A 57671-nucleotide genomic window follows, 5' to 3' on the forward strand; every position below is an offset into this window, starting at 1 on the left:
CAAAGTAAGTTCGTCCTGATCATATTACTTTAATTTGCTTGCTCTTTTTCTTTGGTTTTTGCCTCCTGGTGCGAAAGCGCCAGCATCACTTCCCCGGATGCCCTTCCGGGCATCACTTCCTCGCGCCAGCGAGCCTCACTTCCTGGCGAAGCCAGCCTTGCATCTCATTCCGCTCTTTCCAACCCCCAACCTGCCATCCCCGACCCCGGTTCCTCCAAAGCCCAGATCCTGAACAGGAGCTCTTCAGGATGACAAAGTAAGTTCGTCCTGATCAGATTACTTTAATTTGCTTGCTCTTTTTCTTTGGTTTTTGCCTCCTGGTGCGAAAGCGCCAGCATCACTTCCCCGGATTCCCTTCCGGGCATCACTTCCTCGCGCCAGCGAGCCTCACTTCCTGGCGAAGCCAGCCTTGCATCTCATTCCGCTCTTTCCAACCCCCAACCTGCCATCCCCGACCCTGGCTCTTCACAGCATTCAGCGTATCTTAGCAAGTGGCAAGCGGCTCTTTTCGGAGAACCGTTCAACGGTGAACCAGCTTCTCTTGCTCTTTCCAACCTCTAACCTGCAACCCCCGACCCCGATCTTTTTTTCTTAAACTTGCATCCTGCAACTGATATTCGCTCTTTCCAGCCCGCTATCTGCTACCCGCGATATGCTATTATTTTTACACTACTTCCGGAGAGGGTGAGAGGATGTTTGAGTATAGAAGGATCGAAAGTGTGAAGGACTATCTCGATCTTATGAGGTTTTCTTTTGGGATTCCTGGCGGCTGGATGAGATCTGCGTCGAAACATGCAAGTGAAGTCTTCGATGACGATCTAAGAGACCCTATTGGGGCTTACGACGAGTCGATTCTTGCGGCAGAGTATTTGCTCTTCTCTTTGAAGATGAGGCTAAGACAGTCGGTCATCTCTATGGGGGGAGTAGGAAATGTCTGCACAAGTCCTCTATACAGGGGCAAGGGAGCCGTCAAGTTCCTTATGGAAAGATCACTGGAGACTATGAGGGAGAAGAAGCAGGCAGTCTCGCTACTATACCCTTTCAATGCCAACTTCTACAGAAAGCTGGGATGGGAGGAGTTTGATTCGATGCTCGGGGTTAAATTCTCTCCGGGTATGATTAACGTTCCTGAGCTGGATTGCGAAGGGAGTGAATATTGAAGAGATGGAAGATGCAGACAGCGAGATTAGAGAGTTCTATAACGATTATGCAAGCAGTCATTACACTATGATTCTGAGAGACGCCGAAATGTGGAAGAATGATTTCGAGTTTAGAACCGATGAGGATGTTTCGAAGAAATTCGTGAAATTCAAGAAAGATGGAAAGACCACAGGGATGCTTCGCTATGTTTTTCTGTACGACAACTTTGACAAAGACAGATCGCTGAAGTTTGTAGTTACGATGTTCCTCGCGGATGATATAGTCACCAGACATGCAATGTTCCGTTTCTTGAAGGGACTTTCTCTTCAGATAGGTCATGTTCACGCATATCTTCCTCCGGATTTTGTTCTCTGGCCATATCTAAACGATAGGCCCTCGGAGATGAATATAATTTTGAGAACCATGATCCGGATCGTCGATCTGGAGTTGCTAAATGGTCTGAAGATAGACGCACCAGACATGCGGGTCGGCATAAAGATAAGTGATAAACAGGCTTCGTGGAACAACGGTGTCTTCGAAATGTGTATGAAGGATGGTGAGCTCTGCTTCTCTCGTTCCGATTCTTATGATCTCGAATGTGATATTGCGACCTTATCCTCTGTTGTTGGTGGAAAGAGTGATTTCAGGGAGATGATCGAGTTCGGCAGAGTGAAGGCGACGAACAGCTACAGTGGTCAAGATCTTCCAAAGACTACGCCATTTGTGCTTCAACACTTCTAGGTCTTTCAGATTAAGATAAAGATGCCCCGGAATCGATCCGGGGCGTTTTGATTTGTCAAATCCTTCCAACTCTAAACTAAACCCAGTCCTCCGTCTGAAAGTATAACCTGGCCAGTTATCCAGTTTGATTCCTCCGATGCAAGAAATACCATGAGGCCGGTGTGGTCTTCGGGATGTCCTATTCTTCCGGCAGGGGTTCTTTCTTCAATTCTTTTCAAAACTTCTGGATGCTGTGAATAGAAAGGTGACGAAAAAGGAATGGTCTCAGTTGGGCCGGGTGCAATTACGTTCACTTGAATGTTCAGTGAAGCGAGTTCAAGGGCCATCACCCTCGAAATAGCTATTATTCCCGCCTTGGCAGCGCAGTGGCCAGCGTGTTCCCTCTCTGGAAAGAGCCCTCCGACCGAGGCCAGATTGATAATCTTTCCACCACCGTTATTTGCCATCATCTTTGCTACTGCCTGACTTACCATGAACACTATCCTCACGTTTATATGCCACTGTCGATCAATCTCATCAATTGGGTGGTTTAGAAAAGGCGCCCTGAATATGTAAGCGGGGCAGTTAAGAAGAATGTCTACCTTCCATGTATTCTCTTCAATCAGATTGGAGATCTCGTCCACATCTTTTTGATTGTCTATGTTTGCGCATATCGTCGAGCAGAATCCTCTTTTCGTTTGCTCGAGCTCTTCCTTAAGCGTTTCAAGCTTATCTTCGTCTCTATCCAGTATAATGACCTTCGCGCCCTCGTTTACAAAGGCTCTGGCGGCCGAGCCTCCGACTCTCCCGGCCCCGAAAATCAGTGCCGTTTTTCCTGTCAGTCTCTCACTCACAGTTCTTCACCCCTGATCGGCAATCGGGGGGAGAGTGAAGTCCTTTCCCAGCCTGATTGAGATTTCGTGCCAGTTGTTGTACTTCAAAGCCCCCTCGCATGCTGCCCTAATCGCATTCTCATTTGAAGGAGGCGGGTCCGGCCTCTCCCCTTTCGGTATGTTCGATCCGGCAGTGCAGATAGTCACGGCCTTGATCTTCAGGAGAGAAGAAAGAACGTATAAAGTCGCCGCTTCCATATCGAGCTGAAGAGCACCGGCGGCGATCCATTCTTCCAGCTTTCCGTATATCATAGATGGGAAATTTTCTCTCAGAAGAGCGGGCTTCGTTGCATAGAAGGAATCCAGTGAAAGCCCCATGCCTACGTGGTAGTTTACACCGGAATCATCGCAGGCAGAAACCAGTGCCATGAGCAGTAGATAATCCGCCACAGCCGGGAAATTCTCGGGGATGAAGAGGTTTGAAGTTCCGGAGTATCTTATGCAGCTCGAAATAACCATAAGATCGCCGGGCTTCACATCAGGCGCCAATCCTCCGGAGGTTCCAACGCGAATTATCGTATTCACTCCAAGTTTGTTGAGTTCAACTACGGCGATCTCAGTCGAAGGGCCTCCGATTCCGCTTGAACATACTGTGATCGGCAGTTCCTTGTATTTGCCGGTAATCGTTATGTAATCCCTGTTGTTTCCAACCTCTTCGACATCGCTCAAGTACTCTCCTATCTCATAGACTCTAGCCGGATCGCCCGGTAGAAGAGCTGTCTCCGGGAGAGAGCTGGCAGAAATCTGCAAGTGATTCTTTGCCTTTTTTGAAGTGTCCATATAATCATCCTTTCAATCCAGTTCCGCTTATCCCCCGAACGAAATACTTCTGGAGGAAGAGGAAGAGAATGACCGGCGGAAGGCTTCCGGCGATGGCCGAGCTGAATAAGTTCGCCCAGCTGGTGTTTTCTGTTGATCTGTGTGCCGCTATGGCTACCTGCACAACTTCGAATCTGCTTGAATGGGTTGCTACAAGAGGCCAGAACAATGAGTTCCACTGGAACATGAATACCATAACAATCACGGTCACTATTGCCGGTACGCTCAATGGAATAGCTATCTTCCAGTAGATCCTGAACCAGGAGGCACCGTCAATCCTTGCCGCTTCCATTATCTCTGAAGGCACTTCGGAGAAGAACTGCCTGAACAGGAAGATGGCGAGGCCGTTGGCGACACCGGGAAGGATCAGGGCCCAGTAAGTGTTGTCTATCCGCAGCTGCTTAATGAGGATATAGAGGGGTATGACAATCGATTCGAAGGGAACCATGAAGGTTATCAGGACTATTGTGAAAAGGGCCGCCTTGCCCCTGAACTCGAATTTAGCGAGCGCGAATCCTGCCATTGAGGCCACAAGAATTGTTAGGAGAATCGTTGAGACTGAGACGAGAAGACTGTTCATAAGGGCCCTGCCAAAGTTCAGGTTTACGAATATGTGAACAAAGTTCTCTAACGTAGGATTACTAGGAACGAAAGTTCTCCAGGTGAGGGGGTTTGCATATTCATAGAGTGGGCTGGCTGGCCTCAACGCAGATGCGATTACCCATATAAGCGGGATCAGGAAGAAGAGGCTTATTATGCCTAGAATGGCGAATAGAACTAGAGTTTTCCACGGACTTCTTTTCTTCATGATTCCACCTCAATACTCGAATCGAGCCCTGGTGAATCGCAGCTCGAAAAAACTGAATAGAAGGATAATACCAAGCAAGATCGTGGTAATGGCCGAGGCTCTTCCCATGTCGAGATTGACGAAGGCGCTCTTGTAGGATTCGTACATGAGAAGGTTGGTCGAACCCATGGGGCCACCCTTGGTTATTATATATACCGGCGCGAAGCTCAGGAAGTTGAAAGCGGTATTTGCAACGAGAACGAACGATATGGTTCTCGTTAGCAATGGGAGAGTTATCCTGAACGTCTTCCTGAATGTAGAAGCTCCGTCGATGTCAGCCGCTTCGTACAATGTCTCCGGAATGTTCTGCAGTCCAGCAAGAAAGTACATCATCCAGTAACCGGAACTTCTCCATACGTTCAGCAGGACAAGCCCCCAAAGAGCCTGATTCGGAGAGGCGAAGAAGGGCTGGGGTTTGAAGCCAAACATGGTTAAGAAGCTGTTGGCCAGTCCGTTGTAGGGATCAAGCATAACCATCCAGATCACCGAAACGACCGCGAATGAAATCGCCGCAGGTAAGAAGAAAACTGTTCTGAAAAACTTGGTGAAGAAATGGCTTGAGTTAAGAAGCAGTGCCATTAATAACGATGTCAGCACGATCAGCGGGTTGACAACTATCGAGTAGATTAGGGTAACGGAAAACGATTTCCAAAAAACGGGATCGTACTTGAAGAGATATTCGTAGTTTTCGAATCCCACGAATGACTTTACCCCTGTGAAACTAGTCGTGGTGAGGCTCTCAATAACTGAAACGCCAATAGGCCAGATTTTGAAAACGACTAAGAACGCGAGCGCGGGGAGAACGAAAAGCCACGCCACTTTATTGTTTCGAAACATCAGCACACCATCCGAAATACCCTAAGGTCAAGTACGATCCCAAAATCGATTATCTGTATCTTCTAAGCTCTCTATCTATTCTTGCCGCGACTTCCTCAAGCGTGCTTCTCGGATCGGCACCATAATGAATTGAGTTGAATGCCTCTCTGAGCATGAGCTCATACTGAGAATAACCCGGTGTTCGCGGCCTCGGAACTGCCGTTGTCTCCATCTCAGTAATAAACAGCTGCCACATGGGGTTGTCGAATACCTGGGGGAGTGCTTCGTAAACATCGGATCTAGCAGGCGCTATTCCGTTTAGATTGTGCCATGTAATCACGGCGTCTTTACCAGTTATGAACTTCGTGAAAGCAAGGGCGGCATCGAGCTTCTTCGTCTTAGAGTTGATTCCGACATGCCAGCTGCCCGTAGGAGTTACCGCAACTCCGCCATCGAAGTATGGGAAGGGGGAGAGTCCGTAATCTAGATCGGGATATTGGAGCATTCTTCTTATGTTCCACTCATTCCCCAGCATCATTGCTGCTCTTCCGGTTCCGAAATACTCTCGTGAGATAGCCGAGTCACTTAGACCTTGAGGGCTTACCTTCCATTCATTAAACAGCTTCCAGTAGAACGTCGAGCCTTCCACAAAAGCATCTGAAGTGATGTATCCCTGTGAGACAAAACCATCGTCAGAGAGTACTGATGCACCGAGAGACTGAACCATAGGGAAGATAAGATAGGGTCTGTCTATCTGCTCAATTACCAGGCCCCAGATATCTGTTATGCCGTCTCCGTTCGTGTCCTTCGTAAGCTGCTTGGCAATTTCAGCAACCTCTTCCCACGTCAGCCTCTCTTCAAGACTCTCCGGAGGAAAGGGGATACCATATTCTTCAAAGATGGCCTTGTTATAGAAGAGACCTGCGGAAGAAGTTCCGTAAGGTACGGAGTAGAATGTTCCATGATAACTGCCCTCTTCTATGGAGGCATCGAACCAGGCTGCCATCTCTTCTTCGGAAAAGTGCTCGTCGAGAGGGAGAAGATAACCTCTTGCCGCGTAAGAAGCGGTATTGGGTCCGTCTACGATGTAAACGTCGGGAGTACCGTCTCCGGCGGCCAAACGGACTTCAATTGTCTGAAACAGCTGGCCAAAAGGAACGAGCTGAATGTCCACATCGATTCCCGGATTCTCGGCTTTGAACTCGTTGATCACCTGCATAACCTGATCTTGCGGCCATCCCATCCACAGAACTTCGAGCGAAGTAGCCGAAAGAACGACACCCAGTAAGAGAACGATTGCAAGTACGAGCTTCCTCATTTCGCCATACCTCCTGTTGAGCTAATGTATTAACGTCTTCTGATGAGCTTGAAAGTGAACGTTCCTGATGGCAAATAACTCTTCGAGTACAGAACCTTTCTATCTTGAACGTCGTAATGAATTTGCTCAAGCAAGAGCACCGAAGTGCCTACGTCGATCCTCAGCTTTCTTGACAATCCTTCGTCGGACTTGAAAGGAATGAGATCACACTCCGCATATCTTATGTCGATATTATAGTGTTTTCCAAGACCCTCAAAGACGGAACCCTGAATTCTCTCCGGATCTATTTGAGAAACGAATGATCTCGGGATTACGTCAACACAAACAGCAACCGGGATCTCGGAAGCGTACTTCACAGTCTCAAGAAGATATACTATGCTCCCTTCCTCCAGTTCAAGGAGCTCGCCGGCCCTTCCATCGCACACACACTCTTCGAACTGTATGACCTCGCTTCTTGCAGAATGGCCTTGAGATTCAATGAAACTTGCTATGCTTGAAAGCCTTTCTATACCACCCTTGATGATCGGGTATCTGTCTGTAACAAAAGTGCCGACCCCGTGCCTTTTGAGGAGAAGCCCCTCCTTCTGAAGAAGACCAATCGCCTCCCTTAGAGAGTTTCTGCTCACACCGAGCTTTCTTGCCAGGTCAGGTTCAGAAGGAAGCTTCTCGCCAGCCTTCAGCTCTCCGCTCAGTATGAGGTTTCTCATTTCGCTATGGATCTTTCCCGAAAGAGAAGTATGAATATGATGGTTAAGATCGATATCCTTCATCTACACCGCCTCTCTTATGATGTAGGATGTCCTACAAGTAGAATATACACTATTCATCGTCAAAAACAAAAACTGCAGAAACCTTCTGGTTTAGGTTCACTGTCAACGAACTGCCGTCCGAAGAGCCGATATTCGCTGAACGCTGGGAAGAGCCATTGCCCAGAAAAGCATCTGGGGACGCAAGGCTGGCGAAGACCACGCCAGGACGCAAGGCTGCCTTCGGCAGGAAGTGAGGCCCGAAAGAACATCCGGGGAAGTAATGCGGCGAAGAGCATCGCCGAAAGTGAGGCTCGCTGGCGCGAGGAAGTGATGCTGGAATTAAACATTAGACGCAAGGCTGGGCAAGAACGGCCCAGGTCGCAATGCCCGGAAAAGCGTCCGGGGACGCAAGGCTGGCGAAGATCACGCCAGGACGCAAGGCTGCCTTCGGCAGGAAGTGATGCCCGAAAGAAAATCCGGGGAAGTGATGCGGCGAAGAGCATCGCCGGAAGTGAGGCTCGCTGGCGCGAGGAAGTGATGCCCGGAGAAACGTCCGGGAAAGTGATGCCGCTTCGCAGGAAGCAAAAAAAGAGTCGCTGATCGCTGGGAAGACAAGGATCCGTCGTCCGTCAACGGTCCACCGTCCTCCGAAATCGTCGTAGTTAAAAACCACGAGACGATGAGAGAGAACGAGACGGATGAGATTAGATCCAGGTTGAGTGCTCAAGCGAGGATTTAAAGAGTGGTTCATCGTTCCGAGCTGCGCGCCCAGGTTCTTGGTTAAGAACCATGAGATGATTAGAGAGCGCGAGAAAGCTGGAGTTAATAGTGTTGTTCGCAATCGAGAACGAAGAGCAGATCCCATTATGTAATGCTCATTTCAGCTCTAGTTTTTTGACCTTAACCAAGAACGAAGAACAGGTACTCGCTCTGGAACTAAGAATAGATACTTGCTCTGGAGTCTCTCTTTGGCTATTTGTACTCTTACCAACAACGAACAATCCACCACCAACTATTTTTCAAGGTTCTTTCCCCAACGTCAACTGCTGGCACGTTCTTCAGAAGCCCCTGCCTGTTCCGAACAAAACTGAATTCTCTTCATCTAATATAATGGAGGTAATACACAAGTTTCTGGAGGTTGCGGTGAGGAGACTTATTCTGGCTATTCTCATACTCGTGTTCGTTTCAAGTTCTTTCACAGCGGTTCTGAAAGTAAGAGAGACAGGTGATGAGTTTACTTACGCTGAGGTTGCCGGGGGTACGATATACCTCCCTGTGGATACTACTTTCAGCTTCTTGCCTGGGTTTGAGCTTTCAGAAGGGGATTTTTGGGTAACGTTTGCGATTCAGGATCCGCTATTCAGATTGGCAAGCGGTGACGAGTTGAGCCCCTCTCTCGTAGAGAAGTTCGAATGGAGAGACTCGAACACGCGACTGTTTATCGAGTTGAGGAGAGACATTTTCTGGTATGACGGCACTCCTATAACCACTGCAGACATAGAGTATTCGGTTAGAGCGTGGCGCAATACCGATAGTTCTCCGTTATTTCAAACACTTAACGATCCTAGATATGAAGGGCTGACGATAATAGACAGCAAATCGGCGGTTTTCAGTTTCACTTCGGCATATCCTGAATTCATAAACTCCCTGAGGACGGGGATTCTTGCAAAACATGTTTATCAAGACAAGCTAGGAATTGCGCCCGAAAACCTCAAGACAAGTCATGAGATGGACAAGCCTCCTCTAGAAGCATCTTCGGGTCCGTTTCTTCTTGATCAGAAGAGTGTGAAGGGCAACATTGTTCTCAAGAGGAATCCGAACTGGCACGGAGGACATGCCGACGACCTGTTCCCTCTCGTTTTCGATAATTGGCCTGAAAAGAGTCTCCTTGATGAGATTAGGCTTGTCGAGGTGGCGGAACCTTCAGACAGGATCGATATGTTCGAAAGGGGTGAGCTCCATCTGCTTTTCAACGAACCTGAGGAGAACGAAGCACTTATAAGGCTATCTTCATCAGAAACCTTCACTTCGGGAAGCTTTCCGGACGGTACTTATCATGTTGTTTTGATAAACCACAGGAACGAATTGCTTGCGGAGAAGGCGGTAAGACAGGCCATGAAGATGTCTCTAAACTATGAATCGCTTCTCGAAGCTATTCCGAATTCCATGAAGACGTTCATTCCTATCGATCCAAGGACAGCACTCTTCAAGACACTGGAGGCTCAGATAGTGGATCTCCCATACGATCCGGAAAGGGCGAAGAGTCTTCTTGCAAATTCTGGCTATCCTAATGGCATTACTTTGAAGATTAAAGTCTATCATGGAGTTGAGACGAGATTGCTTGAGGAACTAAGAAGAAGCTGGGATAGAATAGGGGTGAAGCTTGAAGTCGAAAAGCTTGATTGGGGCACCCTTCTTCGCGACATCAACGGCGCGGATTACGAGCTGGCCTACCTTCGAGTTCAGGCTTTCGAGTACCCTGAAATTGCTCCCTGGACCAATGAATACGAACATGATTTGAGTACGGGATGGGAAGTCGGTTATCTGAACCAGCAGATTTTTAGGATTTTGAGAAGAGCCGCTATAGAACCTGATTGGGCAAGTCGGACTCCTTATTATCTGGGCGCGTACAGGATCTGGACAAATGATGTTCCGGTGTTGATTCTGGCCCACAGTCTTTCTTATGTGTTCTGGAACAGTGAGCTTGAAGGTCCCGTTCCAGGGAGAGGAGAGCTGTACGAGAATCTCGCCGAGTGGTTTTTGAAGAGGTGAACTTGGTTGACTTGATTGATCATAGCCGACTGACAGATTGGTGACCCGCCACTCTTGCGCGGATATGAGAGGGATAATGCAGAGAGAGTTAGGATCCTCCGGCGAATGTATAGAGAGCACGGAGAATGAGTGAGATGAGGACACGGTCAGCAAGAAGTGAGATTGGGTGCGACTACAACCGTGGCTTTCTTGTTTTCAAACCGGGCGGCCCGTCTAGAGCCTTTAGCTTGGGCAGGTGCAGCGATTGCATCCGACACTCACTTTGGCGGTGATCTGTCATCAAGAGAAGGCATTGAAAGCTCGACGTTTTGATATTAATCAGTGATTCGGCAATTTGGTCGACCACAAGCAGTCACCATTTCTCTGGAGAAGAAATCTGTTTTGGTCAGCCCTTTGGGAGCAAGCTTCGAGATCGTGAAAGTTTTGGGAGTTCACAGTCGGCAATGATGAGGACATAAAGGGGGTATTCGAGATGCTCTATCTTGAAAAGGAACCTTTGAGAAGAGCCCAGTACTTTATTCTCGAGAGTGGAAGAGAATTGGAAAGAAGGCTCTTTGCTTACCATTTCATGGATGGCCCGGCAAATGATGTTGTCGAGGAAATCGCCGGTTATCAAAATTTGGATGGAGGTTTTGGAAACGGAATAGAACCGGATTTCAGACTACCAGCTTCATCTCCAATGGCGACAAGTATAGCACTTCAATATTTGCGAGATTTCGATGAGGTACCTCTCGCAAAGGGGATTATCTCAAAGTCAATTGAATACCTTGACAACACATATGTTCCCGAACGGAAGGGATGGTTTGCAGTTCCGAAAGCCGTCAACGACCATCCGCACGCTCCGTGGTGGGAGTACGACGAAGAAAAGGGAATGTGCGCGATTGATGCGAATTGGGGAAACCCGACCGCTGAATTAATTGGGTATCTGCACAGATACAGGGAGTACACAAGTCTAGATACAGACATGCTCATCCTAAAGGCGATCGAGTATCTTGAAAGCAAAGACGAGTTCGGTTCCTTTCACGAAGTTTTCTGTTTTGTGAGACTCTATAGACAGCTTGAAGAAGAAACGGCTGCCAAGCTCATGCCAAAGCTGTCTGAAGCCGTATGTTCTCTTGTGAGCAAGGATGAAGAAGAATGGAGGACGGAGTATGTGGCCAAACCTCTTGACTTCGTGTCCTCCCCTGACGAGTTTTTCTGCATCGATCAGAATCTGATTGAAGAAAATATCGAGTACTATATCAGGGAGTTTCAGACGCATGGCAAAGTCAAGCCCGCCTGGTCCAAGAGCTTCTATGACGGAGAAATGGCCAAGTCATGGGATGAATGGGTTGCTATAATTACGTTGAGGGCGCTAACTGTTCTCAAGTCTTTTGGAAGAATCGTTCTTTGAACACTATGAATGGAGGGTTGGAGTGAAGAATATCATTCTGCAAGAGAAGATAATGGCTGTTATAAGAAGCGATAGTGTCGATAGATGTGTAGAGATAGGAAGGAGCTGCTTTAAAGGTGGCATAAAGATCCTTGAGATTACATTCACGGTTCCAGACGCACCGAAGGCTATATCGATTCTCTCTGAAGAGATAAAGGGGGCTTACGTTGGAGCTGGAACGGTTATCACTGACGAACAGTTTAACATAGCGGTTAAGAGCGGCGCAAAATACGTGGTAAGTCCCCACTTGTCCGAAGAGCTTGCAATACAGTCAAGGGCTCTCGAGACGCTTTACCTTCCGGGGATAATGACGCCTACTGAGTATGTCAAGGCCACAGGGCTCGGCTGTTCTATGGTTAAAGTCTTTCCCGGCGACGTCCTTTCCCCATCTTTCGTTAAGTCTCTGAAAGGACCGTTCCCCGACGCTCTCTGCGTAGTGTCCGGAGGGGTCAGTCTAGACAATATCGACAAATGGTTTAAGGCAGGCACCGCCGCTGTTGGTATAGGATCCGATCTGACTAAGGGGACTCCGGAAGAGATAGAGGAGAAGGCAAGACAGTACGTCGCCAAAGTCAAGAGTTTCTTTAGATGAAGTCTCGCATTTTTGGAGTGTATTCTTGAAAGTTGAATGAGCGTTGAATAAGATCGTGAGCCTGCGATAGGTCACTTAGTTCTCCAAGGCCCAGCATCTGCACTATGATGTTACCTGTGGCAGTCCCTTCTGCCGGTCCTGCAACTACCGGAAGCCCTGTGTAGTCTGACACCAGCTGACAGAGAAGTCTGTTGCGAATGCCGCCGCCTACCATTCTGATATTCCGTATTGACCGGCCGGTTATTGACTGCAATTGTTTTCTCGTCTGCTCCGTCTGGTAAGCGATTCCTTCGATCGCGGCTCTCACGATCTCCCCCCTGTTTTGCAAAGAGATCCCGAGAGTCTTGGTTTCGGAGAGTATAGCCTTCTCCATGTTTTTTGGTTTCTTGAAGGCTTTGGATTCGACATCGATCTTTCTCTCATAGCTTCTGGCGGTCTGCGCCATCTCGGTCAATGCATAGTGATCGAGATTAGGGTCCGATTTTCTCCACTCTCTGAGTAGTTCCTGAACCAACCAGAGACCGGTCAGATTCTTGAGCAGGCGGTACTTCCTTCCGTAGCAGCCCTCGTTGGCAAGGTTGTTTTCAATAACATCTTCATCTCTGGAAGGTTTGTCGATCAACACCCCTTCCAGGCACCAGGTTCCGGCGCTGACGAACATCGAATCATCTGAAAGATCCATGGACGAAACGGCCGATGCCGTGTCGTGGCTTGCGGGGAGAATGACCTTCATGCCCTTTATATCGAGCTCTTTCGAGATTGAGGGAAGCAGTTCTCCGGCGATTTCGCCAGGATCAACAATAGGAGTCATTATCTCGGGTAGATCGAAGAATCTCATCAGCTCTTCGCTCCAGTCATGCCGATCGGGGTCGAAGAGTTGTGTAGTAGTGGCGAAAGTGAACTCTGTCAGCTTCTCCCCTGTAAGGAAGTAGGTAAGCAGTGAGGGCATCGGGAGAAGGGTATCTGCCTTCTTCAGGTGACGGCTGTTTTTTCGTTTGAGAGATATAAGCTGATAGAGAGTGTTGAACGGCTGAAACTGAGTTGGAGCTCTGTCGAAGATCCATCGCTTGCCGGCCTTCTTTATTGCGTAATCCATGGAATCGTCCTTGAACATGTCCCTGTAGTGTCTAGGGTCACCTTGAATCGAGCCGGAACTGTCGATCAGCCCGAAATCCACTCCCCAGGTGTCGATTCCTACGCTGCGAATCTCAATTCCCAGAACTGAAGCGGCCTTAATGCTGTCCACTACATTCCTGTAAAGCGAAATGAGGTTCCAGTGAGTCGAACCGGCAACATGAATTGGCTCGTTTGAAAAGCGATGTACTTCTTCCAGAACCAGCCTGTTTCGATCGTACTTTCCGACGAAGGCCTTGCCGCTGGAGGCACCGATGTCTATAGCGAGGAATCCGATCAACGATCTACACCCCGTTCCATAAGGAACTGGTTCACTTCGCTTTCGGTTGGCATCGAGCTTGCTCCTCCATATCTTGTTGCGACGATCGCAGCCTCTGCGTTGGCAAAAGTCAGAATGCTTCCCAGAGCTTCTTCGGTAAGATTATGCAGTTCTTCATGGTCCATATTGTAGAGCCTCGAGATTACTGCGGCCATGAATGAATCTCCACAACCGGTGGTCTCGGCCACTCTTACTTTGAACCCCTCTCTCCTTACAGAAGTCCTTCCGCGATAAACAATAGATCCCCTGCTGCCTAGGGTAAGGAAGACGAGCGTGTCCGGTCTGACTTCCAGTCGGGATAGGGCCTTATCCAGACTGTCGCTGTCACATATATATAGCAGGTCGTCGTCGCTGAGCTTGAGAATATCGACTCTGGAGATGATTTCTTTGACTATGGCCCTGAATGAATCGTGTTCTTCTATTGCGCTTCTTCGAATGTTGGGGTCGAATGAAGTCTTGACTCCTCCTGAACTGAACCTTTCAAACAGTTCCATATAAGTGGATGCCGACGGTTCTTCAAGGAGAACTATCGCGCCAAAATGGAAAAGAGAAAAGTTCAGAGGGTCGATCTCTCTTATTTCTTCTGATTTGAGCGATAAATGGGCGGCGTGGTCCCAGTAGAAGCGAAATTCAGGTTTGCCTTCGCCATCCAGCGCAGCAAATGCTATCGGAGTCTTTGTGCCTCTTTCTCGTACGATGTAGCCCGTGGACATTCCGAGAGACTTCAAATACTCGAGTAGTGCGTTACCAAATTCATCCATCCCGATCTTCGCAAGAAATTCCATAGGAACTCCAAGCCTATGAAGGCCGGCAGAGATGTTGAAAGGGGCGCCACCCGGTTTCTTCTCGAACAGGGTGGTGCCTTCCAGGCCCTTCATCGGTTCTCTAGAGATGAAATCGAAGAGGATCTCTCCAGAGCACAGAACCGGCTTAGGCCAATCCTTCATAACTTGAAGTCTCCCTCGAATCTATCGAGATCATCTGCAGGAAAGCTTCCCTTTATGTATTCTTTCGCAATTTCTATTGGGAGAGTGAGATCGTGGACCCCGAGAGAAAGAAGCTTGTTTGCGCTATCTATATCCTTAATGCTTGCCGCTATTATTCGAGGGGCATTTGAGTGCCAGTCTCCGATCTCAAGCATTTCGGTGATCCTCTCCTCCGGATCGATTCCAGCCTTCTTCATTCTGTCGAAGTACACGGCCACATACTCGACTTCCATGCTGAGCGCGGCATAATACTGCTCTACCGTGTAAACTGCCGTTGCACAAACACCGACACCAATCTCGTCAAGCTCAGGAACAAATGACGACGCCTTTTCCGGGTCCCAAGGAAGCTTTACGGTGAAGAATTCGGGGTCGAAATCACTCTTCTTGATGAACTCCTTCACTTTCTGTATCCAGTTTGTCGATGATATGCTGCCTTGAACAAAGTGACGCTCTCCCGGGACCTTCGAGAGAAACTTCATTGCGTCCATTAGGCCCCATCCGGGTCTGTCGCGTTTCAGGATAGTCGGGTTAGTTGTTATTCCTGCAAAAACAGGTTGCTTAACGAGCTCAACGCTCTTTTCACAAATACCGTCAATGTATAACATTATCAGGCTCCTTTCTTAAGAAACTATATGTCTTGAAATGCAGTTTACTCTGCAAGAATCTGGTAATCAATACCCTTTATATCACAGAACTGTACCAGTTCCTCTACAAAATCGCCGTAGACACCGTGAGTGTGGTTGCACGGGTAGTATCTCAGGAAGGTTTCCATGTCCGTATCCAGCTTCACATAGGCATGCGGCCATTCGATCTGGACCTTCTCCGACAGCTTCTTTTCTTCGGCTTCAGAGAGCTTAACGAACTCTCCCGGTACTATTGTCATGATGTACTCGCCGTTCTGTCTTGCAAGCCTGGCAAGGGTAACTCGCCCAGGTGCCGCGAAGTGCTTTACGGCTGCTCCTCCGGCAGGGAAGTAGAAGTCCTCTGGATACAATTCTACGTTTTTGAGATTAACTTCGGGATTCATCGATTTTCCTGCAAAATAAGTCGCGTGAGTGCCCGAGTTACAGAGATCTAGCAGGTTTTCTTCTTCAAAGTAATGTCTCACGTCTGCAAATAGAACAGGAGTCTGAGCAATATGCTTGAAGATCTCCATTGTCAGAGCTCCATCCATATCCGTTTCGGTGGCCGCAACGATTGTCTCCTTTGAACCGTGCCAGTCGTACGGATCGTTGAGGAAGGCCTCTACAATATCCATAGTTGCGTAGTTGTTTGTCATTTCGGGCTGACCTTTGAAGCCCACAAAGTCAAGTTCGTACTCCTCGATAATGCTTAAAGCAGCTTCGTAGAGTGCAATCTGTTTTTCGAGTTTTTCGGGAGTAAGCTGTTTCCCGTCATACTTAACTGTCGCCAGTCTTTCCAGCCATTCTCTTGCCTTTTTCGTGACGTCTTTCGGCACTTTCTCCGCTCTTACTACGAGCTCATACTGGTCAATCTGCTCGACATCGACGCCGAACTCCTTCAGCCACTGATCACCGTTCGCGGTGGCGGTGTACATTCCCATCGGGCGGCCGCCGAACATACCATACCTCTCGCCCTTAAGTCTTGCCGCTGCCGACGCAGCTCTCAAAAAGTGCATGACTCTCTCGATTACATCTGAATCTTCGGGGTTTCCCCACACCCTTTCCGGCATTATTCCGACCTGTTCCAGTGCGCCGGCGGCCGCCAGCTGCCCGACCATTCCCGGATACGCCGGGTTGATCTGTCCATAGGTGAGGAAAGGACCTGGTGCATAAAGCGAGGCCATCACGGAAAGATGCGGCCAGCACCAGATGGCGTAGTTAAATATCGTGGCCTCAACCTCGGCCTTCATCAGTTCCTTGCCGGCCTTCTTCGCGAGCGAAGGCTTCCAGACTATATCGGAGGCTGTGACAACTTCCACTTCACCCGTTGCTTCAAGGGCCTTAACCAACCTGTCTTGAAACCCCTTGTTCATTTCGATCAGATCGTTGTGAACAAAATCGCGCCCGTCGGAAAAAGTGATCACTCCAACCTTTCTCTTTTTCATTGAGCATTCCTCCTCTTTTCAATGTTTTCTTCGAGCTTATCTATATGAGCTTTGACACAGATTTTCTTTGAAGCAGTTCCGCCTTCAGCACAACTTTCGATTTCTCACCTCTTGTTCCGTCTATTTCGCTCAGCAGTATCGTGGCGGCAATCCTTCCGATGTCGAGAACCGGCTGTCTGATCGTCGTCAAGGGAGGATCGATTAGTTCGTTCATGGAATGGTCATCGAAGCCTACAATCGACAGGTCATCTGGGATTTTCAGGCCCATCCGCCTCACGGTTGCAACTATGACCTCATTTAGAAACTGGTTTGTGGATATGATCGCATCCGGTCTCTTGCCCGATTTCAGAACAGATTCCAGTGACAGCGAAGCCCTCTCCGCGTCCACAGCATTTTCGATAATCCAGTCTTTGTTTATCTCAATGTCCAGCATCTTGCAAGCATCCAAAAAGGCCATGCGTCTCTCTTCTATTGTATAGATTCCCTTTTTGTGAAGGACTATTCCGAGCTTGCTGTGACCGTTTTCCTTTAGATGCAACACTCCCTGAAGTATCGCCTGTCGGTTATCGAGAGTTACCGAACTGATTCTCTCCACTCCCTCGAGAATTCTGTCGTAGAAGACGACAGGAATGTTTCTCCTGACTGCCTCTCTGTAGAGTTTTGAGTTGTTCCTTCCGTCTTCTCCTTGACAGGGCGAGGAAAGTATCCCCTCTACACCATGTTCGAGGAGCCATTTGATGTAGACTCTCTCTTTCTCGAAATCCTCGCCGATGTCGCAGACGATAAATTTGTAGCCTCTGGGAAAGAGAACGGTCTCGATTCCGCTCATGAAATCCAGAAAGAACGGATTCCTGATATCCGATACTATTAGTCCTATAGTTTGAGTCTTCATTGTCTTCAATGATTTTGCAGACGAGTTCGGAATATAATTCAGCCTTTCTGCCGCGTTCAGAATCGCTTCCTTGAGTGAAGGGCTAACTCCAGGTCCATCTGATAAAGCACGCGACACAGACGATGGAGATATGTTCAATTCATTTGCTATGTCCTTTATCGTTATCTTCTTAATCAATGAAAATCGCAACCTTTCGCAAACGTTTGCGTTCTTTTTCATTATACTATGGGTCGTCCTTGATTGAAAAGCAAAGTGGTAACATAGAGTCGTAGAAAGAGCTTAAGTAGAAGAGGTCAGTCTTTGTGTGTTCTCCTTGACAGAGAGAGTATTCCAATTATGTTTGGATTGGGTTTCACAGAGGAAAGCTCGACCTTTACCTTTTTTCCTGGAATTCTGTAGCGATTCTCTTCAATAACCTTGAGTATTCTGTCGAAATAGTACTGGTTTTTCCCGAGACTTCCTCCGATTACAAGTACAGAAGGATCGAGAGAATCTATGAGATTGCAGAGGAATCGTCCAAGCGTTTCAGAGGCTTCGGTTATCATTTCTTTGAAGAGCGGTTCGTTCAACTGTGCGCGATCAATTATCTCTTTTGTAGAGATCTCAATCCCAAGCGAGTCATGCGCTCTGTTCTCAAGGCCTCTGCCGCCTGAAATTGCTTGCAGGCAACCGCGGCGACCACATGTGCAAGTTGGACCATCCGGTTTCACTATTGTGTGACCGACTTCCCCCGCTGCGTTGTTTGCTCCCCGTAAGATTTTCCCCCGGGCAACTATTCCCATGCCTATTCCCGTACTGACGGTGACGTAGATGAGCGATTCAATATCCTTTCTGAATGTCCATTCTCCAAAAGCCGCCGCATTGCAGTCGTTTTCGACCACGCCTTTGATATCGAGAAAGGAGGAAGCTCTTCTGAAGAGCTCCACGTCTTTCCACCCGAGGTTCGGCGACCAGATCAAATTGCCCTTTTCGGGACTGACGACACCTGCCGTGCAAAGCCCCCAGCGGTTGATATTTCTATTTCCTTTCATGCGGAGACAGATGTCACTAAGTCGCTCGAAGAAACTGTCAATTCCTTCGGCCGGTCTGGTGGGAAACTCTTCCGTTTCACAAGCTTCCTGTTCGCTATCGCCGAAAACCGAAACGAGGGTTTTGGTACCCCCTATGTCGATCGCTATATCAACTGCTGGCATTTACGGCTCTCCGAATTTTCAGGATCCTTTCAAGAACCTCCCCTTCTTTTCCTTCATCAAAGAGATTCCTGTTTGCTATGTAGGAACCAATTCCGAGCGCAACGGCTCCTGCTTTCATGTATTCGTTAGCGTTTTCGGCCGTTACTCCGCCAAAAGGCATGAACTTGACAGTGGGAAACGGACCCCTGTATGCTTTGAGCAAATGCAGTCCTTCAGAACCGCCGGGGAAGAGTTTCAGGAAGCTGAATCCGTTGTTCAGTGCCTTCTGTACGTCTGTAGAAGTGTAGACTCCGGGTATGTAACTAATCCCGTCCCTTGCCGACAACTTCGCGATTTCCTCGCTAAATCCAGGGCTGAGAACGAAATCGGCATTTGAGCGAAGTGCTCTCGAATAAGCAGTCTCATCGTATATAGTACCGGCCCCGATCACGAGCTTCTCATAGAATTCCCTCTTGAGTTCATGCAGTATCTCTGAAGAAGATTCGTCGGAGAAACTGACTTCCAGAACTGTCAAACCGTTTTCCAGAAGCATTTCACACAACTTCCTCGATTGATTGAGCGTAAGACCCCTTATTACTGTCATGACCTTTTCATTCATCAGTTTTTCAAACACAACAAAATACCCCTCCTTTCTCGTACGGGCAGAAGTGATTCTCTGCACTTAGTATATCAGGAGGTATCGCCTCATTTCCCGCTTCCTGGAAAGGAGACTATTCACTCAAGCATTTGGTTTTCTCTGATTTATCTCCCCGCATTGAGGTAATCGCGGATTGCCGAAAAGATTTCCCGATCTTTCAGCGCTATTCAACAGCGACGCTTGCGTACAGTATCGAGCTATTTCCATCGCTTTCAACCTGGATAGAGAATCCGAATTCTATTACAGAAACTCCTCTTTTTAGGGCTTCGAAATCGAATGAACGCTTCCCGGTCTCAATGCCTGTCACTGTAAAGTTTGAAATGTCACCCGGAGAGGATTGGCTCTTCGAAGGATCGATGTACCTGTTAGCTATGAGTCTCAGTATTTAGCCATTGCTCTGTATGCTCCATAAGAATCTGGCAGAGGAATCTTCCTCAACGGTAAATGAGAATAGATCACCCGGGCTTACGGAACCCGAAGAACTGCCAATGATTTTTACATAATCGGGGATACACTCACTTAAAGTTTTGTCATCCACTTCTACATTGAACACCCTTATTTCGGCAGCTTCTTCTTCGCCTTCCCATTCTCTGTATAGTTTGAAAATTATTGCAAAGCTGCCTAAGGATTTGGGACTGAATAATCAGGTTACTGTCGAATCGCCTCCTTGGACGGCGTTTTCAGATTGGTCAACGGAAACTTCTTTCGAAAACAGCGAAAACGCGTTGGCCTTTGATGAATAGTAGTGCCATGTGTAGCCGGTGCTTGTATTCTCATCCAGGTCGATCTTGAGACGTTGTTCGTAACTGACCTTGTTTACAATGACCGGAATCGCCAACTCTTTTTCAGACGCTCCTAGCAGAGCATTTGCGGGTAAGAACACGAGAACGAGCATTATAACTGTAATGACTTTATGATTTCTTCTAGAAGACATACACACCTCCGATTTCTGTTTTGTCTTTTGCGAAGCTCGCGATCTGAATGGCAGCCCTACTCTAGCATTATCGAGACCTTCTGCAGATTCCCTTCTTGCAGACCATAGCTGATGTACTCGGCCCTCATAAGATCCCTATCGCCTTTGCCTGCTAGAAGAGAGTTAAGTCTCGCTGCCGCAGTTGAACTATCCAACTCGAATATGTCTCCGTAGAACCCAAGTAGATCGTTGAGCAGTCCCCGGTCTCGCTGAAGATAGAACTTCAAATGGTAGTCTTCTGCCCCGTAGAACTCTACGATTTGAGATATCTCTGTAGCTGACTTCATATCACGTTCGCTTTCCTTTAAAGCAATGAACTCCTCGGCCACGTCCCTTTGATTGGCATTATGATAGAGAATAATTGACATGTACTGTCTCTTGTAGTCTATGTAGGCGTTATGTGAGCTCCAGAAAACCTCCAGCAAGGCCTCGTAAGTGATCTCTGACGGGTCAAACTCGATCTGAACAACCTCCGTATGGTCGCCCAGCGAAAAATAGCTTGGGTTCTCTTTTGTACCGCCGGCGTATCCGACGCTAGTTTTGTAGATTCCTCTTGTTCCTCCAAAGGCAGCCTCGGAGCCCCAGAAACACCCAAGGCCAAATGTTGCTTTCTCAAGGGTTGAGGGAACATCGATATCGATCGCAGGTTTTTCACTATTGGCCATGGCAAACACTCCTAACAATGAGAATATCATTATAGTTGAAAGGAACTGCTTCATACATACCTCCACTTTATTCTAGACAATATAAATCGGATATAAGACTATTTGGAATGATTATAAGTTCATTTGTCGAAGTGATTTTGAAGGTTTGAGAAGAAGCTTACATGGGTTAGAACGATCCTCCATTTTGAAGATGACCTATGGAATTCAAGATCGATTAAGTGTCCTCCGCAACAGCAGCTAAGATACCCCCGCTCTCCATTGAAATGAGGAGCGGTGATTGTGATGTAAGTGAGTCTCTGCAACGCTTCCCGTTTCCTTTGCAGACTTTCATAGTCGCGAAAACAATACAGCGTAAATCCCGACTCTTAAGCGAATAACAGAGTCCCAACTCCTCTTTCACTGAAAGAGAGGGTTTGTTTAAACGCGTGGTGCCTTTCTTTGTTCAAGGTAATCAAACCGGCCGAAGAGTCCCAGCGAAAACCTGCCAGGCCAAAACGCTCTTCGCAACTAGACTTAGCAGAACATATACCGTCTCGCCAAAGAGATAATTCTTCCAGGGTCCGATCTTCTTGTATTGCAGAAACATATTTATCGCAAAGCTGTTGAAGAAGACAAGGAATGTTATGAGAACGGCGTACACGCAAGAGGGGAATTCTACATTCGCCTTTCCCAGCGAAGTAAACAAGTATATGAATACAGCCAAACATGTTACCGCTCCGGCTATACAACCATATATGAAGGCCGTCCAATTTGTTTTCTCTGTTGTCTGATTGTGAAGTTCCATCATGAGTTCGAAGAGGTTCATAAGGGCGTTCACGGTGAAGAGAAGCATAAGGCTCACGATATCCAGCATTCCCGAGAACATGGCTATTGCAAAGATCATTACCGAGGAGCTAAAAGAATACTCATACCATCTCGGCATAGTTGATGCCCTTTGCAAGATTCCTCTAATACCATTTGAACCCGAAAGCGGAGACGGTGAAGTGGGCTATTGCAGACATGAACAGAAAACTGGCGATGAAAGGCCCCATTCTCAAATCAAGGAAGTTTTCCGTGGCCGGAACGAGGCGCATAATCTCCCTGTCAAATGCCAGATAGTTTCTGGTTATTGTTAGAGCTGAGTCGTTGCTGATAATATGCATTACGATTCCTTGAACCAGATGCAGAAAACCCATGACGATGTTGTAGAACCTTAGCTTACCGTGACTCCTGCCATACTCTCATTTCCTTTTCGTCACTTACAAATACTAGCATCTACAAGCCTCTGTCCAATGCTTTTCGGAGACTGGATCGGCGCCAGGACGCAATGCCCGGAGAAACGTCTGGAAACGCTAAGCGCCGAAGAATATCGGTGGACGCAAGCCTGCCTTCGGCAGGAGGCGAGGCCGACTACGTCGGGAAGTGATGCTGCTGCGCAGGAAGCAAAAAAAAAGAGCCGCTGAACGCTGTGAAGAGTCGTCCTTAGTCCTTCGTCCCAGATCATGGACCCGTCCTTCGCTGAGACCCAAGCCCAGATCCTGAACAGGAGCGCTTCAGGATGACAGAATAGGTTCGTTCTGATCCGAGGGCGTAATTTTGTTCTTGAGGACTGGTCAAGCTCTTGTTCTTTGCTCCTGACCAACCCCCGACCTCCGACCCCCAACGACGGGCCAAATCATCTCTCAATCAGTTCTACTCCCGCTCTTCTGAATTCCTCTATAGTTCTCTGAACATCGCCTATGTTTGTTTCTACACCTTTTGTTCCATTTATTATTACGTTTATCTTGAAGCCGGCCAGGAGAGCATCGTGAACGGTGTATTTGAGGCAGTAGTCCAGAGCTAGTCCGCAGATATCAAGCTCTTCAATTCCGAGTGCTCTTAGTAGCCCATCTGTTCCCAGTTCCGTTCCGTCGTTTTCTCTGAAGATCGAGTAGCTGTCAACATGGGGATGGGTTCCCTTTCTGATTATGTAGTCAAACCGGTTGGTCTCAATGTTGGTGTGAAATGCCGCCCCGTGGGTTCCCTGCTGGCAATGGACGGGCCACAAAACGGGGCCAATTCCTTTTTTATTATCGAATGGTGTAAAGGGCTCTTTCCCATGGTTGACCGCAAAGCTCATATGATTGGAGGGGTGCCAGTCCTGCCCCGCAACTATCGCCTTATACACAGAGTCTCTCATAGCTCTGTTTATCGCTTCGTTTATCTGGCTTGCGCCGCTCACTGGAAGTGAACCTGTTTCGTAAAAGTCGTTCTGAACATCAACAACTATTAATGCCTTGCGCATCTTCATCACCTCACTTCTTCCTGGAGTGCCCGAAGTCTTCCGCATAGTTCATCGTCGACTGAACTCAGTGCAAACAGAGTTACTTCGTCCGGTTCGAGTTCCCTTACTTGCTTTATGAGTTCTATAAACTCATCCCATCTGGAGGCATAGTTGAATGCACCCAGTCCGATTCTGATATCGTTCAGGGAGCCGTGAAGACTGCGGATGTTTTTCACTCTTGAGATTACTTCCTCCGGCTCTTTGCCATATGCCATGACAACTGCCGCATCAATAAGGCCGTTTTCCAGCCACTCAAGCCAGGGTTGAAGACGCTCATGTACGGCTCTCTCCGAATAATCATCATAGACTGCGCAGGATAGTTTTTTGCCCTTGCTTCGAACTGTTTCGGAGATCATCGAGACCTGTCTTGTCACCGCGTCGATTCTGAAGCGATCGAAGCTATCCATGCCATTCGACAAGCCTTCTTCGTTCAGCCAATCTCTATACTCGGCCAATGCAATCGGGTTGAATCCAAAACTCCTGAAGGGGTACCTTATGAAATCAAGATGGACCTCTTCTATATCGTAATTTGAGATTTCCGAAGCAATCTCCTCTGTGAACTCTCTCACGCCTGCTACACCAGGATCGACGTAAGGGCCGAAGACTTCTTCGAGGTTGCTGGACGGATAGTCGAGCATTGAAGTGCCGTTTTCGTCAACGGTAATCCATTCAGGATGTCTGTTCACTATGTGTACTGCCGATAAAGGTCTTCGCCTTTCGAAACCCCAAACCAGGTTGACATTCATCCAGGCCGAAATGTGAAAAGTCTTTCCCGAAGCTTCGGTAATAGCCTTCCTAAGAGCATCGAACGGCTGCACCAATTCCTCTGCAGGCGGAAGCAATGCTGAAGAGTAATAAGAGTTACCTCGACCAACAACCTGAATGTAAGCTCTACCTGCGTTTATCCGATCGAGCCGATCGATCATTCTGCTCAGTGATTCGGGGGAAAAAAGCTCTTTGCTTGTCACCCATACTCCCGGTTCAAGTCTGTTCATCTTTCTCCTCCTGCCGGCTAATCAGCAAGTTTCCGCCAGAAATCTAGATGAAGTCAATCAGATTGGATTTGTCGCTTATTTCGGGGATTATTATGCCCTTGCCGTCCGCCATTACTACCGTTACACCGGGGCCGTGACCGGTAATTATACAGTCTCCGTGCACAACTACTCCGATAGTAACGGAGCCCTCCATATAACCTCCAAGTCCGAAAGAATCGTTGTGATTTTCGAGGGCTACGAAATCACCTATTCTAAGCCTGTCGAGACCGACTTTCTTTATGAGTGCCCTGTCATTTGTGATGATGTCGTAGTCGCCACCGGAAGGATCTCCCGATCCTGAGCCGGAACCCATGAGATAACCGGGTACTATTGCCCTTACTGGGAAGTAGATCTTCCCATCTCCTTCTCCAACTGGTATCCTGTCTAAAAGCTCAGGATCGATATTGTATACCCTGATTGAGGGATAATCTTCAAGCACTAATCCCTGACCGAATCCGACAACCTGTATCTTGTCTCCGATCGCCATCCTCTTCTTTATGTCTTCTTTGAAGTGAATCAAGACATGATTTATGCCGCCATGCTTGCCTATGACTATTCCCTTCTCCCCCTTTGCGTCTCCGCTGATTAAAGTGGCCGAATTTCCGATACAGGAATAACCGACATATGCTGAGTTCTTGTCAGCTTCGGAGTTCTTTGTCGAGACATCCGGCTCAACATGGTCGCCAACCATCTTGAAAGCACTGTCTCCAAGAGCAAAATTATAGGTAATGCCTCCCGTACCCGGGAAAAGTCTTGGAGTCCCATCGACTTCAAGTCTGAAAGGGCTTCTCCTTAGTGGATGTGCAACTTCGCCAGAGACAGAGATCTTCACTACAAAAGCTTTGTTTGTCTTCAATGTCTTCTCCTCCATTTGGTGTTCTTGTTAGCATATAGTACATATACATTATATCAACTGAAGAACGTCGGTCGAACCGTGATATAATCCACGCTGGAGGTAATCATATGTATTATCCGGGCCATATCCAGAAAGCGAAAAGACAGATCCAGAATTACATGAAGTCCGTAGACGGAGTTGTCGAGCTGCTTGATGCTAGGATTCCTCTCACGAGCAGGGCCTATGAAGCAGAACGGTTGTTTCAGAACAAACAGCGTATTGTCGTTCTGAACAAGTCTGACCTGGCCGATACTGAGATCACTTCCATGTGGAAAGAGCATTTCAGAGCACAGGGAAGCGGAGTTGTAGAAGCTTCACTGAGATCAACAGACGCCAGGAATTTCATAATCAGAGAAATCGTACCTCTATTAAAAAGCAGGTTCTACGAGAAGAGGTTCATGGTCGTCGGAATGCCAAACGTTGGAAAGTCTACCTTTATCAACAGACTCAAAGGCAAGAAATCACTGGCTGTAGGAAATAGACCGGGGATAACGCGTGGAGTACAATGGATAAATGTCTCTAAAAGCATTTCCGTTCTCGACACGCCGGGAATTCTATACTCTGAGCTTCGCTCTCTGCAAGTAACGACGAAACTTCTAGCGGTAGGTTCCCTACCGTACGAGAAGTTTGATCCGCTTGATGCTTTCGAAATGGTGCTTTCCTTAATTGTCGAAAGATACGGTAAGGTTTCCCTTGAGGATTACCTTGGTGAGAAATTCGCCAATGGAGAAGAGTTTGTCGAGAAGTTCTGCAGAAGAAGAAACTATCTTGCCAAACAGGGAGCGCTCGACACAACCAGAGGAGCCCACACTTTTCTCAGAGAGGTCGCGGCCGGGAAGGCAGGCAGATTTTCCTTCGAAGATCCCAAAAGCTTTTACAGTACTGATTCGCCTGAAACAGAGTGATCTCTCGCTCTGCTTCTCAAATCGGCCCATATTTGATCAATAAAACTGTAGGTCAGCCACTCTTCGATGATGTGGAGTTCCCTTGTGCCCAATCTGGTTGGTTTGATGATGTCACTCTCTCTTTTGAGATACCCTCTTGTTATTGTCGAGTAAAGGAGAAATCTCATCCTCAATGGAAGTCTTCCAAAGTGTTCTTCAACACTGCCGAGATCGAGGTGGCCACCGTAAAGCGCCCAGAAAGAGTAATAGAGAATCGCCGAAAACTTATTCATTTTGATCGTCTTACTGACCGGAAGCTTCCCGGAATCGACAAAGGAGAAGTATTCATCGAGAGAAAAGGTATTAGTTCGAAAATCCTTTCCGTTGAAGGAAGAGGCGCTCGTGCCAATTCCCATAAAGAACTCACGTGAAACAGAGCTGTACTTTCTCTTTTCTCCCCTCTTTTTGAAGGTCCAGAGAGAATCTCTAACATAACCATTTGTGAGAGCGACGTTTTCCAGCTCTTCCAGTATCTCGAGTTCCTTCTCGGGATCGTTCTTAGTGTTTTTGTAGGCCGTGTCTGCAAAACGCATCATTGGATAGACTGATACCTGTTCCGGGCCGTAAGAAATAGCCGTCTCAAGATCCTCAACGATTCTTCCCCGGTCAAGTTGGTAATCGAAGATCAAGTCTACGTCTACAAAGTCAAAGCCCGCCGAAGTAGTCTCGGCTATCGAATTATGCGAAACGCTGGAATCCTGTCTCCTTCGCCCCATAGAGTTCAAAGTGAAATCGTCGAAGGATTGTATCCCCAGACTGACGAAGTTAACACCAGTCTCTCTTATTTCTTCAAGCCTCTTAATGGAAACATCTGCCGGGTGGATTTCAAGAGCGATTTCGCCATTCGCCATTTCCCTGAAATGAGAGACGACTCCCTTTAGAAGGTTCAGGTCATAGGAAGGTGTTCCGCCTCCTATGTATATCGAACTGAATTGTGCGATTTTTTGGAGATCGGATTCGCGCTTCAAAGTCGTTAGGTATTTGTTTGTCAGTTTAGAGTCGTATTTGATTTTGTTGTAGGGGCAAAAGCTGCAAAACTCCGGGCAAAATGGTATGTGTATGTACAGCCCTGGGGATGAATTAAAGCTCAGTGGGCCAGCACCATCCGCGTCCTCAATTATAAACAGCCTTTTGCCAAGTTCCATGACTCTTTCGGTAAGACTCATTTTTTGCCCTCCCGCCGCTCCATTCTAGTACGTAAAGTGTGGTAATATAATATATGTTTTGAGCATATATCTTATTCTATTTGGAGGTGTTACATGAAAAAAGACATAGTAATAGTGGGAGGAGGTCCCGCCGGTATAGTCACGGCGACAACGGCAAAGAAGACATATCCTGACAAGAGTGTAGTGGTAATTAGAAAGGAAAGGGAAGGAGTCGTCCCATGTGGAATTCCATACATATTCCATACTCTTCCGACTGTAGAGGCCAATACCATGCCGATAAAAGGTGCGCAGGATCTGGGAATCGATTTCATTTTTGATGAAGTCGTGGAAATCAGTACTGATTCCAAGAAGGTCAATCTCTCCGGTGGGGAGTCTATCGAATATGAGAAATTGGTTATTGCCACGGGTTCGCAGCCCATATTACCTCCAATAAAGGGCAGTGAGCTTTCAGGTGTATTTACTATAGCCAAGGATAAAGAGTATCTGAAGACTGTATATGCTGCTGCAAAATCGGCGAAGCAAGTCGTAGTCGTTGGTGGAGGTTTCATAGGAGTGGAAGTTTCGGACGAGATCCTCTCCGATGGCAAGGAAGTCTACCTTGTCGAGGCCGTTGACCAGATACTCATGGCAGCCTTTGACAGGGAATTTGGAGCCATGGTAAGTGAAAGACTCGAGAAGAAAGGCATGAAGCTACGCACCGGGATGAAGGTCTGTGAGATAAAAGGAGAAGACAAGGTATCCGGAGTTCTACTTGACAACGGCGAAGAGATCGAAGCAGATATGGTGATACTTGCAATAGGTTACAGACCGAACGTGAAGCTTCTGGAAAATATCCGCGTTCACAGGGGTATAACCGGTGGAATATGGGCCGATGAATACATGAGAACCAGTGTTGACGATGTCTTTGCCGCCGGTGACTGCGTCGAACACAAGTGCTTCTTCACCAGAAAACCAAGTAGATTAATGCTGGCATCTACCGCGGCTTTTGAAGCGAGAGTTGCAGGTTCAAACCTTTTCAGCCTCAAGATGGTTAGGGAAAATCACGGAAATCTTGGAGTGTTCTCTACTTCAGTGGCCGATTTAACGGTCGCCGCCGCGGGACTCACGGAGTATACGGCAAAGATGGAGAACTTTGATTACGTGGTTGGCGTTGCAAAGGGAATAGATAGACATCCCGGTTCGCTTCCCGACAAGTCGGAAATTTTCGTCAAGATGATCTTCTCCAAGGAGAGCGGAATTCTTCTTGGCGCGCAGATGGCGGGCGGAAAGAGTGTTGGAGAGATGGTCAATATTATCGGTCTCGGTCTACAGAAAGGAATAACCGTGAACGATTTCCTCACGATGCAGATCGGTTCCCATCCACTGCTTACTGCCGCCCCTACTACCTATCCGTTGACTCTCGCAGCTGAAAACGCTCTAATGAACTTGAGAAAGGAATAAGAAACAGTACAAATAGAAGAAGCTACCCAGAGGGTAGCTTCTTTTTATGTTGAGTGATGTTACTTTGCTTTCCCCTGATTCGCAACTGCCTGCTGTGCCTTTGCGATTTCTTCCGGATCACCCAGATAATAATGCTTTATTGGTTTTAGATCGTCATTAAGTTCGTAAACTAGAGGTATTCCAGTCGGAATGTTCAATCCTACGATCTCGTCGTCGGGAATATTGTCCAGATATTTGACCAATGCCCGAAGGCTGTTTCCGTGGGCTACAATCAGCACTTTCTTTCCAGACTTTATCTCCGAGGATATCTCATTCTTCCATAGTGGCAGGAATCGCGCCACCGTGTCTTTGAGGCACTCCGTTCTGGGGAGCTCGTCATCCGAGAGAGTCTTGTACTTGGGGTCATGTCCCGGGAATCTTTCATCGCTCTCTTCAAGTGCAGGCGGCCTGATGTCGTAGCTTCTCCTCCAGATCTTCACCTGTTCTTCGCCATGCTTGGCTGCGGTTTCGGCTTTGTTCAAACCCTGAAGGGCGCCGTAGTGCCTCTCGTTAAGTCTCCAGTCCCTAATCACCGGAATCCACATGAGATCCATCTCATCCATTATGTACCATAACGTTCTTATCGCTCTCTTAAGAACGGAAGTGTATGCTAGATCGAAGTCGTATCCTTCGGCTTTCAATATCTCGCCAGCTTTCTTCGCTTCCTCACGGCCCTTTTCGGAAAGGTCAACATCGGTCCAGCCAGTGAAGCGGTTCTCTTTGTTCCAGGTGCTTTCTCCGTGTCTTACAAGTACGAGTTTGGTCATATTACTCCTCCTTCCACATATCTTCTACATTATAAACTATTCCTCAAATTGGGGCAGATCGGTCTTTCTTTCGAAATAGTCTGTAGTCTTACTTTCTGTTCTTTGTCATCCATTCAACCGCGAAATCAACCAGTTCTACTTGAGGGAGAAGAGTTGATTCGGCGTACCCGATCATTCCCTTGTTTACCTTTGAGGGGAAATCTCTCTCGAAGTCGCTTCCTATGATATAAAAGTCGTCTGAATCAAGGTCGAAATCGTTGAACTCTTTCCAGACTCTCCTTCCGTTTTCCATAATCGGGGCTCCATCTTTGCACTTCTTTCTGGAGGGAAAGTCGGCCCGGTATTCTGCCAGATGCAATGAACTGTTGTTCGAATGACCGACACCCAAAAGCAGTATGTGAGCATTCAGGTCGTATAGTCTGGCAAGGGGCGATCCTTCACCCATGCCGAACTCCAGTTCGTGGCTATCTACAATGTAAGAGACCTTCTTTCCCCTGGCGGCAAATGAGACCTGAGGATGGTCGCTTCTCACAACACCTTTCATCTTTCTGAAAGTCTCTGAAATGACTCCCATCCCTCTTGTCGGAGTCTCCGCTCTGTTGAAGGGAGGCATTGTTCTTCTGATCGTGTCAAACCAGGTCGCCGGAACAGGAGGATTCGACCAGTTTGAGGGCTCGCTGAGATCTCCCGAATGAGCAGGCATTACTAGTGTTCCTTCCTCATCAAGTACTGCTTCAAGCGCCCTAATCACTGTAATGGCTCCTCCGCACACCCAGCCTAGACTGCTTAGTGAAGAGTGAACTAGCAGTACCATTCCTTTCCTTACTCCGAGATGCTTGAGATCAGAAATCATCCTCTTCGTAGTTAGAGGCCCGTTCTTGCTAAGAGCAATTGCATCAGCTTCACTCATGTTTGACTCCTCGGTGATCCTACTTGACAGAAGAATCATTCGGCGATTAACCAGTAGACTTCTACTTCAGCAAGACGTCTGTCTGCAGAGGGATCTTCGAAGACAACTTTGAGAGAGTACTCCCCTTCTTCTTCGAAGGTCATTTCATTTCTTGTCTTTTGCCAGTCTTCTGCAAACCGCTGGATTTCCTCTTCGCCTTTTTCCAGTAAGAGATACACGTTATTGTTCTTCAACACTTTTATGTTCAGTCTCACTCTCAGTTGCTGGCCAGGTTGAATAATGAACTTGGCAAAGCTTTCACCCGAGTCTCTGGCATACAGGGTTGTGCTCTCGAAGCCGGAGGATCCTGCAAGGAACAGTGTGAGAACGACTAGCCCGAGTATCCCGGCAAATGTCAGATAGCGTCCCGCGACAACAAGTCTCAAAGTAAATACCTCCGTAAGAGTTTTTGTAAGTAGATTATAACCGAATCCAGTGCTGGCGTCGATCTTAAGCCAGTAATAGAATAGTTCGAACAAGACAGTAATGCAGAAAACGAGGCCGATTCAGGTAGATGTATAATTGAGATGGGACATTCATCCGACAACTTGTCGATATGGAGTCTGGTTTCATGTGATCTAGTATGAAATCACTATCTTGATTTGGATTTAGGCGTGAGAGACTATATTATTGTGATATAGAACGGTGAAAGGGGGTAAACCGCCTTGAAGATAATTATCTTTGGTGGCACCGGAAGAGTAGGGAGGGTCATACTTGATAGGGCCTTGAACGATAATCACATAGTCACAATATTTGTTGGCAACGTCTCGAAATTGACTGTTAGAAAGGAAAACCTCAGGATTTTCCAGGGCGATGTCTTCAATAGCCAGAGCGTGAGAGATGCAATAAGAGGGCAAGATGCGATTGTCAGCGCTTTAGGCCCGGATAATTCGGGAAGCGTGAACGATACTCTGGCAGTCGCTATGAGAAACATAGTGAATGCCGCCAGGGATACCGAAGTGAGTAAGCTCGTTACGATCGCGAATTCGGGTATTCTTCAGCTATCGCCGAGAGAACTCAGGCTTGATTCCCCCAACTATCCGCAATATCTCAAGAAATCTTCAAGAGAATTCATGGATGCGTTCGAAATTCTCAAGGCTTCGGAGCTTGATTGGGTCGTTGTGTGCCCGCCATTTATGTCCTTTTCAGAAGGCAACCAGAGTTACAGAGTTTCGGCCGACTTCCTTCCAGAAAACGGAGAGAAGATTTCGATTCAGGACGTTGCCGAGTTTGCTTACAAGCAATTGTTCACGTCCGAATACACTCAGAAGAGAGTTGGCATTGCCTACTAACCTCGAAAGAACTCGAAAGGTGAAGTTCCCGATCCTGAAATACGTGTGAATAGACTGGAGGCACTTACGAATGGTGTGTTTGCCATCGCAATGACTGTTCTCGTGCTTTCTCTCGGGGTCCCGGTAAAGGATAAGATTGCAGATCAGGGCGCTCAGTAAGGCACGTATTGAGCAAGAACTACGACTTTCTGAGTTACTTCATCTCCTTTTTCGTGATCGGATCGATCTGGATCTCCACAGTTGGAAGGACAGATATTTTGAAGAAGACTGATTACCGGCATCTTTGGTTGAACTTACTCAGTCTCTTCTTCGTTACAACAGTACCTTTCACTACCGCACTTCTTGGGGATTATGGTGAATTTGAGTTTGCAGAGCTGCTGTTTCATCTGAAAATCCCGATTCTTGAGATTATCGCACTTGTTCAATGGCATTATCTGATGAAAAACACCGGTCTGATTCGCAATGAGGTCCTGGAGAGCCTTGATATGCATTACTACAGAAAGATCTATGTTTCAGCGTATTCATCCCGCTTTTTGGAATCGCGATTTTCATTCTGACACCCATATGGAGCAACCTTGTGTATCTCATCATATTTCTCAGGGTGCTCTTTATACTCAGGTAATACTTAATTATGGTTTTGATTGCTAGAATATATCTATAATCTAGGGGGCGATCGAGATATTGTTCACTATCATTCGTTTTGTTGTTGCTGTTCTTACGGCAGTCACCGGTGTATATATAGTGTTGAAACCGGAATCCTACGCCAAGCTGGCCGAGTTTTCGGCCGGTAATGCCAGAGGAAAAACGGAAGTGAAGGCTATCATGGGGGGCACGTTTATAGGGCTTGGGGTTGCTCCGATAGTTCTCTTGGGTGCGCAGATTTCATTCCTTTTTCTGGGGATTGTTTATCTGTTTATCGCCGCAACGCGTATAATGTCCATATTTGTGGATAAGTCTTTGACGTTCACTAATCTGATTACTCTTCTCGTTGAAATAGCATTTGGTCTAATTATGGTACTCCCTATTTGAAAGAAAAGAAACCGACTTAGGTCGGTTTTTTTATACGAGGTACTTCTACCCCTGAGAAGATCATGAAAGAAATGGAGGAAAGGGAATTGAGAGAGGAAGATCTTAAGAAGGCAATAGAGGAAGCATGGGCAAAACGCCTTCAGCTCCCGGTCGATAGATTTGTCTCGAAAGAGCGGTTTCTCATGGCAGATGAGGCCAAGAAAGGGAAGGGCGAGCTCAGTCATCTGAGTTTTGAAAAGCGAACGGTAATTCTTTATGACCCCGAGCTCGAAACAGTTGTAAAATCTGCTCTTGAAGAAGAGGATAGAGAGAAGTTGGCTCTTGCGAAGTTGCTTCACGAGTCTTTTTCTCTTTGGAAAAAGACATCCATCAAGTACCTTAACCCTTCGAATTACGTTCCTTACGACCCACCAATGGATTTCGTTGTCAGAAGACTAAATCAGGGCGACAGGACTGCTTTCTATCGGTTCAGAAACCAGTGTACAAGGGAGGATCTCGCCGAAGGGTTTGTCGAGCTCGACCACGTAGTTGTTTTTGGAGCCTTTTATGAAGAGGAGATCGTGGCGGTCTCAAGCATTATTGAATGGGATAGCATTGCAGATATTGGCATAATAACTATGCCTGATTTCAGAGAGCTTGGCCTGGGAAAGGCAATCGGTTCAAGGGCAAGCGAGTGGGCAATCGTGAATAAGAAACTGATTCAGTACAGACATGACGTATTGAACTACGGATCGCTGAAAGTTTCTCGTGCTCTGGGATTCAGAGAGTATATACTCGAGCAAGAATACACCTATATTGGATGATCACCTTATCGGAAGAGAAATGCATCTGTTTCTTCAAGTCAAGAATGTATCTCTCTGAGATTGTAACTAGTGCGTAAGAATCAATTCAGTTTGTCGGGCGATTTTTGTCTCTTTTGATTTGACATGGTGAGCCACAAAAGTGTAGAATCCTTTCATAAATAGCGGGGAGATGAATTGATGATAGACTTCAGATTTTCCTGGATAAATGCATATTATTATTATAACAACAGAAGCATTTGCTTGTGAGTGATAACTCCGGGTAAGTGCTTCTTGCATTTACTCCGGATGAAAGAAAAGAAAGGGTCTCCAATCCGGAGACCCTTTTCTTTTTCAGACAGGAAGGCGGGGTGGTGAAATGGTAGTCGTTCTTAAGAGAGGTACTGGTGAAGAGGAGATTAAGCAAGTAGAGTCTCTTTCAGAGAGTCTGAATCTGAGCTGTCATGTTTCCATGGGGATGGAGAGAGTAGTGATCGGTGTCATCGGTGACGACCGTTATATGTCAGTTGAACGATTTGAGGCTCTTGAGTGCGTCGAACAAGTTGTTCGAGTTCTCAAGCCGTTTAAGCTTGTTTCCAGGGAGTTTCACAGCGAAGATATCTCTGTAGACATTGGCAATGTCTCGATAGGAGGAGGGAAGTTCGTAGTGATGGCCGGTCCGTGCGCGGTCGAGGATAGGCCTATGATAGAAGAGATCGCCGCCTTCCTTTCTGAAATGGGAGTGAAAGTGATTAGAGGAGGGGCTTTCAAGCCAAGAACCTCTCCATACTCTTTTCAAGGTCTTGGAGAAGTAGGTCTGAGATATTTGAGAGAAGCTGCGGATCGGTACGGCCTCAAGACGGTGACCGAGGTAACTGGCGAAGGGACACTTGAGGCCGTCTATGAAATGAGTGACATACTGCAAATTGGGGCAAGAAATTCACAGAACTTCCAGCTTATTCAGAAGGTTGCCGAAAAGGGAAAGCCTATTCTTCTGAAGAAGGGCTTCATGAATACGGTTGAAGAACTTCTTCTTTCTGCGGAGTATATTGCCTCCAAGGGAAACATGTCGATAATACTTTGTGAAAGGGGAATCAGGACCTTTGAGACGGCCACGAGGAACACGCTTGATATTTCTGCCGTGCCGCTAATCAAACTTCAATCTCCACTTCCGATTATCGTTGATCCAAGCCACGCAGCAGGGAGAAGAGACTTGATAATACCACTTTCAAGAGCTGCTCTGGCGGCCGGGGCTAACGGTATCGAAGTTGAAATTCATCCCAGGCCGGAGATGGCTCTTTCCGACAGCAAGCAAAGCCTAAGTTTTGGCGAATTTGAGAAACTAATGGATAGCCTTGGAGCACTGGCCGATTCTGCTGAGCTCCTGCTTACATGAATGGCAGGGAGGACAAAATGAGATTGTTGCCTTCAAAGAAAGTTGCCGGCGAAATAGCTGTGCCTCCTGATAAATCAATCTCCCATAGGGCACTAATGATGTGTTCGATGTGCAGTGGCGTAAGTGTCGTCCATAACCTGCTTGAAAGCGAGGATACTCTAAGGACTTTCAGGATTATCAGCGAACTTGGAGGAGGTTTCAACGGAGATTTCGACAGACTTGAAATATCTCAGGCATCGTGGAAAGAGTCGTCTGAGCCGCTTTATTGTGGGAATTCCGGAACTACTGCAAGACTGATGGCCGGAGTTCTTGCGGGCAAGAGAGGAACTCACATCCTTTTCGGCGATGAATCCCTATCGGCGAGACCCATGAGGAGAGTTATCGCCCCGCTGAAAGAGATGGGGGCAAGGATATCGGCGAGGCAAGAAGATTCGCTTCTTCCAATGTGCATAGCCGGCGGAGAACTGAATGGGTGCGATCATTCTCTTTCAGTGGCAAGTGCTCAGGTAAAGAGCGCGATCTTGCTGGCAGGCATTCAAGCAGAAGGAGCCACAACTGTTACGGAGCCTCACTGCAGCAGAGATCACACAGAGAGGTTGCTTCAATCCATGGGCGCCAGAATAAGTGTGAGTGAGAAGAGGGTTGAAGTGGAAAGGAGCGAGCTTCTACCGGTTCGATTTTCCATACCCGGGGACATCTCTTCGGCCGCCTTTCTGATAGCTCTGGCGGTTCTTCATGAAAACGGCAAGCTGACGATTCGAAATGTCGGATTGAATGGAGGGAGGACTGGATTCCTAAGACTTCTCATAAGTATGGGTGCAGACATCGAGCTGGAGGTTGAAGAGAGCTCTCCAGAACCAGTGGGCACAATCGTGGCCAGGCCTTCCCGACTCAGAGGTGTGGAAGTTGGAAGCGCTTTGATTCCTTCAATGATAGATGAGCTCCCGCTGATAGCGCTTGCAGGAGCTTTTGCAGAGGGCACAACGACTGTCAGAGGGGCCGGGGAGTTGAGAAAGAAAGAGTCGGACAGGATATCCGTTACCGTTCAAAACTTCAGAAGAATTGGCGTAGAGATACATGAATATGAAGATGGTTTTAGCATTGAAGGCCCTCAAAGAATAATGGGAGGCAAGGTTGATTCCTATGGGGATCACAGAATCGCGATGCTTTTTTCAATAGCGGGTTTGCTGAGCGAGGAAGGAGTAGAGATAACCAACACAGAAGCGGTTGGTGTGTCCTTCCCCGGGTTCTTCCAGACGCTCGAGGAGGTCTGTCGATGAGGTTATGCATAATAGGACATCCAATTTCGCACAGCATGTCACCAACCATATACAGCCGTTTTTTCGAGGCCATGAACATCGATGCAACCTACGAAGCAGTTGACATCGACGCCAATGAGTTTTCCACGAAGATAGTCTCGATCATTCAGCACTTCGATGGGTTCAACGTTACGATTCCCTTCAAAGAGAGAATTGTTCCGCACATAGTCAGTCAAGTAGAACCTCCGCTCCTTGCAGTGAACTGCATCTTCCAAGGAAGGGGGTACAACACCGACTGGATTGGTTTTGGAAAGCCTCTGCAGAGGAGACCAATAGAGGAGCCGGTAATGATTATCGGAGCCGGGGGAGCGGCGAGAGCCGTGATTTTCTATTTGAAAAGGGCAGGCGTGAAGAACATACAAATAGTCAATAGAACACTTTCAAGGGCAGAGAAAATCAAAGAAGAGTTCGAAGTATCCGGGAATCTGGAAGTCAACGTCTTTCCCTTGGAAGCCATAAGAGAAGTTGCAGCAAAGAGCAAGAGCATAGTAAACGCCTCTTCTCTGGGAATGAATGGAGAGGATACGGGGATCACTGCTCAAGAGCTTTCCGGTAAGAGCCTTGTATATGATCTCATCTACTGGAAGACGCCCTTGACCGAGTCTTCTCGCCGCTGTGAAGTGAAAACTGTTCTTGACGGAAGGCACATGTTACTTCATCAGTCAATGGAGAACCTCAGAATTTGGGGAGTGCCTTCAGGCGAAAGCTTCGAAAAAACGTTTTGGGAAGTGATGAAGTGAAGTTCACAGTTGTCGGAGACTCTCATGGTAGCGGGGTTTTTGGACTCATTGAAGAACTGCCCTCAGGTGTTTCTCTTTCGATCGATAATATAAACCAGCAGCTCCTACGCAGACAGACGGGCTACGGTCGGGGGGAAAGGATGGAACGCGAGCAGGATAAAGCAGTAGTCAGGTCTGGTCTGTGGAGGGGAGTTACGACTGGAGCCCCGCTCTTAATTGAGATCCCTAATAAGGTTTCCAGTGCAGAGAAGAGTGTGAGAAGTATCCCGAGACCCGGCCATTCAGATTATGCTGCCTGGACAAGATACAAACTGAATGATCTCGCGGTTTATGCAGAGAGAAGCAGTGCGAGATGGACAGCAGCTGCAACGGCTGTTGGATCGGTTGCATCGCAGATTCTTCATGAATTGGGCATCACTTTGTGCGGTTCAGTAATAGCTATCGGGAATGTAAGTTGCGGACTGCCCTCAGAGAGCGGCTGGATTTCAAGAAGAGATGCGTCTCCGGTATTCTGCCACGACAAGGAAGCTTCTCAAAAAATGGTCGAAGAGATAGAGGATTCAATCAAAGCGGGAGATACACTCGGCGGGAGATTTGTGGTTATCGCCGATGGAGTTCCGACGGGAACCGGAGGATACGGGACTCTCTTTGAAAGGCTTGATTCGAGGATCGGCGAGTACTTTATGGCGATTCCTTCTGTCAAAGGAGTCTTCATTGGAAATCCGGACGTGAGACTTAGGGGTAGTGCGTATCACGACAAACTGTTCGTTGAGAAAGGCATGATCGTGAGGAAGTCAAACAATGCCGGTGGTATTGAGGGTGGAATATCGAATGGCGAGCAGATCGTCGTTGAGGCAAGCGTAAAGCCGATTCCTTCGTTGAGAAAGGGAATCTCTTCTGTTGACCTGAGCAAAATGAATGAAACGGCAGCTCCTTATGTGCGCGCCGATACGACGGCAGTTCCAGCGGCTTCGGTAGTAGGCGAGTCGATGCTTGCGCTCTTGTTGCTTGAAGCGATTCTTGAGAGGTTTGGAAACGGGGATTTTCGCTCGATAAAAAGGAGGGTGACGGATGAGAGTCTTCCTTATTGGAATGATGGGCTCGGGGAAAAGCACTATAGGTAGAATTCTATCTTCAGTTCTAGACAAGGAATTCATAGATATGGATTTAGAGATCGAGAGAGCTAGAGGAACTAGCATAAGTGAGATTTTTGAGAAAGAAGGCGAGGAAGAATTCAGAAGACTGGAAAAGAACCTTCTGAAGAAACTCGTCCACAGGGACGAGATTGTGGTATCGACTGGAGGAGGTATCATACTGGACAAGGAAAACCGCCAGATCTTGAAGGGAGAGAATGCCGTCTATCTTAGGCTTCCTCCGGCCGATCTTTACAGGAGAGTCACTGTCAATGGAAGACCACTGCTCAAGGAAGGTAAGGAGAGTATCTTCAGGATTTGGGAAGAGCGAAGGGAGCTATACGAGCAGTTTCCGTCTGTTGAAACTTCCAGTCAGTCCCGGTGGGAAACCGTTGCCGCGATATCCATGAAGATAGCTTCCGGAGAAAGCAAAGTGCTCAATAGCAGCTCACATCCAGTGTCCATATCACCTGGAGGATTCAAGTCAATAGGTAGAATGCCGAACGCGGTGGTGTCTAGAAGAGTTGAAAGGATCTTTTCCGAGTGGATTCCTTCTTCGGCTCTATCCATTGACGACGGTGAAGAAGCAAAGGGATTTCACACTCTCTTTCAAGTCTATGAGTACCTCATGGATCGAGGGCTTTCGAGAAGCGATGTCTTGGTTGGCGCGGGGGGAGGAACGGTGACGGATCTAGTGGGATTCGCTTCCTCCACATTCAAACGCGGTATCCCCTTAGTTCAGTATCCGACGACTCTGCTTGCACAAGTAGATGCTTCTATTGGTGGGAAGAATGGTTTGAACTTCAAAGGGTGCAAGAACGTTGTCGGTAACTTCTACATGCCTTCTGAGACAATAATCGATCCGGTCGTAACGCTTTCGATGGACGAAGGACGGTTCGAGGAGGGCCTCGTTGAGGCCTTCAAGATATTCCTTATAACTGGTCAGTACTATGAGAAGTTCAAGAAGCTGTGCGGTAAATTGAAGGAAAGAAATCTTGCCGCGCTGAGTGAGATGCTGGAAGAAGCGGTGAAGCAAAAGGATAGGATAGTCTCGATGGACATTTGTGAAACAGGCTTAAGGAAGATCCTGAATCTTGGTCACACACTAGGACATCTCTACGAGCCATTATCGGGAGTATCACACGGTATGGCCGTGGCCTGGGGGCTGGAACGGGAGATGCATTATTTCGCGGGGCTGGGTGTTATAGATGAACTGTTGTACAGAGATGTCTCGGATACGCTCTCAGAGATCGTTGGCCTCGATTTTCCGCAACTGCCTGTCGAGGAGGCTCTTAGGCTGCTTAGAAACGACAAGAAAGCAGTTGACTCTGAGAGTGCGGAGATAGAGATTCCTGTGGTCAAGAGACCCGGGGAGTTCGAGTTCTTGAAAGTAAGACTGGATGATTTGCTGGCGGTGGTTGTATGAAGATACTCGTATTGAATGGACCAAACCTTAATATGCTCGGCTCGAGGGAGAAGAGTATCTACGGCGGTTTCACCTACGACGAACTGCGCGAGGCAATAGAAAGGAAGTGCCTAGAGAAAGGGGTGGTGGCCGATCTCTTCCAGTCTAACCACGAAGGAGATCTAGTCGATAGAATCCAGCGTATAGACTATGATGCAGTCGTAATAAATGCGGGTGCTCTAACTCATTACAGCTACTCGCTTAGAGATGCTCTTGAGCTTTTCAAGGGTCTAAAGATCGAAGTGCATATTTCAAACATCTTCGCTAGAGAAGAGTTCAGAAGCCGATCAGTGATTTCCGCCGTATGCAAAGGCACAATCGCGGGACTTGGACTGCAGGGATACCTGCTGGCCATAGAATATGCGGTTTCAAATCTACACTCGTCTTCGGATCGGGAGGCGGTTGAATGAAGGCTATTAGGGGTGCAACATCTATAGAGTCAGATAATCCCGAAGAGATCAGAAGTTGTGTTATAGAACTAATGGAGGAGATTTTCAGAAGGAACGAGATCGGTGAACTGCACTCCGTGATATTTACCGTTACAAGCGATATAACTTCGTACAATCCGGCGACTGCCTTCAGGAAGGCATTTAACCAGAGTGATGTCGCGTTGCTGTGCCTCTATGAAGCCTCTTTCGAGAACTCGGGTGGTGGGATAATCAGGGTGCTGATTCACTGCGAGTCAAAGACGAAGAATTTCGTTTATTTGCGTCGGGCGAGGAACTTGCGCCCAGATCAGGTGGAGATTGGTGACTCGAACAAATGAAAATACAGATTATCGGCGCCGGTTCGATTGGGGGTTCGATCGCGATAAGGCTCTCGAAGTGCGGCCACGAAGTTACGGTTTTTGATGAAAGTGTATGCACAACCGAAGCTCTGAAAAGAAAGCATCGAGACATTTCGATATCCCTCAAAATATGTGAGAGTGCGGATCTAACAATCTTGGCTGTTCCCATGGGTTCAGAAGCTCAACTGCTACAATCAGTTGCCTTCGAAGAGACCGTATTAGATGTTGCAAGCGTTATGCAGCCCTTCCAGTTGATCGCCAGAAAGAGAAAAATCAGGTTCATTAGCGGTCATCCGATGGCTGGTAACGAACACAAGGGTCCGGCCGGTTGGGACGAGTGGATGTTCGATGGCCGCGTCTTTCTGCTTTCTCCCGGGGAGTTTGCTTCCGCAGAGGATCTGAAACGTGTTTTAGAGATTATAGGTGATCTGCGTTCGTCTCCGGAATACCTCTCGCCGGAGAGACACGATTTAATCGTAAGCAGGGTGAGCCAGGCAGCCTACTTTCTCTCTAGAGCTCTACTTAATCTCGGCAGTGATTTCGAGAAGTACACCGGACCGGGCTACGCTTCAACATCTAGACTGGGAAGACAGAACAGGGATATGGTCATCGACATGGCTAGATTCAACGGAAAGAATATCGCTTCCTCGCTTGAGGAAGCGGAAATCTATCTGCGCAAGATCAGGGTCGCGATCGAAAATGAAGATCTGAACGAACTTGAAGAACTGATTTCCGAGTGACTTATCATATGTTGAAAAGAGAACTCGACTCTGCCTATCCGCTTGAATTAACCAGGTCTATATCGAAGGGCTTGGAGGAGATCCCACTGTCGGCAAAAGTCACAAATCTTTCGCCAAAAGCACAAAGTTGTCTATTCCGGAGAGCATAACAACAGATCGAGCTACCGTGCCTAGATTACTGAATCCGTTTTCTACAAAGAAGCTTGCCAGCCCGTTCAGGAATGGACTTACTTCAGCGGATAATACCTCTACGCGACTGAACCCGAGCTTTCTGCACTCCTCCAGGGCAGACTCGATCAATTTCCCGCGATAGTCGTATCTGGAGTCAGGAGAACTGTAGACGCAGGTAATGAAGGCTGTGGACTGGTCCTTTGAGATTGGGTAAGGGGAATTGAGCGAGGGAATAACTTCAACCAGAGCGACTGGTTTTCCTTCAGCAAAGGAAACGAAGCCGAAGACGACTCCATTTCTCCTGGAACGCTCATACCAGTCGATTTTGCTCTCTGTACCGTCGCCGATTCCATTGGCGCACACAAGACATGCGTGCCTCAAAGACTCTTTCGAAAGGTGTTCTATACCATCGCTGTTTCCGGGGGGTTCGTTTCGATTGCTCGAACGGAGCCACGATTTTCCGACCCGTCAGTACGTCAACTTTGAAACTGGACGAGACCGGCCCCGCAATCTCCAGATCTCCGTGAATAACCGAGAAAGGAAAGAAAATACGGATATCGACGCTTTCCTACATTAGATTGCATTCAATGAGGTCAAGATCTAGAACCGCCGCGGCCTTTCTAGCTTGCTGCAGTGCTGATGCTTTCCAGGGGCACTGGTTGCCGAAGTAATAAACTCTAAGTGCTCTGTCGGTCATTGACAACCTCGCTATTTCTTCACTAGCGTGTAGACAGTGTTTCCCATTGTCTCATCCTTGAGTATGTAGAAGCCGGCGTTTCTTAACCACTGATCGTACCAGCTCTTCAGGGGCTTGAAATTATATCTTCCTTCTTCATCTAGAAACTCGCCGACAACTACAGGGAGTCCGCTTTTCTTAAGAATGTCGTGCCGCTTCTTGGCCTCTTCTTCTTCACTGATTCCCGTTACGATTAGACCCACACCGCTGGTCTTAACTGACCTGGCGATTCTTAGAAGGGTCTTTGACCATAACTCGGGATGGAGTCTTTGAAGCATCCCAGAAGCGATGAATCCATCAAAGATACCGAGGAAGTTGAAATCGGAAAGGCTCACATTCATAACCCGGATTCCCATTGACTGCCTGACCGCTTGGTTACAGGAAACCCCCACGACTCTAAGTTTCATATCTCTTAGGAGAGGCCAAAAATCTGCAGAGCGGCAGCCGAAGTCTGCGACTATGTTCGACTCTTCGAGAAAACCTACCATCCGTAATACGAAATCCTGCAGTTTTCCTTTGTCTATCTCAATGTCAATAGAAGGTTGCTCTAGCACTCTAGCTCTATGTTGTTCAAGCCAATCTCGTCTTTGCAATCTACTCACCTACTATTAGAGATTGTATCGGAGTATGGAGGATAATCAAACAAAAGTCCTGACTCTAGTTGTCAGAAATGGTAATTCATCTTCACTGCTTCAGTCTTCGACTCTCCAAATCTATAGGCTATTTCTGCTACAAAAGTGAGCGATGCGTCTCTATCGGCCTCGTAGTAGACTGTTTTTGCTAATTCCTGCGAATTATTGTCTAATGGTAGGAAGAGAGTCTCTCTCGAATCCTCTCCTCCAACAACCTTTATCACCGCTTCAGAAATTCTAAGTTCTTCATCTCTACAATACTGTGTGTACAGATCAATTGAGTAGTGGATCTTGTCTGTTTCAAGAAGCCATGAGTGTCCAAGCAATTGATAGTGCTGAATGTTGTATAGATCGAGAGAAATGGCAATTTTTTTGCTCAATGTCTCTTTGTCGCCATCTCTTACTCTAACCTGACAGTAATAGGTCTCTTCAGGCAACAGCTTGATCAAGGCAGTGAAGACACCGTTCTCCGATTTGAGTCCATAAGAACGTACCTCTGCATCTTCATCGATTACATTCAGAAATAGTTTACTTCCTTCTGTGAATTCAGAAAGAGTTACAGAGGCCTTAAGTACAACTTTTTCAAGAGAAGTTGTAGGTCTGGTGAAGTGCACCGACTTGATAATGTCATCGGATTTCTCGATTTGGTTTCGAATATCGTTAACAACGGAATCAAGAGATGCAACTCTCGATCTGAGAGTAAAAAGGTCGGTGCGAACTTTCGAAATCTCTTCCAAGAGCTTGTTTGAGTTAAAAACGGTTGTTGCGAGATTAACGATTGCAGCCACCGAAATCAATACAACCAATAACCAGGCGATGCCCCTACTCATAACATCCTTTCCTACTAAGTATTCACCCCGGCAATTTGAATAATATCACGATTTTCGTCTTCGCTCAAACACAATGGAATTCGATGCAATATAATTTACTAAAAGGGAGGTCTGAAGATGATTGTTGATAACGTGAAAAGACTGAGAAGAGAAGTACCTGATTATGTGACCATCGTAGCCGCATCGAAAACGAGGACTGCTTCAGAGATTCTAGAGCTTCTGGATAGCGGTTTGAGGGATGTCGGTGAGAACTACGTTCAGGAGGCTCAAGAGAAATTTGAGGTGATCGGCAGCAAAGCCAGATGGCACTGTATAGGTCACCTGCAGCGAAACAAAGTCAAGAAGGCCGTTGAGATATTTGACCTGATCCAGACTTTGGATTCCCTGAAACTGGCCGAGGAAATAGATAAGCGATGCGCTTTCATAAACAGGAGAATGCCGATAATGATAGAAGTTAACAGCGGCAGGGAGGAAAAAAAGGCCGGGGTCTTTCCCGAGAATGTCTTTGAACTTATTGAATCGATTTCATCCCTCGAGAATATTTCTGTAGTCGGTCTGATGACTATGGGGCCGTTAACCGATGATCAGGAAGAAATCAGACCTTACTTAAGACTAACTAGAGAGTTGTTTGAAGAGATCTCCATGCAGAAGATCGAGAGAGTTCAGATGCGTTACCTTTCTATGGGGATGTCCGGCTCATACAAGGTTGCGATTGAGGAAGGATCCAATATGGTGAGACTTGGCACGATAATCTTCGGCGAAAGACAGTAGGACGAGCGCTCCGCAAGGGTACCGAGTAAGCATACTCGGTCGATCTTCGAACAGTTGCTTAGGGTCAAGAGTCCCTATATCGATTGAGTTTTGTCCAACGATTTCACGAATTGCCTAACTTCGAGATTCGTTGCTGCCGGAAAGCAACTCCAATCCAATCCTCATTCTCTTGGTGTCAACTTCAAGCACTCTAACTTTCACGATCTGGCCGACGCTCAAGACTTCAAGTGGATCCCTAACTCTTCTTCCCATCTTGCTTTTGTGAATCAGACCGTCCTGTTTGACTCCAATGTCTACGAAGGCGCCGAAATCTACGACGTTGCGGACGGTTCCTTCAAGTTCCATGCCTTTAGACAGGTCTTCCATCGAAAGCACGTCGGTCTTCAGAATCGGTTTCTCCAGCTCCTCTCTTGGATCTAAACCGGGCTTTTTCAGCATCCCTATTACTTCTCTCACAGTGATCTGGTTAAAACTGTTTTCCCTTGCCAGAGCTTCGGGATCGATTTGATCAAGCAATTCAGTAATCTCATCTTTTCTGTCGAAGAGCTCTTCCGGGAGCAACTCTACGCTTTCAAGGATGAATCTGGCGATCTCGTAGCTCTCTGGATGGACAGAGGTTCCGTCAAGAGCTTCGGATCCATTGATTATTCTGCAGAATCCCGCCGCCTGCTCGAAGGCCTTTGGACCCAGACCGGAGACTTCCAGGAGCTCCTTCCTGTTCTTGAAAGAACCGTTCTCCGCCCTGTATTTGACGATATTCAGAGCGGCCCGTGAGTTCAGACCGGAAATGTATTTCAATAAGTGCTCCGATGCAGTGTTGAGATTGACTCCTACAAGATTGACAACGGACTCGACCTCTCTGTCGAGGGTCCTCTTCAGTTCTGACTGATTTACATCGTGCTGATACATACCTACTCCAATAGCTTCAGGCGAAATCTTCACATATTCGGCGAGGGGATCTTGAACTCTTCGGGCGATCGATATAGCCCCCCTTGTTGTTACGTCCTCATCCGGGAATTCCTCAATTGCGACTTTTGAAGCCGAATAGACAGATGCGCCCGACTCGGTGACTATCATATACTTGACAGGAAGATTGTGTTCTCTAATCAGCCTGCTCACGAAGAGTTCGGTTTCCCTTGACCCCGTGCCATTACCTATAGATATAAGCTCGACATTCAACGTGTTTATCGCCTGAACAACTTTCATCGATGAACCGACGTAGTCATTCTTTGGAGGGGTGGGAAAGATCACGTCATGATAAAGAAGGGAACCGTCCTTTCCGATGACTGCAAGCTTGCACCCGGTCCTATAACCGGGGTCAACACCCATTACCACCTTCTCGCCGAGAGGAGGCTGAAGAAACAGGTCTCTCAGATTTCTGGCAAATACATGGATTGCCCTGCTTTCTGCTTCTTCTCTTATCAGATTTCTCACTTCTCTTTCTATCGAGGGCATGAGAAGTCTGGAGAAGGAATCGACCGAAGCCTCAATCAACTCTTCATAGTAGGCGAGATAGTCTCTCCATCCCAAGAGATCTCTCAAAGTTGGAAGGATATCGTACGGGAGCTCCAGTTTCAGCGAAATAACCTCCTCGCGCTCTCCTCTGAAAAGAGCGAGAATTTGATGGGCTACCAGTCTTGATATTGGCTGAGAGAAGTTGTAGTAATCTCTGTAGACTTCACGCTCATCCTCCTTTTCCGTTCGGGAGCTCTTGATTATCCCCTTCTCCTTAAGTAGACTTCTTAGCTTTTCTCTTACTGCCACTTCCTGAGAGAATTCTTCGGCAAGTATATCTCTGGCTCCTTCGAGTGCATCTTCGAGCTTGAGGATTTCCTGTTCTGCATTTATGAAAGTGAAGACAAAAACCTCATCTTTGATTCTCGAAGATTTAAGGAAATCCGCTAGAGGCTGGAGCCCTTTCTCCCTTGCCTTGTCGGCTCTGGTCTTCTTCTTTGATTTGAAGGGAAGATAGAGGTCCTCAACTAACTGAAGATTCTTTGCTCCTTTGATGCTTGCTTCCAGCACATCAGTAAGCTTTCCTTTTTCCTCGATTATCCTAAGAACCTCATCTTTTCTGGAACTCAGTTTTTTCGCATACTCGAGAGCATCGGAAATCTCTCTTAACTGTATCTCATTTAACTCTCCAGTCTTTTCCTTTCTGTATCTAGCGATAAATGGAATCGTCTTTCCTTCTTCGAGCAGTTCGACTGCGTTTTCTACTTTCCATCTTGGTAAAGCCAGCGAGTTGGCGATGTCCAATATTATCTCATTCATCCGAAGTAACCTCCAGAACGGTCTTAATTGTCTCAATAGGGAAGGAACCGTAAGCAGTTTCATTCGAGAGGACGACACCTGAAAACCCCTTTCTCTGAACGTCCTTTAAGTGGCACAGTTCACTCCTCGTAGCGAAAGGGTGCTCTACCATGTGCTCCAGAACCTCCCCTGCCATCAGAACCGGCTTGTAAAGATCATTAATATTTGCCGAAAAATAGTCATAGAAGTCTACAAGCCCTCTCGGCCCCAGCTGCGCACCGAGATCTCCGCGGCATAACCAGAGCTCGTCGCTTGAAGCGGAGATTTCCTCGATTTTCGAGAAGGGTAGCTCCCTTTCGATCTTCGATGCCACAGCTCTTCCGGAAAGATCCTTCAGTTCGATTACTTCACTTGGACTTGAGACGAATGAAAGAGCGTATCTTATGAAGTCATATTTCTTAGTAGTCAGCACAATTTCTATGTCTCTCGATGAGAGCTCGATCTGATTTATGGGGTGCGGCGAGATGTTCATTCCTTTGGAAGGTCTTATTGTTCCTCCTCTCAGGACCATAGCTCTTGCGAAATCGGCTTCCGTCTTTAGCACCTGAAGTTCTATTCTGCCATCTTCTATGGAGACTTTAATCCCCGGGGAGAGATATGACAAAGATCTCGGGTCTATCAGTATACCCCTGAGTTCCGAACATTTACTACCCAGAATCACCTGTTCTCCGGCCTTTAGTTCGATTACCCGCTGGCTGCGCGATAGTCTAAGCTTTGCTCCCTGGAGATCAATATACAATGGAAGCGAGCAGATATCCTCGTAGTAAGACACGAACTTCTGGAGGTCCTCAAGAGTCACATGTGATGAGTTTATTCTTATCGCCGAAGCCCCGGCCAACTCTACAGACTTGAGTAGTTTCCTGTCACTTATTGTAACAACGATCGAAAACGCTCCCATACTGATCACCTCTACTGAATTATATCAGTAACACCATTTGAGGCCTCTGCCTTTTGAGGAAGATGAAGCTACCGAATCTTTAATAATGATGGCTCTTTCTTACATCAGGTAGGTGGGAAATTGAGGTAGTTATCGGCTAATACGGGATCGTTCAATACGCAAGATATTAGACTAAACAAGTCCTTCCCGAATGCAGCTCTCAAGAGCGCTCACAATCTCGGGATCATATTGGGTGCCCGCCTGGGACTTCAGTTCCTCAAGAGCACCCTTGCAGCTCATTGCATCTCTGTACGGTCTTCGCGACGTCATTGCGTCAAATGAGTCGGCTACAGCTACTATTCTGGCCTCCAGCGATATTTCATCTCCCTTCAATCCGTCGGGATATCCGGAGCCATTTACGCGTTCGTGATGATGTCTGATGATGTCGTGAGTATCTTCTAGAAAGCTGTTTTTTACCATCTGACAGCCAAACACCGGGTGAAGCTTAATTCTCTCGAACTCCTCTTTGGTTAATCTTGAGGGTTTCTTCAGTATCGAGTCCTCGATTTTGATCTTTCCGATGTCGTGGAAAAGGGCTCCCATCGCTATGTTCTCTTGCTTCTCTGGAGGGACGCCTAGCTTTCTTGCTATGGCAAGCGATACATCTCTGACTCTTTTCCCATGTCCGTGGGTGTATGAGTCCTTTATCTCAACTTGAGAAAGAATACTCTTCATCACCGAGATATTCTTGCTGATGTGCTTGAACAAAGGTCTTGAAGAAATATGCAGAAGCTTGACATCCGTTTGGGGTTTCAGCTCAACTGGAGCCTTAAGATTGTGGGCGTAGAAGTAGTCGCCATGGCCAAGATGAACTTCTTCATCGGAGGAGTTGCAGGAAATCTTTCCTTCGATCACATAATAGAATTCAAGAAGATCTCCACCCGCAAAGGTATCCAGAAAAGTGACGACTCCCGACTTGAGTTCATAAACTGAAATCTCTACTCCGTCGCCGTGAGCCAGAAGAGACAGAGAAGAGTTTTTTTGGACAACCGTTTCGATCGCTTCGTTAGATTTGCAGACTTTGAACCCTTCCATTTATTCCCCCAAAAAGAGCATCACAATAAAAACTATAATCTAGTACAGTGTATCACAAAAGACGCATAGTTTGCCTAAAACGGAAAAATGCCGTAGATGACTACGGCATCTAAAGCTCACTTTAACTCGCATGACTTGATTAGTCGTCGATAATCAGTATCGGATCTATTAGAAAGACCTTGTAGCCGAGCTTCACCGGTACATAGTAACAGATGGCTTTGCAACCAAGCTCTTCGATTCTCGCTATCGCATCCTGAGAAATTCTCAGAGCCTTACTGGCGAGTTCATTGCCTAGATTGTCTATTAGGGTTTCATATGCGTTTTGTGACATCCCTCTTTCAGTATAATGCACCGTGAATTTCTCGGCCTTCTCTACCGCCACTTCAATCAGCGACTCAATCTGTTCGTTTGCAGTGTTGGCTATCTCTTGTGCTAGATCAACCGAGGTAGCGATATCCGCAACGGCAAAAACCGAAACAAGAAGAAGCAACAGCGTTAAGGCAATTCCTTTTCTCATTGGTGTCCCTCCTCTCAATTTCTTCGAACGTATTAATCATATCATATAATCTATCGATTTCAAATATTCCGATATGCTCAGCATTACTCTCTCGACATCCCCATCTGATTCTTGATCTGCAACCGGTCTGAGATGTGATATTCTCATACTAGCATGTAGTTCGAGAGGTGAGGACTGTGGAGAAATTCTTCGATCTTTCCAGAGCAATTGAACACGGCCAGGCTGTCTATCCAGGCGATGAAGAGACTGAGTTGATCAGATCCAGGCATCTGGCAAAAGATGGGTTCAACAATCACAGGCTGAGAATAAGTATGCACTCGGGAACGCACATTGACGGACCCATGCATTTGACAGAGTCTGACACATATATTGACGAGATTGATATCGGCAGCTTCATCGGAAAAGGTATTTTACTGGACGTGAGGGGCGAAACGGAGATAAGAATGAAGTCGGAGTATGAAAAAGAAGTACCTCTGGAGGCGATAGTCTTGTTCTGGACGGGCCGTGACGTGTTTTTTGGAAGTGAGGATTATTTCGTCAACAACCCCTATCTGACGATGGAGCTCGCCGAGTTTCTGGTTAAGCGGAGAACCCGGCTTGTTGGTTTCGATTCATCCTCTCCTGACAGGTTTCCCTTCGATATTCACAGAATTCTATTCAATGGAGGCTGTTTGATCGCAGAAAACCTCACGGGGTTTGAAAGAATCGCGAACTATGAGCATATCAAAGTCTTTGCGATTCCCCTTAAGATCCATGCCGACTCCTCTGTAGCGCGAGTCTTTGCGATTGCAGAATAAAGGAGGGTAGAGCTTTGAAGATCCAGCAGATTGGCAGCAGGGGAGTTTTGTTTACCTTTCAGGACGGAGACTCCCCGATGACTGGAGAGACATCCGTTTACTTGATAGAAGGCAGATATCGATTCTATTTGTGTGACACGTTTCTGGGGAACAGATCCATGAGTGTTGTCAAGAACTACATCCAGGAGACTTCCAGAAAGGATCTTGTAATCTTCAACTCACATTCGGATTATGACCACATCTGGGGAAACGGAGCATTCGAAGGGTGCGAAATCGTGGCTCATGAATTTGCTAGGAGAAGAATGGAAGAGAGATGGGATTACGATTTCGAAAATCTAGAGAGATTTCGAGACGGAGAAGTTTTGAAAAGACTTCCCGGCATTACCTTCAGCGATAGACTAGTCTTTGAAGATGACGACATAGAGTTTCGTTATATGCCCGGGCATACGCTGTGTTCTTCAATATGTCTGGATAGAAGAGAGTCGGTGGTCTTCGTGGGAGATCTTGTGGAAGATCCTCTGCCACTTACTCTTTGGAACGATCTGATCACGTTCATGGAGAGTTTGAAGACTATACTTGAATCGTCATGTCAGACAGTTATTTCCGGACACTCTGGCATCGTCGCTGGGAATCTTATAAGAAGCAATCTAGAGTATCTGAAGGCTCTTTTCCTTGGTGAAGAAATAGACGTTGAAGAAGGCGAAGAGACACATTTGTTCAACACGAAGTATCTCGACTTTCTGCATTATGAAGATATCGCAAGAAAAATGCTTGGCGAGAAGTTTGACTTCGTGCAGTTCAAGAGAGAGTTTTGGCAGATGCTTGGAGTGGAAAGGGAATCTTTGAAATTTGAATCGAGATTGATCCGACAGACTCCTTCTGAAAGACTTGAAGAGATCTGGCCCCAATATGAAGAGCTGTTGAATAGCAGGAAAGCTTTGGAATGAAAGAGAGTAGAATACTTAGCAGCAAATGAATTCGATGGAGGTGAGAATGTTTGGATTTTCGATTATTCCTTTAATTATAGGTATCACGGCGGTTGTGGGACTGATTATGTACTTCACGATTGCAAGGTGAAACGAGAGCAAAGGTTAATAAACCAGTAGTGATCTTATATCCCGGACAAGTGAACGCTTTCATGATCTCTTTTCCATGACTGGTATCTTTCGGATGTCTTTGCTTGGTCGTATTAAATTACTGCCCCTCAAACGTTCAAAACGAGTGAAGGGAAGCTTGATCAGATAGTAAAACTACTCTAGAGAAGTATCTCGAATCTGCAGAGTATCCTCTTCATTGATTGCTGAGTTACATCCCTTCCGAGGCTGCATGTATTCGGACGTATGTATCTTCACCCCACACGGCAGAGAAACGATTCTGGGAATAGTAGGCTGCCGCCTGTTGTAGCAACCCGGCCTTACATGGTACCAAGACCTGGACACCGTATTTCTGGGCGAGTTCTCCGATTATCTTGGCTTCACGTGCAAGAACTTCCGTTTCCATGTATGATCTCGCTATGTGCAGCGCCTCCAGAATCCAGTTCTTCTGCTTGTCGTTCAGCATCCTCCATGTAGCCTCGCTAATTACCGGGTTGATCGATTCTATCTGATGTCCGGTGAGTATTACGGTCTTTATCGAATCGATGCATTCTTCAGCTGTAATGCATTCAAGAAGCATCTCAGCACCCTGAACCGCACCACAGCTCATTGCTTCCTTTAAAGTGTTCTGACCCATATAGACGGGAGTTGCACCAAGAGCTTTGCAGGCGTCATATGATCCGGGGTAACAGCTTGAGCAGAGTTTCAGCCCCGCAAGTGCTGAAGACTCTTCCATACTTCCTATGGTTTGGTTCAGAAAGAGCTGATGGCTTCCACAATACCAGTTATCGAGGACTCTTATTCCCGTGGCAGCAACTCTGTCGAAAATCTCTGCCATGATTTCACTATCCGTTGCCCTGTCCATGTGTTCCAGGTCCTCAAAGAGATAAGCGGCTGTGAAAATCGAGAGTTCGGGCAGAAACAGAGAGTCAGATATCGTGCACAGGTTACAATCAAATGCCATCAATTCCGTTCCGTTGATTACACCGGAAAGAAGTTCTTTGGAACTACGGTTATTAGTATGAAAGATCCTGACGTAGATGTCTCCTTTGCTGAGAGTGTTTACGGTGCTTGCGAAGACCTTCATCGCCTTAACTTTCACATCATCCAAGGGAGCGGAGGTAAAGGCGCTTATGAATACGCTGTACTCCTCTTCTTCCTCACATTCACTGTAGAAGCCGTCGACTGCTTCTACGGGTTCAGATTCTTCCTTAGATGAAGAGGCAGAAGATGCAAAATAGTAGAATGAGGGATCCCCCTCTTCCTCCCCTTCTCTGTAGAATCCTCTTGCGGCCATATTCTCCAGAGTGATTGGGTCTGTATTGTCTTCTTCATACTTGAAAGAAGAAACCGAAGATACGAAATAGTAGAATGAGGGATCTTCGTATTCTTCGCCTTCTCTGTAGAAACCTCTGACCTCCATGTTTTCTAAAGTGAGTGACTCTAGATTGTTTGCATTATCTTTGACAGAGGGGACATTCACCACGAAAACGTAGGATTCGTTGACTTCTTCCTCCAGGTAGAACCCTCTCGCCTCCATGTTTTCTTTTTTCAGGGAATCTTCTTCGACTGTCTCTTCAACATTAGGTTCGTACATCTCGTCTATCGGTTCTTCGGAAAAAACGGATACACTAAGCATTATTATTGAGACTAAGAGAAAAACTGATATTAACTTCATTCTTCTCATGTAATCTCCTCCTCGGGCCAATGAGGCCTCTTATCGGTTAGATCGCTTTATGTAAGGGCGATATATACCATCGGTTTTTTCCTATCGCAACGAGAGTATAAACCCCGAAATAGCAGCTGAAGGGGTACATTTGCCTCGAACTTGATGGGAACACTTTGCTCAAGAACAGTTTTTTGAGATCTGCTATTCAAGGGTATTGTTAGCGTGACAAATAACTTCATTAGCTTGGTGTATTATGAAGTAGAGTGGATTTTCGTTTATGCTGGAGGGTTTCAGTTGAGATTCAGGAGTTCTGAAGAAAGAGCCATGGCAATGGGGACGATGAAGATTCCCTCTCTGCTCGTCGGTCTTTCGATTCCTTCAATCGTTGCAATGTTGACAAATGCTATCTACAATCTAGTCGATACTTTCTTCATTGGGCGGATAGGCACAAGCGCCGTAGGCGCAGTTGCAGTCGCTTTTCCGATATTCAATCTGATTGGAGCCGTTGGTCTGACTTATGGCGTGGGAGCGGCTTCGTATGTCTCGCGTTTGCTCGGTGCAGGAGATAAGCAACAGGCCGATAAAGCGGCATCTACGGCTCTATTTACGAGTCTGGCGACCGGGATAGCCTTTACATTGCTTGGATTGATATTCTTGGACCCGCTCCTGACCGCTTTTGGCGCAACTGAGACAATAATGGAATATGCTAGGGAATACACAATGATAATCATTATGGGATCGATCTTCACCATGATGAATATGACCATGAACAACCTAGTTAGAGCGGAGGGTAACGCCCAGAGATTCATGGTTGCCATGGTATCGGGAGCTCTACTGAATGTCGCTCTCGATCCGGTTTTCATATTTGGCCTTGGAATGGGAATAACTGGAGCGGCCGTCGCAACTGTAATATCTCAGTCTGTTTCGACGATTATAATCCTCGAGTACTTCGTTCGTAAGAAGAGTTACACAACTCTATCGATAAGGCTGTACAGGTTCTCTCTTCAGATATACTCAGAAATCTTCAAAATTGGGCTTCCGACATTCTTGCGACAATCCCTGTCCAGTTTCGCCGTTGCACTGTTGAATAACGCCGCCGGAAACTACGGGGACCACGCCGTTGCGGCCGTCGGAATAACAATGAGGGTTCTTATGTTGGGCATGATGGTTCTATTCGGATACGGTCAAGCATTTCAACCGGTTGCTGGCTATAATTACGGCGCAAAGAAGGTTTCGAGAGTTTTCGAAGCTCTGAGATTTTCGGTGATCGTGACAACGGTCTTTGCAACGGTTTTTGCCATAATCGGGTTGACAATACCTGGTTCGATTATCAGCATCTTCAGTAATGACCCCGAAGTCATCGATGTGGGTTCCAGAGCCTTTAGGGCGGTAAACATTTTCTTTCCCACATCCGGCTTCGTGATAACCTTCACAGTTTTGTTCCAGGCACTTGGAAAAGGTTTCGCGGCTGGCTTCCTTTCGATGTCGAAGCAGGGGTTCTTCTTGATTCCCGCAGTGATTGTCTTGCCAAGGTTTTTCGGACTCAACGGAGTGATTTATTCTCAAACAGTTGCAGATTTCTTTACACTTTTCATTGCGGCTATTCTTGCATTCATGATCGTTAGAAAACTCAAGTCGCAGAGTAGAGAGCTTCCCGTGGAAGAACAGGGGGCTAGTTACACCTAGAAGATTACAGGTGAATTCCCTTCTCTTATGAAGGCCCAAGACATATCTTTGGCAGTGTGACCAATTCCGATGTTCCCATATCTGTCGATCGCTATGAGTCCACATTCACAGTTGAAGTATCTGGCTCTCTCGAGAGCGATGTCTACGGATTTTTGAGCGGGGTATTGTTCCATGAAGAAGGCGACCAGCCTGCTCAGTGTGAGCTTCATGATCTTTTCTCCATGACCCGTTGCGGAGATTGCACCGAATGAGTCCGCATAGGTTCCTGCTCCCAAAATGGGGCTATCTCCCACTCTACCGAAACTTTTCATCATCATTCCGCCCGTGGATGTTCCGGCGACCATTCTTCCGTGGTCGTCTAGTGCGACCGCGCCGCAGGTAGAGTGATATTTCTCGGCTTGTTTTGCCAGCTTGACGCTCTTTCCAAATCTAGTCTTCTCGCCTCTGGCGATTTTTTCAAGTTCTTCTTTCCACTGAAGGTGTCTTTTCGGAACGATCAGTTCATCTTCCCTAGGAAACCCTAGAACTGTAACGAATTCCTCCAGTTCGGCTCCGGCAAGCAAAACATGATCGGTTTGCTCCATGACGGCCCGTGCCACCGTTATGGGATGGAGAATTCTCTTAAGTCCGGAAATCGCCCCCGCATTTAGGTTGTTGTCCATTATCGCAGCATCCATTTCTATATCGCCGCGATAAGTAAGCGCCGATCCCCTGCCACAGTTAAAGGTGGGATCTTCTTCCATCACGGACACGGCGGTAACAACGGCTTCTTCTGCGTTGTTCATCTTCTGAAGAGTTGAGAATCCTTGCTTGACAGCCTCTTCGACTCCTCTTCTGTGTTCATCGGCGTCTATTACGCTACTAAAGCTTCCGGTACCGCCGTGTACAATGATGGCCTTCATGCAAACACCTCGTTTCAGGCAATAGAATCTTCCTTGATGAAAACAAGAACACTCCTCTTTAAAAAGCAATTCAGATGCCGCGGTGGGCTAAGTCAATTTCCCTCTTCGATTCCTTTTTTCTTTTCACAAATTAGAGCCTTCACAAACAAGCGATGAAACTACTTGCTCTTTCCTTCAGTACTTATTGCCTTGTAACCTCTCTCCTCTACCTCAAACAACCTTCTCATCTCCTCCATGCCGGTCTTCTTCTCGCTTAGAATGATGAAGTTCCCTATCATTTCCGCTACTGCAACGGGTCCGACGAAGGAATTGCCAAACAGAAGTGAGTTGTTCTCGCACAAAATCGACGAATAGGCTTTTGAATAGACCGGACAGTCAATGGAATCTGTAACGAGCAGAGTTCTTGCGGTTCTTTCACGTGCAAAGTCGATCATGTATCCCACTTCTTTTGAGTATGGAGGAAAGGTCATAACTATCAGAGCGTCATTTCTTTCCATAAGCTTTATTTTGAAGGAAAAGTCGGAGACCGATCCCGACAACAACCAGGTCGGCTTCCGCTGGAGAACGGAGATTGTGTACCGCATCAACGAAACCACGTGTCTTGTAGCGCCAAAGCCCCCGAAATAGATGTTCCTGGCTGTCCTTATAGTGTCCACCCATTTGTGAAGCTCTTCTTCTCTGATCCCGGACAGAGTGTTTTTGAGATTGTTGATCTCATTCTGTCTTAGCAATTTCAACTGGTTTTCCACCGGAGCCATGTCAAGTTCTGTCGTTGCGATCTTTTCATACGGAGATAGCCTTCTTCTAAGTTCGCGCTGGATAGCCTTTTTCAGTTCATTGAATCCCGAGAAACCGAGACGCCTAGAGAATCTGACTACAGATGCCTTGCTAGCGCAGGCCATAGAGCTGAGTTCTTCAATGGACATGAATCCCACTTGCGAGTATTCTTTGAGGATATAGGTTGCTATCCTTTTGTAAGCTGGCGATAAACCATCTTTTATTTTCGCTATTTCTTCGGATACCATTGTTATCAACCTTTCGGCAAGGAATTAGTTAATCACTTATTTTATGAAACTATCTTTTCATAATAATAGCATAGTGAAACTATATTTTCATAACTGTATTCGCTGATTTTTGGAAAAAACTGAGATGATCGGTGAACTGTCAAAGCTTGATCTCGATGCTCAATTTCGTGAGAGATGATTTGGTAGATTTGATGTGATCAAGGTCTGTAGGAATTAGTTTGGAAACATTCTACTTAGCAGTTCATGATGATAGAATATAGCTACACTAATAGGAGGTGGATTTATGAAGCGAGTTCTTATCCTTACGATCTCTCTGATGTTAGTAGCAGCGGCCTTTTCAAACCTGGTGGTTTATTCCAGTGTGGATGAGGCAAATGCAAGGAAGATATTGAACGCATTTGTAGAGGAGACCGGAGTCAAGGTAGATTTCGTATTTCTTTCATCCGGGCCGGCGCTTGCACGAATCGAAGCAGAATCAAACAATCCACAGGCAGATGTTTGGTTTGGGGCTCCTTTGGAAAATCACATTATTGCAAAGGAAAGGGGACTTACGCAGTCTTATAGGACACTGAGCGTGTACGGTGTATCTCCAGAATTCTATGATGTTGAGGGCTATTATCACCCGATTTACATGAATCCTCTTGGCGTTGGAGTGAACACTTCAGTTATTGAGCAGATCAAAGCTTCTGTACCGGAAACATGGGAAGATCTCCTTGATTCTTCATACAGGAGAATGATACAATATCCAAATCCACAGTCTTCAGGAACTGCATACAGTCTGATAACTGGTCTTGTGAAGATTTACGGTGAAGACGGGGCTTTCGAGTATCTGAAAAATCTCGCTCCAAACATCCAGACCTACACACAGAGCGGAACTGGACCCTCCAAGGCCGTCGGCCCCGGTCAGGTTGCGCTTGGAATTCAGTTCACCCCTGCTTTCTTCCAGTTCATGGAACAGGGATATCCCGTCACCGTGGTTTTCCCTAAGGAGGGCGTACCATACGAAGTGGCATCCGTTTCGATTCTAAAGGGTGCCAGGAATCTCACCGATGCCCAGAAGTTAATTGACTGGGTTGTGTCAAAAGCCGGTCAGCAGCAGGTGGTTGATCAAAAAACCTTCTTCTACCCGATCAGGCCAGATGTTGACTTCGGCAGTCTGCAGCCTCTTTCGACCATTAACCTTGTTTCAGTAGATCCATCCTGGGCTGCAGAAAACAAGACCAGACTTATCGAAAGATGGATTAACGAAGTGCTTCCATACTAACGATCACTTAGATTTGCTTTGAGGGGGAGAAATCCCCCTCTTTAATAGGAGGTCGTCCTGTGGCTATAAGGGGAGAAGAAGCAAAAAATAGGTTTCTGAATCTTCTTAGGG

At 47.0% G+C, this 57671-nt stretch carries 60 protein-coding genes and 1 pseudogene (1 of these 61 running past the window's edge); 26 read left to right on the top strand and 35 right to left on the bottom strand.

What is annotated here, in order from left to right:
* Window positions 1–692: 692 nt before the first annotated feature.
* Together Q502_RS14725 and Q502_RS14730 are read left to right on the top strand one after the other, a co-directional pair.
* On the top strand, window positions 693–1160 hold the full coding sequence (locus Q502_RS14725) for a GNAT family N-acetyltransferase (protein WP_258001880.1): 468 nt from the start codon (window positions 693–695) through the stop codon (window positions 1158–1160).
* Window positions 1150–1881 carry a sterol carrier protein domain-containing protein gene (locus tag Q502_RS14730; RefSeq protein WP_258001881.1) on the top strand — a complete coding sequence of 244 codons (732 nt, stop codon included), beginning with the start codon at window positions 1150–1152 and terminating at the stop codon, window positions 1879–1881. The genes Q502_RS14725 and Q502_RS14730 overlap by 11 nt, the downstream gene beginning before the upstream one ends.
* Window positions 1882–1952: 71 nt before the next feature.
* Here the strand turns inward: Q502_RS14730 and Q502_RS08935 are convergent, their stop codons facing one another.
* The 6 genes from Q502_RS08935 to Q502_RS08960 are packed head-to-tail and all read right to left on the bottom strand — an operon-like array spanning window position 1953 to window position 7323.
* The gene (locus Q502_RS08935) at window positions 1953–2714 is read right to left on the bottom strand and encodes an SDR family NAD(P)-dependent oxidoreductase (RefSeq protein ID WP_102818968.1); all 762 of its coding nucleotides are present in this window, start codon (window positions 2712–2714) and stop codon (window positions 1953–1955) included.
* 6 nt (window positions 2715–2720) lie between these two features.
* Window positions 2721–3533 carry a nucleoside phosphorylase gene (locus Q502_RS08940; RefSeq protein ID WP_112109514.1) on the bottom strand — a complete coding sequence of 271 codons (813 nt, stop codon included), beginning with the start codon at window positions 3531–3533 and terminating at the stop codon, window positions 2721–2723.
* A gap of 4 nt (window positions 3534–3537) precedes the next feature.
* Window positions 3538–4380, bottom strand: coding sequence for a carbohydrate ABC transporter permease (locus Q502_RS08945; RefSeq protein WP_102818969.1), 843 nt, complete (start codon window positions 4378–4380; stop codon window positions 3538–3540).
* A 9-nt stretch (window positions 4381–4389) separates the two neighbouring features.
* The gene (locus Q502_RS08950; RefSeq protein ID WP_102818970.1) at window positions 4390–5256 is read right to left on the bottom strand and encodes a carbohydrate ABC transporter permease; all 867 of its coding nucleotides are present in this window, start codon (window positions 5254–5256) and stop codon (window positions 4390–4392) included.
* Window positions 5257–5305: 49 nt separating this feature from the next.
* The gene (locus Q502_RS08955; RefSeq protein ID WP_102818971.1) at window positions 5306–6553 is read right to left on the bottom strand and encodes an ABC transporter substrate-binding protein; all 1248 of its coding nucleotides are present in this window, start codon (window positions 6551–6553) and stop codon (window positions 5306–5308) included.
* Window positions 6554–6582: 29 nt separating this feature from the next.
* Complete coding sequence (locus Q502_RS08960) at window positions 6583–7323, bottom strand: GntR family transcriptional regulator (RefSeq protein WP_102818972.1); 741 nt, start codon at window positions 7321–7323, stop codon at window positions 6583–6585.
* Window positions 7324–8445: 1122 nt separating this feature from the next.
* Here Q502_RS08960 and Q502_RS08970 point away from each other — a divergent pair.
* From Q502_RS08970 to Q502_RS08980, 3 genes are all read left to right on the top strand, one after another.
* A complete protein-coding gene (locus Q502_RS08970) occupies window positions 8446–10074 on the top strand; it encodes an ABC transporter substrate-binding protein (RefSeq protein ID WP_102819066.1) in 1629 nt (542 codons plus the stop codon).
* A 472-nt stretch (window positions 10075–10546) separates the two neighbouring features.
* Entirely contained in the window at window positions 10547–11467 is a 921-nt protein-coding gene (locus Q502_RS08975) for a hypothetical protein (protein ID WP_102818974.1), read from the top strand.
* Window positions 11468–11489: 22 nt separating this feature from the next.
* On the top strand, window positions 11490–12098 hold the full coding sequence (locus Q502_RS08980) for a bifunctional 4-hydroxy-2-oxoglutarate aldolase/2-dehydro-3-deoxy-phosphogluconate aldolase (RefSeq protein ID WP_102818975.1): 609 nt from the start codon (window positions 11490–11492) through the stop codon (window positions 12096–12098).
* On the opposite strand, the gene Q502_RS08985 is transcribed toward Q502_RS08980, so the two are convergent.
* The 14 genes from Q502_RS08985 to Q502_RS09045 form a co-directional block, all read right to left on the bottom strand.
* Window positions 12091–13512: a rhamnulokinase family protein gene (locus Q502_RS08985; protein ID WP_102818976.1), complete on the bottom strand. Its 1422-nt coding sequence runs from the start codon at window positions 13510–13512 to the stop codon at window positions 12091–12093. The two genes, Q502_RS08980 and Q502_RS08985, sit on opposite strands and share 8 nt — an antisense overlap.
* Window positions 13509–14498: a carbohydrate kinase gene (locus Q502_RS08990; RefSeq protein WP_102818977.1), complete on the bottom strand. Its 990-nt coding sequence runs from the start codon at window positions 14496–14498 to the stop codon at window positions 13509–13511. Before Q502_RS08990 ends, Q502_RS08985 begins: the two co-directional genes overlap by 4 nt.
* Entirely contained in the window at window positions 14495–15142 is a 648-nt protein-coding gene (locus Q502_RS08995; protein WP_102818978.1) for a transaldolase family protein, read from the bottom strand. The genes Q502_RS08990 and Q502_RS08995 overlap by 4 nt, the downstream gene beginning before the upstream one ends.
* 44 nt (window positions 15143–15186) lie before the next feature.
* Window positions 15187–16605: an L-fucose/L-arabinose isomerase family protein gene (locus Q502_RS09000; RefSeq protein ID WP_102818979.1), complete on the bottom strand. Its 1419-nt coding sequence runs from the start codon at window positions 16603–16605 to the stop codon at window positions 15187–15189.
* Window positions 16606–16645: 40 nt separating this feature from the next.
* Complete coding sequence (locus Q502_RS09005) at window positions 16646–17674, bottom strand: LacI family DNA-binding transcriptional regulator (protein ID WP_258001884.1); 1029 nt, start codon at window positions 17672–17674, stop codon at window positions 16646–16648.
* A gap of 116 nt (window positions 17675–17790) precedes the next feature.
* Window positions 17791–18690 (bottom strand): ROK family protein, encoded by a 900-nt coding sequence (locus Q502_RS09010; RefSeq protein WP_102818981.1) that lies wholly within the window; start codon window positions 18688–18690, stop codon window positions 17791–17793.
* Complete coding sequence (locus Q502_RS09015; RefSeq protein ID WP_102818982.1) at window positions 18677–19303, bottom strand: bifunctional 4-hydroxy-2-oxoglutarate aldolase/2-dehydro-3-deoxy-phosphogluconate aldolase; 627 nt, start codon at window positions 19301–19303, stop codon at window positions 18677–18679. Before Q502_RS09015 ends, Q502_RS09010 begins: the two co-directional genes overlap by 14 nt.
* A 667-nt stretch (window positions 19304–19970) precedes the next feature.
* Window positions 19971–20261 (bottom strand): protease inhibitor I42 family protein, encoded by a 291-nt coding sequence (locus Q502_RS09020; protein ID WP_102818983.1) that lies wholly within the window; start codon window positions 20259–20261, stop codon window positions 19971–19973.
* A 56-nt stretch (window positions 20262–20317) separates the two neighbouring features.
* Window positions 20318–21019: a peptide-methionine (S)-S-oxide reductase MsrA gene (gene msrA / locus Q502_RS09025; RefSeq protein WP_102818984.1), complete on the bottom strand. Its 702-nt coding sequence runs from the start codon at window positions 21017–21019 to the stop codon at window positions 20318–20320.
* Window positions 21020–21416: 397 nt separating this feature from the next.
* Window positions 21417–21887 carry a heliorhodopsin HeR gene (gene heR, locus Q502_RS09030; RefSeq protein ID WP_258394256.1) on the bottom strand — a complete coding sequence of 157 codons (471 nt, stop codon included), beginning with the start codon at window positions 21885–21887 and terminating at the stop codon, window positions 21417–21419.
* Between the two features lie 25 nt (window positions 21888–21912).
* Window positions 21913–22107: a hypothetical protein gene (locus tag Q502_RS14735; RefSeq protein ID WP_258394257.1), complete on the bottom strand. Its 195-nt coding sequence runs from the start codon at window positions 22105–22107 to the stop codon at window positions 21913–21915.
* 512 nt (window positions 22108–22619) lie between these two features.
* Window positions 22620–23228, bottom strand: coding sequence for a bifunctional nicotinamidase/pyrazinamidase (gene pncA / locus Q502_RS09035; RefSeq protein WP_102818985.1), 609 nt, complete (start codon window positions 23226–23228; stop codon window positions 22620–22622).
* A gap of 5 nt (window positions 23229–23233) precedes the next feature.
* Entirely contained in the window at window positions 23234–24262 is a 1029-nt protein-coding gene (locus Q502_RS09040) for a glycoside hydrolase family 10 protein (protein ID WP_102818986.1), read from the bottom strand.
* 43 nt (window positions 24263–24305) lie between these two features.
* On the bottom strand, window positions 24306–25157 hold the full coding sequence (locus Q502_RS09045) for a DUF4438 domain-containing protein (protein WP_102818987.1): 852 nt from the start codon (window positions 25155–25157) through the stop codon (window positions 24306–24308).
* Between the two features lie 107 nt (window positions 25158–25264).
* Between Q502_RS09045 and ylqF the strand changes: the two genes are divergently transcribed.
* Window positions 25265–26101, top strand: coding sequence for a ribosome biogenesis GTPase YlqF (gene ylqF, locus Q502_RS09050; protein WP_102818988.1), 837 nt, complete (start codon window positions 25265–25267; stop codon window positions 26099–26101).
* On the opposite strand, the gene Q502_RS09055 is transcribed toward ylqF, so the two are convergent.
* Window positions 26071–27306: a radical SAM protein gene (locus Q502_RS09055; protein ID WP_102818989.1), complete on the bottom strand. Its 1236-nt coding sequence runs from the start codon at window positions 27304–27306 to the stop codon at window positions 26071–26073. The two genes, ylqF and Q502_RS09055, sit on opposite strands and share 31 nt — an antisense overlap.
* 93 nt (window positions 27307–27399) lie before the next feature.
* Here Q502_RS09055 and Q502_RS09060 point away from each other — a divergent pair, with 93 nt between their 5' ends.
* Entirely contained in the window at window positions 27400–28746 is a 1347-nt protein-coding gene (locus tag Q502_RS09060; RefSeq protein ID WP_102818990.1) for an FAD-dependent oxidoreductase, read from the top strand.
* Window positions 28747–28805: 59 nt separating this feature from the next.
* Here Q502_RS09060 and gpmA read toward each other — a convergent pair whose 3' ends face one another.
* The 3 genes from gpmA to Q502_RS09075 all read right to left on the bottom strand — a co-directional run bounded on the left by gpmA (window position 28806) and on the right by Q502_RS09075 (window position 30887).
* Window positions 28806–29552, bottom strand: coding sequence for a 2,3-diphosphoglycerate-dependent phosphoglycerate mutase (gene gpmA, locus Q502_RS09065; protein WP_099829553.1), 747 nt, complete (start codon window positions 29550–29552; stop codon window positions 28806–28808).
* Between the two features lie 88 nt (window positions 29553–29640).
* The gene (locus tag Q502_RS09070) at window positions 29641–30462 is read right to left on the bottom strand and encodes an aminoglycoside N(3)-acetyltransferase (protein ID WP_102818991.1); all 822 of its coding nucleotides are present in this window, start codon (window positions 30460–30462) and stop codon (window positions 29641–29643) included.
* Between the two features lie 35 nt (window positions 30463–30497).
* On the bottom strand, window positions 30498–30887 hold the full coding sequence (locus Q502_RS09075) for a hypothetical protein (RefSeq protein WP_102818992.1): 390 nt from the start codon (window positions 30885–30887) through the stop codon (window positions 30498–30500).
* 279 nt (window positions 30888–31166) lie between these two features.
* Here Q502_RS09075 and Q502_RS09080 point away from each other — a divergent pair, with 279 nt between their 5' ends.
* The 13 genes and pseudogenes from Q502_RS09080 (at window position 31167) to Q502_RS09140 (ending at window position 41181) form a co-directional block, all read left to right on the top strand.
* Complete coding sequence (locus Q502_RS09080; protein WP_103134528.1) at window positions 31167–31793, top strand: NAD(P)-dependent oxidoreductase; 627 nt, start codon at window positions 31167–31169, stop codon at window positions 31791–31793.
* A gap of 45 nt (window positions 31794–31838) precedes the next feature.
* Window positions 31839–31952 carry a TMEM175 family protein gene (locus Q502_RS15075; protein ID WP_180977934.1) on the top strand — a complete coding sequence of 38 codons (114 nt, stop codon included), beginning with the start codon at window positions 31839–31841 and terminating at the stop codon, window positions 31950–31952.
* Between the two features lie 5 nt (window positions 31953–31957).
* Window positions 31958–32350: pseudogene (locus Q502_RS09090) on the top strand (TMEM175 family protein); the annotation flags it as partial.
* A 124-nt stretch (window positions 32351–32474) separates the two neighbouring features.
* Window positions 32475–32822, top strand: coding sequence for a DUF4345 family protein (locus Q502_RS09095; RefSeq protein WP_243392279.1), 348 nt, complete (start codon window positions 32475–32477; stop codon window positions 32820–32822).
* 86 nt (window positions 32823–32908) lie between these two features.
* Window positions 32909–33625 (top strand): N-acetyltransferase, encoded by a 717-nt coding sequence (locus Q502_RS09100; RefSeq protein ID WP_103134529.1) that lies wholly within the window; start codon window positions 32909–32911, stop codon window positions 33623–33625.
* Window positions 33626–33980: 355 nt separating this feature from the next.
* Entirely contained in the window at window positions 33981–34997 is a 1017-nt protein-coding gene (aroF, locus tag Q502_RS09105) for a 3-deoxy-7-phosphoheptulonate synthase (RefSeq protein WP_102819067.1), read from the top strand.
* 17 nt (window positions 34998–35014) lie between these two features.
* Window positions 35015–36277: a 3-phosphoshikimate 1-carboxyvinyltransferase gene (gene aroA / locus Q502_RS09110; RefSeq protein WP_102818996.1), complete on the top strand. Its 1263-nt coding sequence runs from the start codon at window positions 35015–35017 to the stop codon at window positions 36275–36277.
* On the top strand, window positions 36274–37056 hold the full coding sequence (locus tag Q502_RS09115; RefSeq protein ID WP_102818997.1) for a shikimate dehydrogenase: 783 nt from the start codon (window positions 36274–36276) through the stop codon (window positions 37054–37056). Before aroA ends, Q502_RS09115 begins: the two co-directional genes overlap by 4 nt.
* Window positions 37053–38180, top strand: a complete 1128-nt coding sequence (aroC, locus tag Q502_RS09120; RefSeq protein WP_102818998.1) for a chorismate synthase — start codon at window positions 37053–37055, stop codon at window positions 38178–38180. The genes Q502_RS09115 and aroC overlap by 4 nt, the downstream gene beginning before the upstream one ends.
* Window positions 38128–39615 carry a bifunctional shikimate kinase AroK/3-dehydroquinate synthase AroB gene (aroB, locus tag Q502_RS09125; protein ID WP_102818999.1) on the top strand — a complete coding sequence of 496 codons (1488 nt, stop codon included), beginning with the start codon at window positions 38128–38130 and terminating at the stop codon, window positions 39613–39615. The genes aroC and aroB overlap by 53 nt, the downstream gene beginning before the upstream one ends.
* Window positions 39612–40064 (top strand): type II 3-dehydroquinate dehydratase, encoded by a 453-nt coding sequence (gene aroQ / locus Q502_RS09130; protein WP_112109515.1) that lies wholly within the window; start codon window positions 39612–39614, stop codon window positions 40062–40064. Before aroB ends, aroQ begins: the two co-directional genes overlap by 4 nt.
* The gene (aroH, locus tag Q502_RS09135; RefSeq protein ID WP_102819001.1) at window positions 40061–40420 is read left to right on the top strand and encodes a chorismate mutase; all 360 of its coding nucleotides are present in this window, start codon (window positions 40061–40063) and stop codon (window positions 40418–40420) included. The genes aroQ and aroH overlap by 4 nt, the downstream gene beginning before the upstream one ends.
* On the top strand, window positions 40417–41181 hold the full coding sequence (locus Q502_RS09140; protein ID WP_102819002.1) for a prephenate dehydrogenase: 765 nt from the start codon (window positions 40417–40419) through the stop codon (window positions 41179–41181). Before aroH ends, Q502_RS09140 begins: the two co-directional genes overlap by 4 nt.
* 99 nt (window positions 41182–41280) lie before the next feature.
* On the opposite strand, the gene Q502_RS14300 is transcribed toward Q502_RS09140, so the two are convergent.
* The 4 genes from Q502_RS14300 to Q502_RS09155 all read right to left on the bottom strand — a co-directional run bounded on the left by Q502_RS14300 (window position 41281) and on the right by Q502_RS09155 (window position 43550).
* Window positions 41281–41715, bottom strand: coding sequence for a GNAT family N-acetyltransferase (locus Q502_RS14300; protein WP_181456427.1), 435 nt, complete (start codon window positions 41713–41715; stop codon window positions 41281–41283).
* 205 nt (window positions 41716–41920) lie between these two features.
* The gene (locus Q502_RS14740) at window positions 41921–42049 is read right to left on the bottom strand and encodes a hypothetical protein (RefSeq protein ID WP_258001891.1); all 129 of its coding nucleotides are present in this window, start codon (window positions 42047–42049) and stop codon (window positions 41921–41923) included.
* Between the two features lie 11 nt (window positions 42050–42060).
* A complete protein-coding gene (locus Q502_RS09150) occupies window positions 42061–42681 on the bottom strand; it encodes a hypothetical protein (protein ID WP_102819003.1) in 621 nt (206 codons plus the stop codon).
* A 71-nt stretch (window positions 42682–42752) separates the two neighbouring features.
* On the bottom strand, window positions 42753–43550 hold the full coding sequence (locus Q502_RS09155) for a hypothetical protein (RefSeq protein WP_102819004.1): 798 nt from the start codon (window positions 43548–43550) through the stop codon (window positions 42753–42755).
* A 117-nt stretch (window positions 43551–43667) separates the two neighbouring features.
* On the opposite strand from Q502_RS09155, the gene Q502_RS09160 reads away from it, so the two are divergent.
* The gene (locus tag Q502_RS09160) at window positions 43668–44321 is read left to right on the top strand and encodes a YggS family pyridoxal phosphate-dependent enzyme (protein ID WP_102819005.1); all 654 of its coding nucleotides are present in this window, start codon (window positions 43668–43670) and stop codon (window positions 44319–44321) included.
* A 114-nt stretch (window positions 44322–44435) separates the two neighbouring features.
* On the opposite strand, the gene Q502_RS09165 is transcribed toward Q502_RS09160, so the two are convergent.
* From Q502_RS09165 to Q502_RS09180, 4 genes are all read right to left on the bottom strand, one after another.
* Window positions 44436–46595, bottom strand: coding sequence for a Tex family protein (locus tag Q502_RS09165; RefSeq protein WP_102819006.1), 2160 nt, complete (start codon window positions 46593–46595; stop codon window positions 44436–44438).
* On the bottom strand, window positions 46588–47532 hold the full coding sequence (locus tag Q502_RS09170; protein WP_102819007.1) for a pyruvate kinase: 945 nt from the start codon (window positions 47530–47532) through the stop codon (window positions 46588–46590). Before Q502_RS09170 ends, Q502_RS09165 begins: the two co-directional genes overlap by 8 nt.
* Before the next feature lie 171 nt (window positions 47533–47703).
* Window positions 47704–48606, bottom strand: coding sequence for an HD-GYP domain-containing protein (locus Q502_RS09175; protein WP_102819008.1), 903 nt, complete (start codon window positions 48604–48606; stop codon window positions 47704–47706).
* Between the two features lie 139 nt (window positions 48607–48745).
* Complete coding sequence (locus Q502_RS09180) at window positions 48746–49123, bottom strand: hypothetical protein (RefSeq protein WP_103134542.1); 378 nt, start codon at window positions 49121–49123, stop codon at window positions 48746–48748.
* A gap of 176 nt (window positions 49124–49299) precedes the next feature.
* On the opposite strand from Q502_RS09180, the gene Q502_RS09185 reads away from it, so the two are divergent.
* Together Q502_RS09185 and Q502_RS09190 are read left to right on the top strand one after the other, a co-directional pair.
* Window positions 49300–49920 carry a cyclase family protein gene (locus tag Q502_RS09185; protein WP_102819009.1) on the top strand — a complete coding sequence of 207 codons (621 nt, stop codon included), beginning with the start codon at window positions 49300–49302 and terminating at the stop codon, window positions 49918–49920.
* Between the two features lie 14 nt (window positions 49921–49934).
* The gene (locus Q502_RS09190) at window positions 49935–50867 is read left to right on the top strand and encodes an MBL fold metallo-hydrolase (protein WP_102819010.1); all 933 of its coding nucleotides are present in this window, start codon (window positions 49935–49937) and stop codon (window positions 50865–50867) included.
* Between the two features lie 358 nt (window positions 50868–51225).
* Here Q502_RS09190 and dctP read toward each other — a convergent pair whose 3' ends face one another.
* Window positions 51226–52701, bottom strand: a complete 1476-nt coding sequence (gene dctP, locus Q502_RS09195; protein ID WP_103134543.1) for a TRAP transporter substrate-binding protein DctP — start codon at window positions 52699–52701, stop codon at window positions 51226–51228.
* 276 nt (window positions 52702–52977) lie between these two features.
* Between dctP and Q502_RS09200 the strand changes: the two genes are divergently transcribed.
* Window positions 52978–54369, top strand: a complete 1392-nt coding sequence (locus Q502_RS09200) for an MATE family efflux transporter (RefSeq protein ID WP_102819012.1) — start codon at window positions 52978–52980, stop codon at window positions 54367–54369.
* Here the strand turns inward: Q502_RS09200 and Q502_RS09205 are convergent.
* Both Q502_RS09205 and Q502_RS09210 read right to left on the bottom strand, forming a co-directional pair.
* Window positions 54366–55271: an isoaspartyl peptidase/L-asparaginase family protein gene (locus tag Q502_RS09205; RefSeq protein ID WP_102819013.1), complete on the bottom strand. Its 906-nt coding sequence runs from the start codon at window positions 55269–55271 to the stop codon at window positions 54366–54368. The two genes, Q502_RS09200 and Q502_RS09205, sit on opposite strands and share 4 nt — an antisense overlap.
* A gap of 158 nt (window positions 55272–55429) precedes the next feature.
* Window positions 55430–56296: a MurR/RpiR family transcriptional regulator gene (locus Q502_RS09210; RefSeq protein WP_102819014.1), complete on the bottom strand. Its 867-nt coding sequence runs from the start codon at window positions 56294–56296 to the stop codon at window positions 55430–55432.
* Between the two features lie 283 nt (window positions 56297–56579).
* Here Q502_RS09210 and Q502_RS09215 point away from each other — a divergent pair, with 283 nt between their 5' ends.
* Entirely contained in the window at window positions 56580–57560 is a 981-nt protein-coding gene (locus Q502_RS09215) for an ABC transporter substrate-binding protein (protein ID WP_102819015.1), read from the top strand.
* Between the two features lie 59 nt (window positions 57561–57619).
* Window positions 57620–57671: the start of an iron ABC transporter permease gene (locus Q502_RS09220; protein WP_102819016.1), read on the top strand. Its footprint extends 1643 nt past the window's final position; only the first 52 of its 1695 coding nucleotides appear in the window; it begins with the start codon at window positions 57620–57622; its stop codon lies beyond the right edge, outside the window.

It is taken from the genome of Mesotoga sp. Brook.08.YT.4.2.5.2. (assembly GCF_003351125.1).
Taxonomy (GTDB): domain Bacteria; phylum Thermotogota; class Thermotogae; order Petrotogales; family Kosmotogaceae; genus Mesotoga.

Coding starts and splice junctions, on each gene's coding strand:
- Q502_RS09020 (WP_102818983.1), bottom strand. CDS start 20,261: ATGTCTTCTAGAAGAAATCATAAAGTCATTACAGTTATAATGCTCGTT.
- Q502_RS09165 (WP_102819006.1), bottom strand. CDS start 46,595: ATGAATGAGATAATATTGGACATCGCCAACTCGCTGGCTTTACCAAGA.
- Q502_RS09215 (WP_102819015.1), top strand. CDS start 56,580: ATGAAGCGAGTTCTTATCCTTACGATCTCTCTGATGTTAGTAGCAGCG.
- Q502_RS08975 (WP_102818974.1), top strand. CDS start 10,547: ATGCTCTATCTTGAAAAGGAACCTTTGAGAAGAGCCCAGTACTTTATT.
- dctP (WP_103134543.1), bottom strand. CDS start 52,701: ATGAGAAGAATGAAGTTAATATCAGTTTTTCTCTTAGTCTCAATAATA.
- Q502_RS08955 (WP_102818971.1), bottom strand. CDS start 6,553: ATGAGGAAGCTCGTACTTGCAATCGTTCTCTTACTGGGTGTCGTTCTT.
- Q502_RS09155 (WP_102819004.1), bottom strand. CDS start 43,550: ATGAGTAGGGGCATCGCCTGGTTATTGGTTGTATTGATTTCGGTGGCT.
- Q502_RS08995 (WP_102818978.1), bottom strand. CDS start 15,142: ATGTTATACATTGACGGTATTTGTGAAAAGAGCGTTGAGCTCGTTAAG.
- heR (WP_258394256.1), bottom strand. CDS start 21,887: ATGCCGAGATGGTATGAGTATTCTTTTAGCTCCTCGGTAATGATCTTT.
- Q502_RS09040 (WP_102818986.1), bottom strand. CDS start 24,262: ATGAACAGACTTGAACCGGGAGTATGGGTGACAAGCAAAGAGCTTTTT.
- gpmA (WP_099829553.1), bottom strand. CDS start 29,552: ATGACCAAACTCGTACTTGTAAGACACGGAGAAAGCACCTGGAACAAA.
- Q502_RS09115 (WP_102818997.1), top strand. CDS start 36,274: ATGAGGTTATGCATAATAGGACATCCAATTTCGCACAGCATGTCACCA.
- Q502_RS09055 (WP_102818989.1), bottom strand. CDS start 27,306: ATGAGTCTTACCGAAAGAGTCATGGAACTTGGCAAAAGGCTGTTTATA.
- Q502_RS09140 (WP_102819002.1), top strand. CDS start 40,417: ATGAAAATACAGATTATCGGCGCCGGTTCGATTGGGGGTTCGATCGCG.
- Q502_RS09175 (WP_102819008.1), bottom strand. CDS start 48,606: ATGGAAGGGTTCAAAGTCTGCAAATCTAACGAAGCGATCGAAACGGTT.
- Q502_RS09010 (WP_102818981.1), bottom strand. CDS start 18,690: ATGCCAGCAGTTGATATAGCGATCGACATAGGGGGTACCAAAACCCTC.
- Q502_RS09205 (WP_102819013.1), bottom strand. CDS start 55,271: ATGAAGGCCATCATTGTACACGGCGGTACCGGAAGCTTTAGTAGCGTA.
- pncA (WP_102818985.1), bottom strand. CDS start 23,228: ATGCGCAAGGCATTAATAGTTGTTGATGTTCAGAACGACTTTTACGAA.
- msrA (WP_102818984.1), bottom strand. CDS start 21,019: ATGAAGCAGTTCCTTTCAACTATAATGATATTCTCATTGTTAGGAGTG.
- Q502_RS08940 (WP_112109514.1), bottom strand. CDS start 3,533: ATGGACACTTCAAAAAAGGCAAAGAATCACTTGCAGATTTCTGCCAGC.
- Q502_RS09000 (WP_102818979.1), bottom strand. CDS start 16,605: ATGAAAAAGAGAAAGGTTGGAGTGATCACTTTTTCCGACGGGCGCGAT.
- Q502_RS08950 (WP_102818970.1), bottom strand. CDS start 5,256: ATGTTTCGAAACAATAAAGTGGCGTGGCTTTTCGTTCTCCCCGCGCTC.
- Q502_RS09160 (WP_102819005.1), top strand. CDS start 43,668: ATGATTGTTGATAACGTGAAAAGACTGAGAAGAGAAGTACCTGATTAT.
- Q502_RS09170 (WP_102819007.1), bottom strand. CDS start 47,532: ATGGGAGCGTTTTCGATCGTTGTTACAATAAGTGACAGGAAACTACTC.
- aroH (WP_102819001.1), top strand. CDS start 40,061: ATGAAGGCTATTAGGGGTGCAACATCTATAGAGTCAGATAATCCCGAA.
- Q502_RS08945 (WP_102818969.1), bottom strand. CDS start 4,380: ATGAAGAAAAGAAGTCCGTGGAAAACTCTAGTTCTATTCGCCATTCTA.
- aroA (WP_102818996.1), top strand. CDS start 35,015: ATGAGATTGTTGCCTTCAAAGAAAGTTGCCGGCGAAATAGCTGTGCCT.
- aroQ (WP_112109515.1), top strand. CDS start 39,612: ATGAAGATACTCGTATTGAATGGACCAAACCTTAATATGCTCGGCTCG.
- Q502_RS08960 (WP_102818972.1), bottom strand. CDS start 7,323: ATGAAGGATATCGATCTTAACCATCATATTCATACTTCTCTTTCGGGA.
- ylqF (WP_102818988.1), top strand. CDS start 25,265: ATGTATTATCCGGGCCATATCCAGAAAGCGAAAAGACAGATCCAGAAT.
- aroB (WP_102818999.1), top strand. CDS start 38,128: ATGAGAGTCTTCCTTATTGGAATGATGGGCTCGGGGAAAAGCACTATA.
- Q502_RS08990 (WP_102818977.1), bottom strand. CDS start 14,498: ATGAAGGATTGGCCTAAGCCGGTTCTGTGCTCTGGAGAGATCCTCTTC.
- Q502_RS09070 (WP_102818991.1), bottom strand. CDS start 30,462: ATGAGTGAAGCTGATGCAATTGCTCTTAGCAAGAACGGGCCTCTAACT.
- Q502_RS09210 (WP_102819014.1), bottom strand. CDS start 56,296: ATGGTATCCGAAGAAATAGCGAAAATAAAAGATGGTTTATCGCCAGCT.
- Q502_RS14740 (WP_258001891.1), bottom strand. CDS start 42,049: ATGACCGACAGAGCACTTAGAGTTTATTACTTCGGCAACCAGTGCCCC.
- Q502_RS14725 (WP_258001880.1), top strand. CDS start 693: ATGTTTGAGTATAGAAGGATCGAAAGTGTGAAGGACTATCTCGATCTT.
- Q502_RS14735 (WP_258394257.1), bottom strand. CDS start 22,107: ATGCATATTATCAGCAACGACTCAGCTCTAACAATAACCAGAAACTAT.
- aroF (WP_102819067.1), top strand. CDS start 33,981: ATGGTAGTCGTTCTTAAGAGAGGTACTGGTGAAGAGGAGATTAAGCAA.
- Q502_RS09060 (WP_102818990.1), top strand. CDS start 27,400: ATGAAAAAAGACATAGTAATAGTGGGAGGAGGTCCCGCCGGTATAGTC.
- Q502_RS09180 (WP_103134542.1), bottom strand. CDS start 49,123: ATGAGAAAAGGAATTGCCTTAACGCTGTTGCTTCTTCTTGTTTCGGTT.